Below are 51,980 nucleotides of genomic sequence, written 5' to 3'. Positions count from 1 at the left end.
ATATTTAGATTAATTGTTGCGACAGTTAATCATTGCGGAAGTGGCGGAATTGGTAGACGCACTAGATTTAGGTTCTAGCGCCGTAAGGTGTGAGAGTTCAAGTCTCTCCTTCCGCACCATTATTCTTTAAATCGGCTTTTTACCAATTACTGATTTAAACAATACACTAGAGAAATACGGTTATTTATAACTGACAATATGCGGAAGTGGCGGAATTGGTAGACGCACTAGATTTAGGTTCTAGCGCCGCAAGGTGTGAGAGTTCAAGTCTCTCCTTCCGCACCATATCTCTAGTTTGTGAAAAGTCTTATGAAAATAAGCATTGTAGGTCTATCGCCAAGCGGTAAGGCAACGGCTTTTGATGCCGTCATACCCTGGTTCGAATCCAGGTAGACCTGCCACTCTTTAAGAATATTGATTTATTTCAGTACTCTATGTTGGCTACGTAGCTCAGTTGGTTAGAGCACATCACTCATAATGATGGGGTCACAGGTTCGAATCCCGTCGTAGCCACCATTTCTTTTCTGATGACAGTTAAGAATAAAAATTTGCGGAAGTGGCGGAATTGGTAGACGCACTAGATTTAGGTTCTAGCGCCGTAAGGTGTGAGAGTTCAAGTCTCTCCTTCCGCACCATATTAGAGACCTACTCTTTGAGTAGGTTTTCTTTTATCTGCAATATAGTGATCATCTCTATTGATGACGACGGCAAATAAAAGAATAAATAAAAAGCCGAGTAATTAATTTTACTCGGCTTTTTGTTTTTATTTTCGTTACAAAAGACATTCAATACTATCGTTATATCCCCATTGCATACTTCAATACGTGTTTTTTTATCACACCAGTATGATCAGCAGCCCGTAATCCAACATTACGCAGTAACTTTAATGGCCCAATATTATTACTAAACGTGCTGTAGAAAAAATCCATTCCAGTTTGCATAATCAAATTATCAGGCCGACGACAACGTTCATAATTAGCCAGAACGTGAGGTTGTTGCCACTCACCACCAGCTTGGCTGATTTTATCGATTAAACAAGCAACATCTTTAAAGCCCAAATTAACCCCTTGCCCAGCTAATGGATTAATGGTGTGGGCTGCATCACCTAATAACACCACATTGGGTTTATAGTATGTTTGTGCATGACGACGAGTTAAGGGAAAGCTACCATGATTAAGCACGGTAAACTCGCCTAATTCACTCGGGAACGTTGCCATGATCTCTGCCTGTAATTGCGCGGCAGGCATTGCTGATAATTGACGAATTCGAGCAGGAGAGTCATACCAAACAAGTGATCCTTGATGACCAGGCAAAGGTAAAAATGACCGCGGCCCCGCGGGGGTGAACTGCTGCCAAGTAATATCCTGTTGTGGCAAAGCCGTCGTGATATTAATTAGCATACAATGTTGACGATAATCCCATGCGGTAATACCAATATTTACTTGCTGGCGTACTTGAGAGTTAGCGCCATCAGCACCAATGAGTAAACCACAATTAAGCAGTGAGCCATCGTCTAATTCAATCTGATAACCATCATCAATCGCAGTTGCTGCCACCATGGTTGCTGGACACAATAAAGTAATATTGTCGTATTGTTCAAACTGTTGCCATAGCGCTAATTGAAGTACACGGTTTTCAACAATATAACCCAATTGCTGCAGATGCATCTCATCGGCATTAAACCGCGTGCGACACTCAGAATGTTCCCACGTTTCAAGACGCTTAAAGGGACATAAACGCATCGCCATTACAGATTGCCATGCGCCTAATTGTTCTAATAGGGCAACTGAACGTGGAGAAATAGCCGAAACACGTAAATCCATCGCTTGGGCTAACATAAAGGGCTGTGGTGCATAGCCTTCAATTACAGCCACATCTAGCCCTTGTTGCGCTAAACCAATCGCGGTAGCAGCGCCCACCATACCGCCGCCGGCAACAATGACATCATATTGTTCCATATCTTTACCTACCTATTATGCCCAAGCTTATTATTTGGTTATAATCTTTCAAACCATTGTGTTAGATGATTGTATAAGAAAATACGGTTATTGGGATACTACCATAATGTATTCATCGCTAATCGCCCATTAGCGACTCCCTCTCATCGCTGACAGGAATCCAACCACCATGCTGGCAGGCTTTAAACGTTTTACTATTAAACTTATTTTAAGCGCGTTAATTGTGCCTATTGTGCTAATCATTATTTTAAAATTTATCAACCCACCGTTTTGGGGCTGGGAAATTAGCCGTACTCTATTTCCACCACAAGGTTATCCAAAGCAAACACATCATCAATGGGTTAATTTGGATAAGATTTCAAAAAATATGCAATTAGCGGTGATAGCCTCAGAAGATCAAACCTTTCCAGAACATCATGGTATCGATCTTAGTGCCACTTTATCTGTACTTGAACACAGTGGTAAAAACGGCCCTAGCCGAGGAGCCAGTACCATTACTCAACAAACCGCTAAGAATGTGTTTTTATTTCCCAGCCATTCTTTCATTCGTAAAGGCATCGAATTGTATTTTGCATTATGGATGGAGGTTATTTGGGGCAAAGATCGTATTTTAGAAACCTACTTAAACGTCATTGAATTTGGTCCAGGGATCTATGGTGTTCAAGCGGCTAGTGAGCATTTTTTCCATATTCCAGCGAGTCGACTTAGCGCTCAGCAAGCAGCACAACTAGCCGCAGTATTACCTAATCCGTATAAAATAAAAGCCAGTCCAATGAGTAATTATGTCTATCAACGAACATTATGGATCCGTAAACAAATGCGTCAACTAGGTATGGTTACGCTAAATAAGGTCTATGATGAACAATCACTTTTTAAATCTTTTAATCTCTATCGCTAGTCAATTCCAAAAGACCACACTTTTTTCAGGGTGGTGATGATCTAGTCAGACCGAGTTTAAAGCAGTACAATACGCGGCTTGCTACAGGGCATTACCTTTTACATACGGTAATGCGGCCTGTCAGCCCGTAATCTGAATGTAATGAATCAACACTACGAGCGAAGAGAGATGGCGAAGAAACTGCTGATTAAAACCTGGGGCTGCCAGATGAACGAATACGATTCATCAAAAATGGCCGATCTTCTTAATGCTGCTAATGGCTTCGAGTTAACAGAAATCCCAGAAGAAGCAGATGTTCTGCTACTTAATACCTGTTCGATCCGTGAAAAAGCACAAGAAAAAGTTTTCCACCAGCTAGGCCGTTGGAAAAAACTAAAAGATAAAAAACCTGATCTAGTGATCGGCGTTGGTGGCTGTGTAGCGACTCAAGAAGGCGATTCTATTCGCAAACGCGCACCTTACGTTGATGTTATCTTTGGTCCACAAACCCTACACCGTTTGCCAGAGATGATTAAACGTTCTCAATCAAATGAAAAAACCGTGATGGACATTTCATTCCCTGAGATTGAAAAGTTCGATAGTTTGCCTGAGCCTCGTGCAGACGGCGCAACAGCATTTGTGTCTATCATGGAAGGCTGTTCTAAATACTGTACGTATTGTGTAGTGCCTTACACCCGTGGCGAAGAAGTTAGCCGTCCAATTGATGACGTGTTATTTGAAATTGCTCAACTGGCAGATCAAGGTGTACGTGAAGTTAACCTGCTTGGCCAAAACGTGAATGCATTCCGTGGTCCAACACATGATGGTGAACTTGCCAGCTTTGCTGAACTTCTACGTTTAGTAGCGGCGATTGACGGTATTGACCGTGTACGTTACACAACCAGTCACCCGATTGAATTTACTGACGACATTATTGACGTTTATAAAGATACCCCTGAGCTGGTTAACTACTTACACCTACCAGTACAAAGTGGTTCAGATCGTATTCTAACGATGATGAAGCGTCCTCATACGGTACTTGAATATAAGTCAAAAATTCGTAAGTTACGTAAAGTACGCCCAGATATCACCATGAGCTCAGACTTTATTGTCGCGTTCCCAGGTGAATCTGATCAAGATTTCGAAGATACCATGAAACTGATTCGTGATATCGATTTTGATATTAGTTACAGCTTTATCTTCTCACCTCGCCCTGGTACGCCAGCAGCAGATTACCCATGTGATCTTACTGAAGATGTGAAGAAAGAGCGTCTGTACGCCCTACAACAACAACTAAATAGTCAAGCGATGCGCCATGCTCGTCAAATGCTTGGCACAGAGCAACGTATTTTAGTTGAAGGTCCATCGCGTAAAAATGTGATGGAACTACGCGGTCGTACTGAAAACAACCGTATTGTAAACTTTGAAGGCTCTGCTGAATTGATTGGTCAATTTGTTGATGTAAAAATCATCGATGTATTTACTAACTCATTACGTGGCGAACTTGTTCGTACTGAAGCAGAAATGGATCTTCGCGTTGCAATGTCACCAGCAGCAATGATGGCAAAAACGCGCCGTGAAGATGATTTAGGTGTAGGCGTATATACTCCAGAATAACTGTCGTTCACTGCCGTCAAATCACGCGCAGTAATCACTATTATTCAAAGTAAGTCGCATGCCCTGAAAATATGGTCGCCTACATTTAGGCGACCTCAATGAGAGGCAAACCTTGAGCAAGATAATTACTGTAGAATTTGATCTGGAACCAGCTGATAATCAGCGTCTTTCCAGCCTTTGTGGTCCTTTCGACGACAACATCAAACAACTAGAACGTCGTTTAGGTGTTGAAATCAATCATCGCAGCAACCACTTTAGCGTCGTGGGTCAACCACACACTGCTGATATTGCCACCAATATCATTAAAGATTTATACGTTGATACGGCTCCCGTACATAACAACATTCCAGATATTGAACCCGACCATATTCATCTGGCGATCAAAGCTTCTGGCGTCCTAGAACAAACCGTAGAAACAAGTATTCCTTTTGGTAAAGAAGTCCATATAAAAACCAAAAAAGGGATCATAAAACCACGTACACCCAACCAAGCCCAATACATTGCCAATATCGTAACCCATGATATTACCTTTGGTGTTGGCCCTGCGGGTACTGGTAAGACCTACCTTGCTGTTGCCGCCGCCGTTGATGCGCTTGAGCGCCAAGAAGTGCGCCGTATTCTGCTAACTCGTCCCGCGGTTGAGGCTGGTGAAAAGTTAGGCTTCTTACCCGGTGATTTAAGCCAGAAAGTCGACCCATACCTACGCCCACTTTATGATGCTTTATTTGAAATGCTCGGTTTTGAACGGGTAGAAAAACTGATTGAGCGTAATGTGATTGAAGTCGCACCATTGGCTTATATGCGTGGTCGAACACTGAACGATGCCTTTATTATTTTAGATGAAAGCCAAAATACTACTGTTGAACAAATGAAAATGTTCTTAACTCGTATTGGCTTTAATTCTCGCGCCGTGATCACCGGCGATGTCACTCAAATCGATTTACCACGTGGCGCACGTTCAGGTTTACGTCATGCGGTTGAAGTATTATCGAATGTTGAAGATATTAGCTTTAACTTTTTCTTAGCCAATGACGTTGTGCGCCACCCTGTTGTAGCTCGCATTGTTCAAGCTTATGAAGTTTGGGAAAGTGAAGATCAAAAACAACGTAAACAAGCAGAACAACGTCGTCGTACAGAACAAGACGCCAAAGACGCCGCCTTATTCGCCGTTGCGACTGCCGCTAAAATTGAATCACAAAAGAGTAACTAATGGCGATTTATCTTGATCTACAACTTGCAACAGCAGACGAAACTGGATTACCGACTGAAGCTGAATTTCAACAATGGCTAAATGCCGCAGTCATCCCATTTCAGGCCGATGCTGAAGTCACTATTCGATTAGTTGACGAGCAAGAAAGTCATGCACTCAACCTTGAGTACCGTGGCAAAGATCGACCAACAAACGTACTTTCATTTCCATTTGAAGCGCCACCTGAAATCGAAATGAATTTACTTGGCGATTTAATTATTTGTCGTCAAGTTGTCGAAGCGGAAGCCATTGAGCAACAAAAACCGCTTAATGCACATTGGGCACATATGGTTGTACACGGCAGTCTGCATCTGCTAGGTTATGATCATATCGAAGATGATGAAGCAGAAGAAATGGAAGCATTAGAGACTGAAATAATGCAAAACATGGATTTTGTCGACCCTTACATTTCTGAAAAGTAGTAACATACCAACGAATATTCCGCGGCTTACTAAACCAAGCCGCATTTCCGTGGCAATGTCCACTTAGTTGATAAAGTAAATAATGAACGAAGATAACTCTCCAACAACTGAAGGTCCGAGTAGAAAATCCTTCTTTGAACGTATTGGCCAATTTTTCCAAGGCGAACCACAAAACCGTGAAGAATTAGTTGAAGTATTCCGTGATTCGGAAGAAAACGATTTGATAGACCATGACACTCGAGACATGCTTGAAGGTGTAATGGAAATTGCTGAAATGCGTGTACGTGACATTATGATCCCACGTTCACAAATGACAACTATCGAGCGTTCTCAGAAGCTAGAAGATCTTATTGATTTAATTGTTGAAGCTCAGCACTCTCGCTACCCTGTTATCAGTGATGATAAAGACCATGTTGAAGGCATTCTATTAGCCAAAGACTTACTGCGTTATTTATTGCCTGATAGTGAACCTTTTGATATCGACAAAGTATTACGTCCTGCCGTTGTAGTGCCAGAAAGTAAGCGCGTTGATCGACTATTAAAAGAATTCCGCGAAGAGCGTTACCACATGGCAATTGTGGTTGATGAGTTTGGTGGTGTATCTGGTGTTATCACTATTGAAGACATTCTTGAGCAAATTGTTGGCGAAATCGAAGATGAATTCGACGACGAAGAAGAGCAAGAAGTTCGTCAATTAAGTAAGCATACTTACGCGGTCAAAGCCCTAACAACCATTGAAGATTTCAATGAACTGTTCCATACCTCATTTTGTGACGAAGAAGTCGATACTGTCGGCGGCTTAGTTATGATGAGTTTTGGTCACCTGCCATCACGCGGTGAAGTTGTTGAAGTTAATGGTTATTCTTTTAAAGTGACCTCGTCTGATAACCGCCGTGTTATCCAGTTACAAGTAACTGTACCGGACGAAGCATTTCAACCTACCATTACTCCGTAAATGATGACAAAAAAAACACTCATCTCATTGGGACAGTTGCTTGCAGCTGTCCCTGCGGGTGCGATTGCAACCTTGTCTTTTGCTCCTTATGACTACGCATTTATCGCCCCATTAACACTGATTCTGTTTTTCCTTTTATTACAGAAACAATCTCCTAAACGTTCAGCACTGATTGGCTTTTTTTATGGTCTAGGCATGTTTGGTACCGGTATCAGCTGGGTACATGTCAGCATTGATACCTTTGGTGGTATGCCTAAAATTGCCAGCATGTTCTTAATGTTTTTATTAATTAGCTATTTAGCGTTATATCCAGCGTTATTTGGCTATTTATTTAATCGCTTTAACCGCCAACGTCCTTTGCACCAATTACTGCTATCTGGCCCTGTTATTTGGTTGGTACTTGATTGGATCCGTGGTTGGCTCTTTACTGGCTTTCCTTGGCTATGGATGGGATACAGCCAGCTTAATACGCCATTGGCACACTTTGCACCCATTTTTGGTGTCGAAGGGATCACCCTCGCATTAGTGCTCATCTCGGGATCGATTACTGCGACCCTCTACTACCGTAACTGGCGTCCATTCATGGTTGCGGTGTTAGTGGTAATATTAGCCGTATTAGCGGGTATTCCGCAGTGGGTAAAACCCGATCCTAAGCACAGTGTCAGCGTTGCTTTAATTCAAGGTAATATTTCACAAGAAGAAAAGTGGTTACCTAGTCATCGCTGGCCAACCTTGATGAAATACATGGATCTCACCCGTGATAATTGGGGTTCAGATTTAATTATATGGCCAGAAGCTGCTATTCCAGCGCTTGAAGAAGATATTCCGACCTTCTTGCAGAATCTTGATGCTGCAGCACGTGCCAATAACAGCACGGTGATTACAGGTATTTTAGATCAAAAAGCCGATGGTGAGTTTTTCAATAATATATTGACACTGGGTGTCGATGCAGATGGGCCGTATAACTACAATACAGCCACGCGTTATACTAAGCATCATCTGTTACCTTTTGGTGAATTTGTACCGTTTGCGAGCATTCTACGTCCATTAGCACCGTTCTTTAACCTACCGATGTCATCATTTAGTCGTGGCGCTTATATTCAACCAAATATTCAAGCGCATGGTTATTCAATTGCACCGGCTTTGTGTTATGAGATTGCGTTTGGTGAGCAAATTCGTGAAAACATCACCAAAAAAACCGAGTTACTGCTCACGCTTTCTAATGATGCTTGGTTTGGGCGCTCAATCGGGCCCTTCCAACATATGGAAATAGCCCAAATGCGGGCGCTTGAGTTTGGTAAGCCGTTATTACGTGGCACAAATACTGGTATTACTGCCGTGGTTGACCATAATGGTCACATCACCAAAGAATTACCACAATTTGTAACAGGTGTTTTAAAAGATAAAGTGATCCCAACCATTGGAATGACACCGTATACCACTTTAGGCAGCTGGCCATTATACGGTTACTGTTTATGGGCGTTAGCGTTATCTTGGCTACTTGTTCGACGTAAACGCGGACATTTCCGTGACTTACCTCCAACGGAAACAGAATAAACTATAAGGTGAAGCTAATAACTTCACCTTTTTTTTTACGGTTAGTTTATTGTACTTTCATTGGCTAATAACAACCGCAATTCCGCAGACATTAACCACCCGCGGCGAGATAAGGAACGATAGATGAAAACGACACATAAAATTTTTACAACTTTGTGTTCATTATTAATGTTGATAATCTCAACACAAGCACTTGCTCAAGAACAACAAAATGACACCAAAGACGCATTAGCTCTTTTTTACAAATCCCCACAAACACAACCTTTTTTCCATTCTGCTTATGGGTATGCCGTGTTTCCATCGGTAGGTAAAGGGGGCTTTTGGATTGGTGGTGCTTATGGTTCTGGCGTAGTATTTAAAGCCAATCAAGCAATGGGATTTGCTAAGCTTTATCAAGTGTCTATCGGACTCCAATTTGGTGGCCAAGCCTTTAGTGAAATTTTATTCTTCCAAGATAAACGCGCTTACGATCGTTTTATTGATGGTGGATTAGAATTAGATGCTCAAGCGTCAGCGGTTGCCTTAACAGAAGGTGCCTCAGCTAAAATAGGTACCGCAGGTGCAGGAATGAATGCCGGTAGTGACTACATGACCCAAAGCTACATTAATGGTGTTGCTATCTTCACCCGCGCTAAAGGTGGCGCGATGATTGAAGCATCATTAGCAGGTCAAAAGTTCACTTACGAGCCAATGACAGCCGCAACTCGCCAGATCAAAGGCTACAATGATGTTCTGCCAACATTTAACAAGGAATATAAGCAGTCACCTACTGTGCCTCAACCACAACGTTCACAACCGATGCAAAAGCCAGCCGATACGATTAAACCGGCAAACTCTGCTGTTGTCGTTGATATCATTGAAAAACCAGACTATTAATTAAATAGCTAGGTCTTGAGCAATAAAAAACGCAGCCCTATATGGCTGCGTTTTAGTTCATTTTAAAATAACGTTTCGAGTTAGTTATGGATTTAAAGGCAAACGCGTGAAATGCTTGCAGCCACACTTCACACATGGTGCAATGCGCGTTACATGAGTGATCATTTCTGTATGGCCACATTGTTCACACACAAGATTACCCAAACCAACAAGCTCACCCGCCTGATAAACACCTTTATGCTGAATATCATCCATCACTTCAATCCACTCTAATTGTGTTTTATCTGTGATCTCTGCTAAATTTTTCCAAATACTTTCACTGACTAACTTATAAAATGGACTTTCACTGAAAGGCTCTGAGCTATTTTTCACTTCTTCCGTAAAAGTTTTTAGATCGCTTTTGACATAAGCTTCAACTAATGACAATTCATCTTTAGTCATATCGCTGGCCGCTTTACCATAAAGCTCGGTCGTTTTAAGATCACTTTTGATGTACGCTTCGATCAATGCAAGCTCATCTTTGGTCATATCACTGGCAGCTTTACCGTAAAGCTCAGTTATTCTAAAAAACTTCTTTAGCTCTTCTGGACTATGCTTAAGCGCTTCAGTTACTTTTTCTAATACCGCTTCATAATGCTTTTGTTGCTGAGTCATGGGATTAATCCTCCGCCAATGTGCGAAATAATTACGTAATTACGGCCAAATGTAAGATTAAGGTCGCCGAATCGCTATCAGCTATTGTTGACACCTTTACCTTTGGTTATCCTATGTCGATTACAATGAATGTGTTTGTATTAAACTCACAAAATTCTGGATGTCATCGATGCAAGAACAATATCGTCCACAGGACATTGAACAAAAAGTTCAAGAACATTGGGATAACAATAAGACCTTTGTTGTTAGTGAAGACCCTAATAAAGAAAAATTCTACTGTCTCTCCATGTTCCCGTACCCAAGTGGTCGCTTGCACATGGGTCACGTGCGTAACTACACTATCGGTGATGTTATCTCTCGCTACCAGCGCTTACAAGGCAAAAATGTTATGCAGCCAATTGGTTGGGATGCATTTGGCCTGCCAGCAGAGAACGCAGCAGTAAAAAATAATACTGCACCTGCGCCTTGGACATACGAAAACATTGAGTACATGAAGAACCAACTTAAACTATTAGGTTTTGGTTACGATTGGAGCCGTGAATTCGCAACCTGTACTCCTGAGTACTACCGTTGGGAACAAGAGTTCTTCACTAAACTGTATAACAAAGGCCTAGTTTACAAGAAGACATCTTCTGTGAACTGGTGTCCTAACGACCAAACTGTACTTGCGAATGAGCAAGTAGAAGACGGTTGTTGCTGGCGTTGTGATACCCCTGTTGAACAAAAAGAGATTCCACAGTGGTTCATTAAAATTACTGAGTACGCACAAGAGCTACTTGACGATCTTGATACCCTTGATGGTTGGCCTGAAATGGTGAAAACCATGCAGCGTAACTGGATCGGCCGTTCTGAAGGTGTTGAATTAACGTTTAACGTTAAAGGTCAAAACGATTTAGAAGTTTACACCACCCGTCCAGATACCCTAATGGGTGTGACATTTGTTAGCATTGCAGCTGGTCACCCTCTGGCTGCAAAAGCGGCTGAAAACAACCCAGCCCTAGCAACATTTATCGATGAGTGCCGTAACACCAAAGTTGCTGAAGCTGAACTGGCAACAATGGAAAAGAAAGGCATGGATACCGGCTTTACTGCTATCCACCCATTAGATGGTCGTGAAGTACCTGTCTACGTTGCTAACTTCGTATTAATGGATTACGGCACAGGTGCTGTAATGGCGGTTCCAGCTCACGATCAACGTGACTTTGAATTTGCAACCAAATATAACATCGACATCATGGCAGTTATTAAGCCAGAAGACGGTAGCGAATTTGATATCTCTGAAGCTGCATTCACTGACAAAGGTATGTTGTTTAATTCTGGTGAATTTGACGGCCTAAACTTCCAACAAGCGTTTGATGCCATTGCAGCAAAACTTGAAACGGAAGGTAAAGGCAAGAAGACGGTTAACTTCCGTCTTCGTGACTGGGGTGTTTCACGTCAGCGTTACTGGGGTGCACCAATCCCAATGGTAACGACTGAAGATGGTCAAGTACATCCTGTTGCTGCCGATCAACTACCGGTTATTCTTCCAGAAGACGTGGTAATGGATGGCGTAACAAGCCCTATCAAAGCGGATCTAGAGTGGGCTAAAACTACCTTTAACGGCGAACCAGCACTACGTGAAACAGATACCTTTGACACCTTCATGGAGTCATCTTGGTACTACGCACGTTACTGTTCACCACAAGCAGATGATATTTTAGATCCTGCGAAGGCGAATTACTGGCTACCTGTTGATCAATATGTTGGTGGTATTGAACACGCTTGTATGCACCTATTGTACTCACGTTTCTTCCACAAATTGCTACGTGATGCAGGTTACGTAACCTCTGACGAACCGTTTAAGCAACTACTATGTCAAGGCATGGTATTAGCAGATGCGTTCTTCTACACCACAGATAAAGGTGGTAAAGAGTGGGTTGCGCCAACAGATGTAACGGTTGAACGTGATGGCAAAGGCCGTATCACAACAGCGGTTGATTCTAAAGGCCATAATGTTGAACACTCAGGCATGATCAAAATGTCTAAGTCTAAAAACAACGGTATCGACCCACAAGAAATGGTAGACAAATACGGTGCAGATACCGTACGTCTATTTATGATGTTCGCATCACCGGCTGATATGACGCTGGAATGGCAAGAATCTGGCGTTGAAGGTGCAAACCGCTTCCTTAAACGTGTATGGAAACTTGTGCGTGAGCATGCTGAAAAAGGTGAAGCTGAATCAGTAGATACAGCAGCACTAAACAGCAATCAAAAAGCACTTCGCCGTGACATTCATAAAACCATTGCTAAAGTAAGTGATGATATTGGTCGTCGTCAGACATTCAATACCGCCATTGCTGCAATCATGGAATTAATGAACAAGTTAGCGAAAGCGCCACAAGAATCAGCACAAGATCGTGCTATTCTTGATGAAGCACTAAAAGCTATTGTTACTATGCTTTACCCAATGACACCGCATATCTGTTTTGAAATGTGGCAAGCACTGGGTCAAACAGACATTGACCATGCAGTATGGCCACAAGCTGATGCAGCAGCATTAGTTGAAGATGAAAAACTGATCATTGTACAAGTTAACGGTAAACTACGTGCTAAATTAACGGTAGCGGCAGACGCAACCAAAGAGCAGGTAGAAGCGTTAGCAATGGCTGATGATGGCGTAACTCGCTTCACTGATGGCAACACAGTACGTAAAGTTATTTATGTACCAGGTAAACTGCTAAACATCGTAGCAAACTAATCAAGGTTACTTTGCTTTGTTAGCAAGCCTAATAAAGACAAGTGCCTTAAAGATCCCCGCTTCTGCGGGGATCTTTATAATTATGGTCATATTTAATTTTGCGCCCAGCGCACCTTCTTTTCTTTCAAGGAGCTGACTTTCGTGAAAAGTTTTTTCTCGGCCAACAGACTAACTCGACTACTTATCATCACTCTTCTCGCGCTTACAACAGCTTCTTGCGGCTTTCATCTTCGTGGTAACTACATGCTACCAGAAGGCATTGCCAAGCTATCGTTAACCAGTTTTGACCCCTACGGCCAATTAACCCGTATGGTAAAATACCAATTTAAACTGCATGGTATTGAAGAAGTAAAACCAGCAGCAACCGTACCAAATCTTAATATCACCAGTGAATCAACTGGCGACAGTACGTTATCGCTATATCAAAATAACGGTAAAGCAGAATACGATTTAACGTTAACGGTTAACTACACTGTGACAATTCCTAATCAAGGCATTGAACAGTTTAGTACTAAAGTCACCCGTACTTTCCTAGATAACCCACTTTCAGCACTTGCAAAATCAGTAGAACGTGATGAATTAGTCAATGTGATGCGTGAACAAGCAGCACAACAAATCATGCGTAAACTGGCGCGTCTGACCACAGTGTTTAATAAAATGGAAGAAGACAAACTCAACGCTGAATTAGACCAAATATTGCATAATCAAAAAGTATCGATTAAAGATGGTAGTACAACCACTATCACCACAACACCTGCGATAATACATAAAAAACAAGATAATAACGCCCAATGAGAGTCTACCCTGAACAACTGACGCAGCAGCTAACAAAAGGCCTGCGTCAGGCTTATTTGTTGTTTGGTAATGAACTATTATTAAAACAAGAAGCGAGCGATAACATAAAGCATATCGCCCATCAACAAGGCTTTCTTGAACGACATAGTTTTACTATCGATAATAGTCTTGATTGGAATGCAGTATTAGATTGCTGCAATGCCATGAGCTTATTTTCAGCACAACAAATTATCGAGCTTGAAATTGCTGAAACTGGATTAAATGCCAATCAATCTAAAGCATTACTCGAAGTGATAACGGCGCTAAATCCTGATATTTTATTGATCCTTACCGGTCCTAGAATCAATAAAAAACAAGAAAGCACCAAATGGTTTAAAGCGCTGGATAGTATCGGCCTGTATGTGCCTTGTAATACTCCAGACCCACGTCAAATGCCGCGTTTTATTCAAGGTCGTTGTCAGTTATTAGGTTTAAAGCCCGATCATGAATCGGTACAAATGCTCGCGCAATGGCATGAGGGTAATTTACTGGCGCTATCGCAAAGTTTGCATAAATTAGTACTATTGTATCCCGATGGCATTCTCACCATCGTACGATTACAAGAAGCATTAAGTCGCCATAATCACTACACGCCATTTCAATTAATTGATGCTTTATTAGCCGGGCAAGCGAAACGAAGCCAACGCATATTGCGTCAATTACAAGCGGAAGGTGTTGAAGCGACTATTTTATTGCGAACATTACAGCGAGAATTAACTCAACTGTATAAAATGCAAGAAATGGGTAAAAAAGGTACGCCACTCAATCTCATCTTTGAACAATTTAGAGTGTGGCAAAACCGCCGTGAAATGTATATTGGGGCGTTACATCGACTATCTCTAACAACCTTAGTAACGATTATTCATCAACTAACGTTAGTAGAAATTCAAGTCAAAACCGACTATGACACCCAACCATGGTCGGCCTTGAGTTGCTTATGTGCAGAGATGTGCGGTATTCCAACCCACTTACAACCACGAGATTAATATCAATACAGGTCAAAATTGCGACTTTTTGCCAGTTTGAAGCAAATCACTCAACAAACATGCGAAAAAATACCGTCTGAACCTTGTCCGCTTATCGCTGTCTGATAAGAGCATGGTATACTGCGGCACAATTCATGGTCAGTATGTCTATTTGACATTATAGATGCTAGTTATAGCGTCATTCGGCCACTACTATACTAACACTCAAGTGAGGGAATCCCTTTGCAGGTTCAAGAACTACACGATTTCATTGTTGATAAAATTGACGACATTAAAGCACAAGATATCGTAACTATTGATGTTCGCGGTAAATCAAGCATCACCGATTTTATGGTTATTTGTACTGGTACATCTAACCGTCACGTGGCATCTGTTGCTGATCACGTAAATAAAGAATCTAAGCTTGTTGATTTTCCTCCTTTCGGCATCAGTGGCGAAAAAGAAGGTCAATGGGTTATTGTTGATATGGGCGATGTTATGCTTCATATCATGCAAGAAGATGCTCGTGAGCTTTACCAACTGGAGAAGCTTTGGAGCTAATTGACCATGAAGCTTCAACTGATTGCTGTTGGTACTAAAATGCCAAAATGGGTTGAGGAAGGCTATAAAGAATATAGCCGCCGCTTCCCAAAAGATATGCCTCTGGAATTGATTGAAATTTCAGCGGGAAAGCGTGGCAAAAACGCTGATATTCCTCGCATTCTACAAAAAGAAGGCGAAGCCATGTTAGCTGCAGTTGCTAAGGGCAACCGAATTGTTACTCTGGATATTCCCGGTAAACGCTGGGATACAGGACAATTGGCACAACAATTGGATGCATGGAAACTAGACGGACGCGATGTATCAATTTTGATCGGCGGACCTGAAGGACTTTCTCCTGCATGTAAAGCAGCGGCAGAACAAAGCTGGTCATTATCACCATTGACTTTACCACACCCATTGGTGCGCGTGGTAATGGCAGAAAGCTTATACCGTGCATGGAGTGTCACGGCTAACCATCCGTACCACAGGGAATAATCATAAATGAGACAAAAGCGAACCCAGATCCGCGACCATCGCGCTGAGTCGGCATTATTTTTTCGTCGAGCTCTTGTCTCATTTATTGGTATCGCAATACTTGTAGGCCTGCTGCTGTTTAATCTGTTCCATATTCAGGTTGAGCAACATCAGGACTATCAAACCCGCTCAAATGATAATCGTATTAAAATTGTCCCTGTCACCCCTAATCGCGGCCTAATTTACGACCGTAATGGCGTGATCTTAGCGGAAAACAGACCCATTTATAGTCTTGAGATCACCCTAGAAAAAGTCTCTGAACTCGATCAGACTTTTGCCGATCTTAAACAGATCATGGGCATCACTGACGAAGATATTGCCAACTTCCAAAAAGAGCGCCGCCGTACCCGTCGTTTTAAGTCAGTCCCTATTCTTGATCACCTCAATGAAAAGCAAGTTGCACTGTTTTCTGTTAATCAGCATCGCTTGCCTGGTGTAGAAGTAAAAGCACACTTAAAACGCTATTATCCTTACGGTGATACCCTCACCCACGTTTTAGGTTATGTTGCTAAAATTAACGATCGTGACCTTAAAAAACTGGATAAAGAAGGTAAGTTAAGTAATTACAAAGCAACCCGCGACATGGGTAAACTCGGTATCGAGCGTTACTACGAAGAACTATTACATGGTACCTCTGGCTATCAAGAAGTTGAAGTCAACAGCCGCGGTCGTGTTATTCGTACCCTTAAATATATTCCGCCTATTCCAGGTAAAGATATCAAGATCAACATTGATATTAAACTTCAGCAATATGTTCAGAACTTACTTATTGAGCATAAAGTTGATCCTGTTACAGGCAAAGAGATCATTAAACATAAACGTGGCTCAATTGTTGTATTAGACCCTAAAGATGATGCAATTTTAGCCATGGTATCAAGCCCTAGCTACGATCCAAATTTGTTTGTTCGCGGTATCTCAAGTAAAAAATACAACGCGTTGCTCAATAATCCAGATCGTCCATTGGTGAACCGCGTTACGCTGGGTATTTATCCACCCGCATCAACGGTCAAGCCACTGATTGCCGTTGCCGCATTAACCGAAGGGGTGATCACACCCAATACCACCCGTAACGATCCCGGTTGGTGGCAAATCCCTAATTCAACCAGCCGTAAATTCCGTGACTGGTTACGTTGGGGCCATGGTCGCGTTAATATCTATAGAGCGATTGAAGAGTCAGTAGATACTTACTTCTATCAAGTTGCTTACGATCTGGGTATTGATCGTCTTTCAACCTGGATGAATAAATTTGGTTATGGCGTATACACAGGCATTGATATTCATGAGGAGAGCAAAGCCAATATGCCCACTCGTGAATGGAAACAAACTCGCCACAAACGCCCATGGTATCAAGGTGATACGATTCCTGTTGGTATCGGTCAAGGTTATTGGACGGCAACACCATTACAGATAGCCAAAGCCACATCGGTGTTAGTAAATAGCGGTGTAGTACATCGTCCGCACCTGCTGAAAAATATTATTGATGATAAAGTCGAAGCACCGGCTAAATTTGAAAACTTTCCACCTATCACAGGTGTAGATCCTAAAACATGGGAAATTGCGCGAGAAGGTATGCACCGTGTCCTTTATGGTCACCGAGGTACTGCGCGTAAAGCCTTTTACAACACCCCTTATCAAGCAGGGGGTAAATCAGGATCTGCACAGGTGTTTGGTTTAGCTGAAAACCAAAAATATAACGCTGATGAGTTAGAAGAGCATTTACGTGACCACGCCCTATTTACTGCATTTGCACCGTTTGATAAACCGCAAGTGGTGGTCTCAATGGTATTAGAAAATGCCGGCGGTGGCTCAAGTAATGGTGGTCCAATAGCTCGACAAATATTTGACCATATGCTGATAGAGCCACCAGTCACGGTTCCTTTACAATTAGCGGCACCAACACAAGCTACTGCGGAAGTACGTTAATGAGCATCATGGCAACAACAGGGTCAAAGCCAAGTCTAAGTGACCGCTTACATATTGATATCCCCTTGCTATTGGGATTATTAGCCATCATGAGTTTCTCATTGGTGATCATGTACAGTGCCAGTGGTCAAAGCATGCCGATGATGGAACGCCAAGCAATGCGAATGCTGCTGTCACTTGGCGTCATGTTTGTTCTTGCCCAAATTGCACCACGCCGTTATGAAGCATGGGCCCCTTATTTATTTGGTCTTGGACTGATACTGCTCATTAGCGTACTTTCTTTTGGTGAAGTATCTAAAGGCGCACAACGCTGGCTTAACTTAGGCTTTATTCGATTTCAACCATCAGAATTAATCAAACTTGCAGTGCCATTAATGGTGGCACGGTTTATTGGTAACCGTCCGCTCCCGCCCACGTTTACCCATATTTTTGTTGCACTGGTATTAATTTTCACACCAACGATTTTAATTGCCAAACAACCTGACCTTGGCACTTCAATTTTGATTGCCGCATCAGGGATATTTGTTCTGTTTCTGTCAGGAATTAGCTGGCGAGTGATAATTGGTGCATTGGTATTACTCGGTGCCTTTATTCCTGTGTTATGGTTCTTCCTAATGCATGACTACCAACGTACTCGCGTAATGACCTTATTTAATCCCGAATCTGATCCTTTAGGAGCGGGATACCATATAATCCAATCAAAAATAGCTATTGGTTCAGGAGGAATCACTGGTAAAGGCTGGCTTCATGGTACTCAATCACAATTAGAATTTGTTCCTGAACGTAATACTGACTTCATTTTTGCGGTGATCGCCGAAGAATGGGGATTAGCCGGTGTTATCGGTTTACTCGCAATGTATCTGTTTGTATTGGGGCGAGGATTATTACTTGCAAGCCGTGCTCAGACCGCGTTTGGGCGTATGATGGCAGGCAGTATTGTACTTAGTTTTTTTGTTTATATTTTTGTTAATATCGGAATGGTAAGTGGACTATTACCTGTTGTAGGTGTTCCTCTTCCCTTAGTCAGTTATGGTGGTACCTCAATGGTTACTCTCATGGCTGGTTTTGGTATTCTGATGTCTATCCACACTCATAGAAAAATGTTGTCTAAGGCGACCTAATAAATGCGTTCACTATTTGTAGTTTTTTTCCTAATCCTTGCTGGGTGTAGTTCTTCGCCTGAACAAACTCAACAGCCACAAACAAAACCGGATACAACCGCTAAACCTGTTAAAGTGATTAAAATCGTCAAAGTCACCAAACCAAACACTGATGATCCTAACGCTGGACGCTATTCTCTTAAGGATGATCGCGCACCGACAGTCATACCTGATTTTTCAAAAGTAAAATTAGTCACCCCTCATTACGAAGCTTATAGTCGAGGTGGTAATAAAGACTACACTTTACGCGGTAAACGCTACCATATTATTAAGAATCCTAAAGGGTATACCGAAACTGGATTTGCTTCATGGTATGGCGAAAAATTCCATGGCCATAAAACAGCCAATGGTGAAGTGTATAATATGTTTGCGATGACAGCCGCACACAAAACTCTGCCATTACCAAGCTTTGTCCGTGTCACAAATACCTTAAATCATAAATCAGTAATTGTTCGCGTTAACGATCGCGGTCCATTCCATGATGGCCGTATTATTGATTTAAGTATGGCAGCCGCTTCTAAATTAGGCGTGATCAGCTATGGTACTGCTCCGGTAAAAATTGAAGTGCTTACCATTCCGAAGCCATCAACCACTGCCGAAATTAAGAAAGCGCCAATTCCAATTCAATATTTTATTCAATTAGCCGCGGTGAATACCCAACAAAAAGCGGATCAGATGCAACGTGAAGTAAAAAAACGCTACAGCACCAGTGTTGATATTGAAAAAATTGCGAACCGAGCTGTTTTCCGCATTCGATTAGGGCCATTTTTAGATCATAAAGATGCTGATTTATTGCTCGCTCAGGTGAAGAATAAACATTATCCGCAAGCATTCATGATCACTGAAAAACGATAACTGAACCTTATTGTTATTTTATAATCATACTTATTGCCTATAGTTTTTTATTAAAATCATAAAACTATAGGCTTTTTATGGCCTCACCCTATAACAATAGCCTCAATGTTGAGCTTAATCCCCTAATGTCAGAACTTTGGAAACTTCCGTTCAGGCACTGATTGCCAATGTGTTATCTGTTATAGTGAGCCCACTTTTTAGCCACAGATTAATTAAAGTTAAATATATCATGAAGAAAACAGCTGTGCTTTTCCGTTCTGTAGCCATCTCCGCCACTCTGCTGGCTTCAGCTACTGTTGCTGCATCACCAGCAGTAGTACCTGAAGCTCCACAAATTGCGGCTAAAGGTTATGTTCTTATTGACTACAACTCAGGCAAAATCATTGCTGGTCATAACCAAAATGAAAAATTAGCGCCTGCAAGCCTAACAAAAATCATGACCAGCTATGTGATTGGTCAAGAAATTAAAAATGGCAATATATCTCCCAACGATAATGTCGTTATCAGTAAAAATGCTTGGGCGAAGAACTTCCCTGGCTCTTCTAAGATGTTCTTAGAAGTGGGTAAAACCGTAAAAGTATCTGATCTTAACCGCGGTATTATTGTTGATTCAGGTAATGATGCCTGTGTTGCAATGGCTGAACATGTTGCAGGTTCACAGCAAGCATTCGTTGAGTTAATGAATAGCTGGGCAAAAAATCTGAAGATGAAATCGACTCACTTTACTAATGTTCATGGTTTAGATAATCCAGACTTGTACACAACCCCTTATGATCTTTCTATTCTTACACGTGCGCTTATTCATGATTTACCCAATGAATTTAAGATCTACGATGAAAAATCATTTACTTATAACGGTATCACGCAATACAACCGTAATGGTTTATTGTGGGATCAAAGCATGCACGTTGATGGTCTAAAAACAGGCCATACTAATAATGCAGGTTACAGTTTGGTAAGTACTGCCACTGAAGGCAACATGCGTCTTATTTCAGTGGTAATGGGAACAGCAAGTAAACATGCGCGTCTTGCTGAAAGTAAGAAACTATTAACCTATGGTTTCCGTTTCTTCACAACCTTAACGCCATATAAGAAAGATCAAACATTTGTGACTGAAAAAGTCTGGATGGGTGATACAGATAAAGTCGATCTTGGTGTTAATGAAAATACTTACGTTACGATTCCACGTAGCCAAGCAAAAGATTTAAAAGCAAGCTTCGTGTTAACTAAAGAATTAAAAGCGCCAATTCAAAAAGGCGAAGTAATGGGTACGCTTTATTACCGTCTAGGTGATACTGATATTGCTCAATACCCTTTAGTGGCACTTACTGAAGTAAAACAAGGCAACTTTTTTAGCCGCTTAGTTGATTATGTAACAATGCTGGTACAAAGCTGGTTCTAAAGCTTAATTGCAAGCAAAAACACTCATAAAAGAAGCGGCCAATGGCGGCTTCTTTTGCTTTTCAAGCTTGCATACACATTTTCCAATAACCAAGATAATCACAACCTTGTTTTCCAACTACTGACGCATTAAGATGCCTGCATATTACCGTGATTTGTGATCTATACCACGGTGTAAAGCCAGAGAAACCTGAACCTTGGAGTTCTATTATGCAAGATTTAAATAAAGAGCAACCAAAACTTAAAGATCTACTTGAATTCCCTTGTAGCTTTGCCTTTAAAGTTATGGGTGAGAATAAGCCAGAATTGGCTGATCGTGTTGTTGAAGTTATTCAAAAAACAATCCCTGGTGATTACGTTCCAACGACAAAGCCAAGCAGTAAAGGGACTTATACCGCAGTCTCTGTAACGGTTAATGCTACTAATATTGAACAGATTGAAACACTATATAAAGAACTTGGCGCGATCGATATCGTGCGTGTTGTTCTATAATAGCAAGTCAGATGGCGGCTTCTTATAAGTCGCCATTCTTTTTTATCCCCCCTCCTTCTTTTTACGCATTTCTTGCTATTTTTCCTCTATTTTCACTTCACCACATAACTCTTAAAACTATTAATAAGCCCTGAATAACGGGTTAATCATGCATCTTTGAACAGTTTAGGTATAATGGTCTGGTTCACAGCCAGTAAATGGCGCTTTGCGTTATATCAATAAATAGGCACAAATTTGCAAAAATCTCTTATTATTAGAAATATGGGCCGTTGTGATTACCAAACCACCTTTGATGCTATGCATCAATTCACCAATGACCGCACTGATAACTCAGTCGATGAAGTATGGTTGGTTGAACATCACCCCGTCTTTACTCAAGGTCAAGCTGGCAAGGAAGAACATCTACTCAACACAGGTGAAATTCCCGTCGTCCAAAGTGATCGTGGAGGTCAGGTGACATATCATGGTCCAGGTCAGCAAGTTGCTTATATATTGATTAACTTACGCAGAAAAAAACTCAGTGTTCGTGACCTAGTCAGCCACATCGAAAACACAATTATAAATACACTATCTCAATTTGGGATTACATCTAATGCTCGCCCTGATGCACCAGGTGTCTATGTCGACAATCGCAAGATATGTTCATTAGGATTACGCATCAGACGCGGCTGCTCTTTTCATGGTCTGGCACTTAATATAAATATGGATTTGGCCCCATTCCAACGTATCAACCCTTGTGGCTACGCTGGAATGGAAATGACGCAAACAGCATCATTAAACGGCCCGAGTGAACTGATGGAAGTTCAGCCGGTACTCATTGAAGAATTAACAAAATTACTCGACTACTCACAAGTCGAGTGGATGACGGAAAGCAATCAACTATGAGCAAACCAATTAAAATTGAACAAGGCGTTAAATACCGTGATGCAGATAAAATGGCATTAATTCCGGTACGTAATGTAGCCCAAGAAGAAGCACCCAAAGACGTGTTACGTAAGCCTTCATGGATGAAAATAAAACTGCCATCTGACAGTAAGCGCATTCAAGAAATAAAATCAGCCCTACGCAAAAATAACCTGCATTCTGTTTGTGAAGAAGCATCATGCCCAAATTTGGCTGAGTGTTTTAACCATGGCACCGCTACCTTTATGATTTTAGGTGCCATTTGTACACGCCGTTGCCCGTTTTGTGATGTTGCCCATGGTCGTCCATTAGCACCTAATGCTGAAGAGCCAAGTCATTTAGCTCAAACCATTGCGGATATGAAATTACGCTATGTGGTTGTAACATCTGTAGACCGTGATGATCTTCGTGATGGTGGCGCACAACATTTTGTTGATTGTATTAATGCCATTAGAGCTAAAAGCCCACAAATTCATATTGAAACCCTAGTGCCTGATTTCCGTGGTCGTATGGATCGCGCACTGGATATTTTTCAAGATACAGCGCCAGATGTATTTAACCATAACCTAGAAACTGCACCACGCTTATACCGTAAGGCACGTCCTGGAGCAAACTATCAATGGTCATTGGATTTATTAAAGAAATTTAAAGAAATTCACCCAACAGTACCAACAAAATCAGGCGTTATGATGGGACTGGGTGAAACCAAAGAAGAAATAATTCAAGTTCTAAAAGATTTGCGCGCTCATGGCGTTACTATGCTAACCCTTGGTCAATACCTTGCACCAAGTCGTCATCACTTACCGGTTGAACGTTACGTGCCGCCTGAAGAGTTTGACGAGCTAAAACAAATTGCACTTGATCTTGGTTTTACACATGCGGCTTGTGGTCCATTTGTACGTTCGTCTTACCATGCCGACTTACAAGCTCAAGGTGTCGAAATTAAATAATGAATTAATTCGTTCATTAATTTCCATAAAAAAACCGCTTTAGTCTGCACTAAAGCGGTTTTTTAACAACTAAACCACAAGGTTAATTATTTAGCAAAAGCAGCGCCAAATACAGGAGCAATAGAATCTAATACAGAAACTGTTACTGGCTTACCTTCGTTATCAGTAATGTTCAATGATGTACGATTACCTAGATCACCAACTAAAATACGATATTTGTCATTGGTTAAATTCATCGGCTTCGTACCTAACTGAGTCCAAAACGCATCATCAGGTTGACGGTATTTAACTTCAATTAGACCTTGTGAACGATTACGATCTTCAATAGTAAAGCCTAACTGTTGTAGCATTGCAGGTAAGCGTTCCCACATATCTTCATACGACGCACGCGCAATAATAATCGGTAAACCACTACGATCGGTTCCCATTACTACTGGAATGTTTTTCAATTGCTCAGCTGCCGCTAAACGCGCTTGCTCACGAGCCATATTGTCGTACTTAGACATCACTAAATTGGTCATTAAAATGCTGTAGCGACGCTTATTATCTGTACTAACTGATTTCACATCACCATTTTCACGCCAATCAGTTAGCGTAATACGGTAGCTATTAATGTTAGGCGTTTTTTCTATCGTGTAACGGCTACTGATCTTGGTATCTTCGTCATCATTAGTCCAAGAAACCCAATCAGTATCAATACGATCAGCGCTTTGTTTTATAATACCGACATTATTATCTGTGATCAGCTTTTGTGTCACACGCCAGATCTTCATCAGATCATTTGACGATGGCATAAACAAGGTTACGCCTTGCTGATCAATCGCAGAAGTGACTCCTGGAATCAATTCTAGCACTTGTAGTGGTGGACGAATATCAACCTTAGTGCCCACTTCGCCTTTATAAACCTGTTGCGGGATCGCATAGTTAGTATTACTAAAGGGTTGAGCCCCTGCCGGCAACGTCCAACTCTCAAGCGATGGCGTATTAAGATAATTAAAATCTTGCGCTGCCTGTCGACGACTATCCGTACCACTAGAACATGCGGTGATCGTTGTCACTACGACGGCGGCTAATGCTAGCCGGTATTTATAATTCATTTATGCTCCTGCGCTCCTAGATTGTTACAACCACGAATGAATAACTACGTATTATAATACGTTAGCATCAATAAGTGCTTGTTTAACAACAGGCTGCTGTGATTCGCTTAAAACAGTAAGCGGAAGTCGTAAGTTATCGTGTTCAATTAACCCCATTTGATGAGCAGCCCACTTAACGGGAATAGGGTTAGCTTCAACAAACAGTTTGGTGTGTAACGGCATTAAACGTTGATTGATCTCTTGAGCCGCATCAATGTTACCTTCTAAAGCAAGGTTAAACATTGTCGCCATTTCTGCTGCAACAATATTTGCAGTAACAGAAATAACGCCATGACCACCTTCAGCAACAAAATCAACCGCAGTTGCATCATCACCGCTTAGTTGGATAAAATCTGCGCCACAAAGTTCCCGTGTTTTTTTAACGCGAGTAATATCACCTGTTGCGTCTTTAATACCAATAATGTTGTCAAGTTTTGCTAAACGAGCAACAGTTTCAGGCAATAAATCAACCGCAGTACGACCCGGTACATTATATAAGATTTGTGGTATATCCGTCGATTCAGCAATGGCTTTATAGTGTTGGTATAAACCTTCTTGGGTTGGTTTATTATAGTATGGTGTCACACTTAAACAGGCAGCAATTCCCGTACCAGAAAACAGTTTAGTAATGGTTATTGCTTCATGGGTTGCATTTGCACCCGTACCTGCAATAACAGGAATACGCCCATCAACATACTCTAATGTTTTTAAAACAACTTTAATGTGTTCGTCAACCGTTAGTGTTGTTGATTCACCTGTTGTTCCCACGGCAATAATTGCAGTTGTACCTGCTGCAATGTGGTAATCGACCAATTTCTTAAGGCCGATATAATCAACTTCGCCTGAAGGATCAAATGGTGTTAATAGTGCTACCATGCTTCCTGAAAACATGTCTGTCTCCCCTGTTTTATATATCGTAACAATTCTAAACTAACAACATTAACAACCAATCATTAAAAATGGTTACGGTATATAGCTAGTTAATAAGTCATGGTACTTTTGCATGGCTATAAACTCAAGCAAAGGGTGACTGAAAACCGTTAACTGACGCGCTTTATCGTATTCATGTTAAGCCCATCAGCAATGTTTTACGTATCTTATCCCTAAAAATGTTTTTTTTGAGTCATTATTATTGTTAACCCTACAATTATAATAAAAAATTTTGTGATTATTGATGGTGAATTGCACTCATTGGAATAATGAGTCTGTGCTAACATGCTAGTAATGATCACGAAAATATGGCGCTAAATATGGAACATTACCTCGTAATAACAGCTGTAGGTACTGACCGCCCAGGTATCACCGATGAGATCACCCATCTTGTCGCAAACAGTGGCTGTAATATCATTGATAGTCGAATTGCTCTTTTTGGCTCAGAATTCACCCTGATTATGTTACTTTCAGGCAATAGCAATGCGATCTCAAGAATCGAGTCTACATTGCCCCTTAAAGGCCAAGAACACGACTTAATCACGGTAATGAAACGCACCAATAAACATATTTCTCGTTTCTTTCCATACACGGCTGATTTTCATATTGAAGCAAAAGATAGCCCAGGGTTGATTAAGCATTTCACGCATTTTATTGCGAGTCGCAAGATTGATATTTCAACCCTGAGTGCCAATACGATTGAAAATGGCCATGATGATATCGACAATAAATTAGTCCTTCAAATCAGTACTAATTTACCTGAAGATTGTAATTTAATGAGTCTACAAGAAGAATATGAAGCACTCTGTAAGCAGCTCAATGCTCACGGCACAGTCAACTTTATAGGTCATCACTGATATTATTCTCTTTCAACAGTCCACCATAACAACACATTTAAATTTGTGTTTATAACTTATTAATAAGGACCGCTGCATGAATACATTAACACCGGGAATGCTCGCCCCCGTTTTTACCTTACTTAACCAAGATAACCAGCCCATCAGTTTACGTGACTTTGCGGGTAAGAAAGTATTGGCTTATTTCTATCCTAAAGCAATGACACCTGGCTGTACGGTTCAAGCTTGTGGCTTACGTGATAGCAAAGCCGAACTCGATGCACATAACGTGGTTGTTTTAGGCATCAGTATTGATCCCGTTAAGCGGTTACCTAAATTTATTGAACGAGACAATCTTAATTTCACCTTATTATCAGATGAAGATCATGCAGTGGCTGATCAATTTGGTGTTTGGGGTGAGAAAAAGTTCATGGGTAAAGTGTACGATGGTTTGCACCGCATCAGCTTCTTAATTGATGAGCATGGCAAAATTGAGCACGTATTTAATAAATTTAAAACCAAAGATCATCATCAAGTAGTGTTGGATTACCTTAATCAGTAATATTGTTATAACGATCCTTAAATAAAAAAGGCCAATCAAGGCCTTTTTTATTGATGATTATTTGTATCAAGCCGTTTTAATAACTCACTGGTGGGACAGTTTCTTTCATTACTAATGCGCCCCACACAGCTTTGACTAAAGTTGCTAATGGAATCGCAAAGAAGACGCCCCAGAATCCCCACAGACCACCAAACACCAACACTGCAACTATAATTGCCACAGGGTGTAAATTAACTGCCTCAGAAAACAGTACGGGGACTAAAACATTACCATCTAATGCTTGGACAATACCGTATGCTGCAAGTAACCACCAGAACTCAGGTGTCCATCCCCATTGGAATAAACCAACCATCGCAACAGGTATTGTAACGGCAGCGGCACCGATATAAGGAATTAAAACGGATAAGCCGACTAACACACCAAGTAAGGCTGCATATTGAAGCCCCATCACCACAAACACGATATAACTGGCGATACCAACAATAAAAATTTCAATCACTTTGCCACGAATATAATTAGAGATTTGCTGATTCATCTCAGCACTCACTTTACTCGCTAAACGACGATTACTCGGTAAAACGTCAATAAATGAACGTAAAATCGTGTCTTTATCTTTTAATAAAAAGAAGATTAATAATGGCACTAAAATCAAATAGACACCAAGAGTAGCTAAGCTCACTAATGAAGAAAGAGATCCTTTAACGACACTGCCGCCAACGGCTAATACTTTTTCACGTAAAGTATCGGTTAATACTGTCACTTGGTGCGGCTGTACAAAATCAGGATAACGTTCAGGTAAACTTGAGACATAAACCTGTAAATCATTAAACATTTTTGGTACATCAGCACTTAAATTGGTAATTTGATGCCAGATAGTGGGTACTAAACCAAATAAAGCCAATACCATTAATCCAGCAAAGATAATCAGCACGATAGCAACGGAAATTGTTCGCGGTAAGCCCCATTGAGTAAGGCGAGCAACAGGTGATTCAAGCAGATACGCTAACACAATCGCAACCAACAATGGCGTGATTAACCCACCAAAGAAATACAAGGTTAAAAAAGCACCGGCTAAAATGATCATTAAACTCACAGCATGAGGATCAGAGAATCGGCGCTGATACCAATTTTTAAACATATGCAGCATGAAAATTACAGTCCTTTTTTCACAATAATAACCAGCTGATAGGTATTTTCAGCCTGTATATCAAGAATAAATCCATTGTTTTTTAAATAACGAATAATATCCATTTGAGTGCCGTCGGCTAAAACCTTAATTTCAAGTTTCTGGGTCGACAATAAATCGCGACATTCTCGCTTTACCATCAATAATGCTAATGGACAACGGTGAGCCATGAGATCAAGTGTTAGGATTTCCATTCCAATTGCGTGACAGTGATTATCCATTATCGTATTGTAACCTTAACCGCAAGGAATAAGCGAGATAACCACAAGACGAAATATAACAATAGCGAACCTAAGCTAAAATTCGCTGTCATAACAACGCAGAAGGTTATCGATAATTACCCCGTTATCCCATATTAATCGACATGGTGGTTGTATTACTTATATGTTCCAATTTGCTAAAGCACCAACTTATCTCTTACTGTCAGCCTTGCTAACAACAAGCTTGCCAGCTATAGCGAATAATGCCTCTTTGCCTGATATTGGTACCACAGCAGCATCAACCCTCACTATTGATAAAGAAATTGAATATGGTGAGATGTACATGCGTATGATGCGTGCCAGTCGTCCTATTATTAATGACCCCGTATTATCAGAATATATTCAAGATCTTGGGCATAAATTAGCCGCTAATGCTGACGGTGTTAAAACCCCATTTAATTTTTTCTTAATTAAAAATTATGAGATCAATGCCTTCGCACTCTTTGGTGGCAATATTGGTATTCACTCAGGATTATTTTTACATGCCAAAACTGAAAGTGAACTCGCCTCAGTTATCGCACATGAAATTGCTCACGTCACCCAACGTCACCTTGCACGTTCATTAGAAGATCAAGCGAAAAAAAATCCAGCAACAATGGCAGCAATGCTAGGCTCGCTACTATTAACAATTGCAGCACCAGAAGCAGGAATAGCAGCACTCCATGCAACCACTGCCATCTCAATGCAAGGTATGTTAAATCACACCCGTAGTAATGAAAAAGAAGCGGATCGCATTGGCATATCCACCCTCGCTAAGGCTGGATTTAATCCACAAGCCATGCCACATTTTTTTGAACGGTTAGCTGAACAATACCGCTATACCACTAAACTACCAGCAATGTTACTCAGCCACCCATTACCTGAATCACGTATAACTGACAGTCGCTTACGTGCTAATAACTATTCAGTGGTAAGATTACCGCCTTCAGAACGCTACCTATTAGCAAAATCACGAATGGTGGCTCGCTATGTCGGTTTTAGCCAAACATCAGCCTTAAACTGGTTTAACGCTGAACTTAAAAAGACGCCAGTTAATCAACGTAAAGAACTGAACTATGGTAAAGGATTGGTTTATCTTGATAGTGGTCAATACGCTAAAGCCCAGCAATTATTATTGCCACTCCTTGCAGCTGAGCCAAATAATGCTTTTTACATAGATGCCGTTACAGATTTAAATCTCTACCAAAAACACTATGACAAAGCGATAAACCGTTTAGAAAGTGCCTTACAATATCAACCAGAAAGTAGCGTATTACAGTTAAATTTAGCTAATGCCTTATTTGAAGCTCAACGTTATCAACAAAGCATTAAAATATTGAACCGCTATAGCTATCAACATCCCAATGATATTAATGGCTGGGCATTATTAGCGCAAAATTATGCTAAACAGAATCAACGAGATGGTGAATTAGCGGCGATGGGAGAATTAGCAGCATTACGTGCTCAATGGGGGCTAGCAATTAGCAACTACACTCAAGCGGCGCAACGAGCAAAACTAGGCTCTCTTGATCAAGCACGTTATGATGCACGATTGGATCAACTTCGCCTTCAACAAGTCAAATTTGAAGCTTTACGTTCTTCTTTTTAGTGGCTCTTTTTATTTATAAGGAATTTATTATGACCATCACTATTTATCACAATCCACGTTGTTCAAAAAGCCGCGAAACATTAGCCATACTGACAGAGCAAGGTATCACTCCCACAGTAATTCATTACTTAGATACACCACTGACAATTGAACAACTTCAACAGCTTTACCGCCAACTTGGCTATAACAATGTCCGTGAAATGATGCGTACTAAAGAACAACAATATAAAGAACAACAACTCGATGTGGAAACACTCACGGATCACACTTTATTTGAAGCAATAGTGTCATACCCTAAATTACTTGAACGTCCGATTGTGGTTAACAGTGACAATGATAAAGCGGCAATGGGCCGTCCACCTGAGCATGTATTGAGTATTTTATAATGACTAAAATCTTAGTGCTCTATTACAGTCTTCATGGCAATACGCGTCAATTAGCACGTCATATTGGCCGTGGTATTGAGCAAATAACAGATTGTGAAGCAGTACTAAGAACCGTGGCTGACATTTCAACAGCAGCCACATCACAGCTAGCAACAGCGTCCGACCCCATTGTCAGTCATGATGATCTCAAACAGTGTGCAGCCATGGCGATGGGAAGTCCGGTTAGATTTGGCAATATGGCAGCGCCACTCAAGCACTTTTTAGACAGTACCAGTGCTGAATGGCTATCAGGTACCTTAATTGGTAAGCCTGCCTGTGTGTTTACCTCATCGTCATCATTACACGGGGGACAAGAAACAACGCTACAATCTATGATGTTACCGTTGTTACATCATGGAATGCTAATTGTTGGTATTCCCTACTCTGAACCGTTATTACATACAACGCACCATGGCGGTACACCTTATGGCGCATCGCATGTTAATAACGGCACAAATAAACAATTACACCCAGATGAAATAGCACTTGCTCAAGCCATTGGACGGCGTTTAGCAACCACAGCATGTAAATTAAACGGCTAAGAAAAGGAATCTTCATGCCCAAAATGCAACGATTGACCTATTTCTGTCGTCAAACTGCATTATTCAGTCATTGTAGTTTGATTATTTTTATTGGCCTATGGCAATTATTGTTATCGCCTCATCCTCAATTATCAGCCCTCATCATTACCGCATTATGGGTCATCCCCTTATTATTCCCCTTACTCGGAATGCTGGCAGCAAAACCTTATACCCATGCGTGGGCAAATTTTATTTTACTGTTTTATGTTCTGCATGCCGTTACGCTTATCACCCTCAATGATGGAGAACAAGGATTAGCTATCATCGAGTTGATTATTGTTAGTGTTTGCTTTGTTAGTAACATTCTGTTTGCACGTTTACGCGCTAAAGAGCTAGGCATAAAATTAAAACGATTATCACTAGTTGAGCGTGAAGAGCGAACCCGTTATAACGATTAATTAACTGCCGTCACCGCTAAAAATATCAAAAAAAGCCTCGGTATCATTACCGAGGCTTAGATTTAACGATCACGCTATTGTTATAATGCGACGCTATCAGCTATTCCAATAATAAATATTTTGTGGTGTTACTGTTAATACGCTCACTGCAGGCACAGAAGACGGTGTAGTTGCCGCTGTCGAAGTTGCTGTTACTGGTGTTGATACCGCAGGGTCAGCCGCAAAAGCTACACCAGATTGAGTTTGACGAATTTGATCATCGTGGCTAATTTCTTGATGGAACGCCTGCTCAGAACCTTGAAGATTCAATTGAAAAATAACACTATTGCCTTTAATTCTCATGGCATTCGCGCTGTGCACTGTCGTTAAACCATTGAGCATTTTTTCTAATGCAAAAAAGTTTTCTGTTGAGTGAATATTATCAACTTCAATATTAATATTCCCCCCCGCTGCGCCACCTAAAACAACGGCATATTTCTTAGCTAGATAATCAGTCACTTGATTAATCATCTTAGTTGAGGTCTGCGCTAATGTACCCGATGTTGTGCCACTAATCGGCTGTGTCTCTGTCGTTGCTATTTTGCTTGGCTGTTGTGGGTAAAACTGCCAATTTAAGCTAACATTTCCGTCAGGCTGTTGTTGTGCTTTAACCAGCAATAATCCATCAGCATTATAATGTGCGCTAGCAGAGGCAATAGGATCAATAAAATCACCCCATAAATCTGACGCATTGACCGCTGTTGCATCAGTCATGTCACCAACAGGGAACGTTAATGGTAAACCTCGACTGTCCGCCGCTTGTTTGGTGTCGTTCACCAACCCATTAGTTGATTGATCCCACAAAATATTACGTTGTTGACCATCGCTATCAACCATCCATACTAAAATATTTGGACGTTGATCTTTCCAAATACTTGCTTTTGATTTAATCAGCAATTGCTTAATTTGGTGTTTATCAAAACTTAAATCAATGGCCCGCTGACCATTCACTTGGCTGTAACCAAACTGACTAATATAGTGACCACTGTTAGTAATCGCGGTTTTAATTGCTGCGTTATCAAGAACATCAGTATTACCTGATATTTTCACCAACACATTCGCTAATCCTTGTTCGCGAGCAGCTTGATCTGCTTGTTGATCATTCCCAATCAAAGTAACTTGGGTTTGATAAAGATCATTCACCGTCGCAGCTTGTACTGGCAAAGCCAATACGGCTAAAAATAATAATGCAAATCGCAACATAGTAAGACTCATGGTTAACTCAAAAAAATAGACCTATTAAAGCAGACAACAGGTTTCACCATTGGTGCCGTATCATAGCGCAGAGTGTGAATAATTCACTCGACAAATTCGAGAATATGATTCTATAACTCACATTTTAAACTGCCTAATAACTCTTCCCATGCAAAGAAAACGCCATTCGTTCTAAATTCACACAATCATGAGCATTTTTTATCTTTCATTCATCTAGGTTATCGTTTGCTTCCATGCTAGGATCACGCGATTTTTTTTTACTCAGAGATGAATATCATGATGCAGGTTCTTCAAGGTGCGCAAATGTTATTTGTAGCATTTGGAGCATTAGTTCTGGTTCCGTTATTAACTGGACTTGATCCTAATGTTGCCTTATTTGGCGCAGGTGCTGGCACACTATTATTTCAGATCGTCACTAAACGTTCTGTTCCCATTTTTTTAGCCTCATCTTTCGCCTTTATTGCTCCAATGATGTATGGCATTCAAACATGGGGTGTTGCAAGCACTATGGGCGGATTAATGATGGCAGGTGTCGTGTATGTCATTATGGGATGCATTATTAAAATTAGAGGGGTCGGCTTTATACACCGTCTATTACCTCCCGTTGTTGTGGGCCCGGTCATCATGGTAATTGGTCTAGGCTTAGCTCCTGCTGCTGTCAATATGGCGGTAGGTAAAACGGGTGGCGGTGACGTACAGCTTGTCGCTCATGATGTTGCATTATGGATTTCTGCTATTTCTCTGATTGTAACAATCAGTTTAAGTGTGTTTGCTAAAGGGATTTTAAAATTAGTACCAATTGTCGGAGGTATCACAGCCGGTTACATTACCAGCCTTGGCTTTGGCGTTGTTGATTTCACACCAGTTATTCAAGCAAGTTGGCTGGCAATGCCAAATTTCACTTTTCCAGAATTTAATCTTAATGCCGTACTATTTATGATTCCCGTAGCGATTGCACCGGCGGTAGAACATGTCGGTGATATGCTCGCAATATCCAACGTAACCGGTAAAGATTATCTTAAAAAGCCCGGGCTTCACCGTACAATGGCTGGTGATGGTATAGCAACGATTGCAGCATCATTAATGGGCGCACCACCAAACACAACCTATTCAGAAGTGACTGGTGCCGTTATGTTAACCAAAGCCTTTAATCCTGTGATTATGACATGGGCAGCGGTTACGGCCATTGTATTAGCGTTTGTCGGAAAACTGGGCGCTATATTGCAAACAATTCCAGTGCCTGTGATGGGCGGTATTATGATTTTATTATTTGGCTCAATCGCAACGGTTGGTCTTAATACTTTAATTACTCATCAAGTTAATCTTCATAAACCAAGAAACTTAGTTATTGTTGCAGTAACACTTGTATTTGGTATTGGTGGCATGGCATTTGGTATTGGTGAATTTAGTCTTCAAGGCATTAGCCTTTGTGGCATAGTCGCTATTTTATTAAACCTGATTTTACCGCATGATTTAGGTGAAGATGCAACCAGTATGCAAGTGGAAGATACTGAACATCTGTAATGACTGTCGTTATTATTTATAATTTATTACCCTAAATAAAAAACCGGACATATCAGTCCGGTTTTTTTATATCAGCGATAATCAATACTAAAATTATTTAGTACCAAAGATTTTATCACCAGCATCGCCAAGACCAGGAACAATATATCCCTTGTCATTTAGCTTCTCATCAATAGCCGCAGTGTATAGCTCTACATCTGGGTGTGCTTTTTCTAGTGCTGCAATACCTTCAGGTGCCGCAACAAGTACCAATACCTTAAATTGAGTACAACCATGTTCTTTTAATAGATCAAGCGTTGCAATCATTGAACCGCCAGTTGCTAGCATTGGATCAACAACAAGTGCAATACGCTCATCAATGTTTGAGGCTAATTTATTAAAGTAAGGTACAGGCTCTAGTGTTTCTTCATCACGGTAGATACCAACAACACTAATACGTGCACTTGGCATATGCTCTAATACACCGTCCATCATGCCTAAACCCGCACGAAGAATTGGCACTACAGTCACTTTTTTACCTTTTAGTTGATCGATTTCTACTGGGCCATTCCAGCCTTCAATCATCACTTTTTCTGTTTCGAAGTCTGAAGTCGCTTCATACGTTAGTAGGCTGCCAACTTCGGTGGCCAATTCACGAAAACGCTTAGTGCTAATATCACCTTCACGCATAAGACCAATCTTATGTTTAACCAGTGGGTGTTTCACCTCAACGACTTTCATCTCGACTCCTGGGAACTAAATTATAAAAAAATAAAAAAATCGCAGCATTATATACCAAGCCAATCGATTGCCGATAGTCTCAAATGCGTAATTGATTAAAATTTAATTGCTACAACAATTTGACGCAAACGTTTGCTCTACTATGAGGACTGCTGGTATTATACGCTGGTTTTTTACTTTAATACGTTTGAGGGATCATCTGTGAGCAACAAAAACTCTTCTCTTAGTTACAAAGATGCTGGTGTTGATATTGATGCTGGTAATGCGTTAGTTGACCGTATTAAAGGCGTAGTTAAACGTACTCATCGCCCTGAAGTTATGGGTGGTATTGGCGGTTTTGGTGCTTTATGTTCCCTACCTACAAAGTACAAAGAGCCTGTTTTAGTGTCTGGTACTGATGGCGTCGGTACTAAACTTCGCCTTGCTATGGATCTAAAACAGCACGATACCATTGGTATTGATTTAGTCGCTATGTGTGTTAACGATCTGATTGTACAAGGCGCTGAGCCTCTATTTTTTCTAGATTATTACGCTACCGGTAAACTTGATATTGATACAGCTGCAAGTGTTGTTACCGGTATTGGTGAAGGCTGTATTCAATCAGGCTGTGCACTTATTGGTGGTGAAACGGCTGAAATGCCTGGCATGTATCACGGTGAAGATTACGACGTTGCCGGCTTTTGTGTGGGTGTCGTTGAAAAAGCAGACATTATTGACGGCTCTAAAGTTAGTGCAGGTGATGCCCTAATTGCTGTTGGCTCTAGCGGTCCACACTCAAACGGTTATTCATTAGTACGTAAGATTCTAGAAGTATCTCAAGCAGATCTTAATCAAGAACTTGACGGTAAAACACTGTCTGAGCACTTATTAACTCCAACTAAAATTTATGTAAAATCAGCATTAAAGATGATTGAAAATTGCGATATCCACGCTATTTCTCATATCACTGGTGGTGGTTTCTGGGAAAATATTCCTCGTGTATTACCACAGGGAACCAAAGCCGTTATTGATGGTAATAGCTGGCAGTGGCCGGCGATTTTTAACTGGCTACAACAAGCAGGCAATGTCGATACCTATGAAATGTATCGTACCTTCAACTGTGGTGTCGGTTTAGTGATTGCATTACCACAAGCACAAGCTGCACTTGCTATTGAAATTTTACAGGCAGAAGGCGAAAACGCATGGTTGCTTGGTAACATTGCTACGGCTGCCGCGGGTGAAGAGCAAGTAGAGATTAACTAAAGCTATGCATAATATCGTTGTCTTAATCTCAGGAAATGGCAGTAATTTACAAGCGATAATTGATAATTGCGCTAATGGCGTCATCAAAAATAGCCGTATTGCTGCTGTGATCTCAAATAAAGCCGATGCTTATGGCCTTAAGCGAGCCCAATTTGCCAACATAGAAACTGCTTCTATCGCGGCAACGGATTACGCCAACCGCCAAGATTATGATCAAGCTTTAATTGAAAAAATTGATACTTATCAGCCTGATGTGATTGTGTTAGCCGGGTTTATGCGGATTTTATCTGCGAGTTTCGTCAACCACTATCAAGGAAGAATGCTTAATATTCATCCTTCCTTGTTACCTAAATATACGGGATTAAACACCCACCAGCGCGCCATAGATGCGGGGGATCGCGAACATGGCACCAGTGTCCATTTCGTTACCGAAGAGCTTGATGGTGGCCCCGTTATTTTACAGGCAAAAGTCCCCATTTTTACAACAGACAGTGTCGACGATGTTATTGAGCGTGTGCAACAACAAGAACATAATATCTATCCATTAGTTATTCAATGGCTGCTAACTCAGCGATTATTAATGCAAAATGGGGCCGCGGTGTTAGATGGTAATCAACTACCACCACAAGGTTACGCTGCACAATAATCATTATTTGATGCTCACAAAAAAGGCGATCTTATTAAGATCGCCTTTTTATTATTACTGATAAATCAGATCAATTGGGTTTAGCACGCATTAACGTCTGCTGCGACGGCATGATAAACCGTCTCGCCAAAATGGAATACGCGAAATTCACCACGTACCATCTTCTGCCAGCTTTCATCATTCGTTAGAGGCTGAGTTGCAATCACTGTCACTACATCATTCGCCGTTGTTTCACGTTGAAAATCAATCGTTACATCTTCATCAATTAATGATGCTTTACCAAACGGGGCGCGACGAGTGATCCAATGTAAGTTATTAGTACAATAACTCAGAACATAGTCACCATTACTCAGTAGCATGTTATATACGCCCAATTGGCGCAATGTGTCACAACACTCTGCAAAATAACCAAACACAGGGGTCATATCTTCCGGCAATACCGGAAAACGAATTTCTAACTGGTTCATTAGCCAACAGAAAGCAATTTCACTGTCAGTATCACCCACCGCTTGATTACGGCCAGTAACCAATTGTTCATAACCCGTCAATTGACCGTTATGAGCAAAAGTCCAATAATTACCCCAAACTTCACGTGTAAAAGGATGAGTATTTTCTAAACTTACCCCGCCACGGTTAGCTTGACGAATATGACTAACAACGGCACGACTTTTTATTGGGTATTGTTGTACCAATTCAGCAATACGTGATTTACAGCTTGGATTTGGATCTTTAAAGGTTCGAAATCCTTTACCTTCATAAAAAGTGATCCCCCACCCATCACGGTGTGGTCCTGTATTACCACCACGCTGCATTAAACCAGTAAAGCTAAAACAAATATCTGTTGGCACATTGGCACTCATGCCTAATAATTCACACATTTTTATTTCTGCTCTTTACGCTGAATCATGCTCATTTAAAGATCAATAATCGTTAGTATGATGGGATATATATCCCCCAATCGACGATTATTTTTCCATTTCTTTTTCAACTAACATAATTAAAATATGAATAATTTTAATATGAATTTCTTGAATGCGATCGGCATAGCCAAAATGTGGCACTCGAATTTCAACATCAGCAAGTCCTGCCATTTTGCCACCATCTTTACCGGTTAAGGCGATAGTTTTCATTCCCTTAGCTTGCGCTGCTGCAATTGCTTTTAGAATATTGGCAGAGTTACCTGACGTTGATAACCCAAATAACACATCGCCTTTAGCGCCAACCGCTTCTAAATAGCGAGAAAATACATATTCATAACCAAAATCATTGCTGACACAAGATAGGTGGCTCGGATCGGAGATTGCAATCCCAGGATAACCTGGACGATCGTCTCGGTAGCGACCGGTTAATTCTTCTGCAAAATGCATCGCATCACAATGAGAACCACCATTACCGCATGACAATACTTTGCCACCTTGCTTAAATGAATCAGCTAACAATTTAGCCGCTGCTTCAATATCAGCCAAGTTTTTGTCGTCATTTAAAAAACGGTTAAGGACGTCAGCGGCATCAGTCAATTCGCTGCGGATCAGATCTTTATACATAAGCTGCTCTCTCAATGTTTTCCATTAAATACAAATCAAGCGAGCAATATGCTCGCTTGATGCTGTAATACATCGTTAATCGCAGTTTACATACAAATAACTTACAGTGTCGACTCTTGATCTGATGCTTTGTCAGAATTAATCACTAAAGTTTGCTGTAATTGCGTAATTGAATGTACTAAATGAAGATTTGTTAGTTCAAATACACCTGCATGCTCCAATTTACGTTCAACATGCGGTAGTACCCCTAGCAAATATACAGGTAAAGTAGATAACCGATCCAATGCAGATTCAAAAGCATGAATAGCCGTGATATCAATAGTTGATACATCACTAAAATCAAGCACAACTGCACGGGTTTCCATTGTTGCATGCTCAATCACAGAAAATGCTTTTTCACTCGCAGCAAAGAATAACGGTCCATTAATATCGTACACCACCACATCATCACCGAAATTAAGGTGTGGATGTTTCGCATCAGTAATAGTAACGGTAGTTAAGCTTGCGATACGTTGAATAAACAATACGCCAGCTAATAACAAACCAACAATTACCGCCACCACCATATCAAATGCAACAGTCAGAATAAAACAAGTCATTAAAACAGCGACATCACGACGAGGTGCTACTTTCAATGTATGCACAAAGTGTGGTGCCTCTGACATGTTCCATGCCACCATAATAAGTAAACCGGCTAAAGCACTCATTGGAACATAAGACAGTAAAGGCGCTAAAGCTATCATTGCGGCTAAAACAAAAATCGCATGAATAATACCAGAGATCGGAGAAAAAGCGCCTGAACGAATATTAGTCGCTGTACGAGCAATAGCTGCCGTCGCTGGAATACCACCAAAGAATGGCACAACCATGTTCGCAATACCTTGACCCACTAATTCCGCATTAGGATTATGTTTAGTACTGGTCATACCGTCAGCAACAACAGCACACAATAACGATTCAATACAACCTAAAATTGCAATAGTTAACGCTGAAGGCATTAGCTCAATCATTGTTGCCCAATTGAAGGTATCTGATTTCCATAACGGTAAAAATTGTGGTGCTTCTTGAGGAATACCGTGACCAACAATATTGCCAATGGTGTAGCTGAATTTCTCACCAAGTAACGTAACATGTTCAAGGCTAAAGTGATTTAAAGCTAGCGCTAAAAGTGTACCCACAAATAAAGAAACTAAATGAGGTGGAACGCGGGTTTTTAGTTTAGCCCAAACAATAAAGGTCATGATCGTAATAATGCCAACCAATGCGTCAGCATAATTCGTGGTTGATATGGCATGTGAATAAGCCATTACTTTTTCAGGAAAATGAATCGGGCTACCTAAAACATGTAAACCCAAAAGATCTTTTAACTGTAAAAAGGCAATAACAAAGCCAATCCCTGCGGTAAAACCTGTTGTTACCGGATAAGGCACATATGCCACTAACTGCCCAAGTCGAAATACGCCCATCAACAATAAGATAACTCCAGACATCATGGTCGCAAGCATTAAGCCTGATAAACCGTATTTCTGTGTTATTGGTAATAGGATTACCACAAATGCAGCTGTTGGTCCGGTAATATTAAACCGTGAACCACCCAATAACGCCGCTAAGAAACCAGCCACGATAACAGTATACAAACCATGTTGAGGAGGAACACCTACCGCAATTGATAATGCCATACCTAATGGAATAGCCACAATACCAACAGTAACACCTGATACTAAATCGGCACGAAGCTTGGAAAGGGAATATCCCTGTTTCCACGATTGAGAGAGAGCTTGAAAAATCAACACAACAAAACCCCTGTGCTTATTGCACATAATAAAATAGGCATTGATGTCAACCCGAAAAGAGGGTCCGGCGGGCAACTGTCAGTCGGAAATCGGGAAAGGCAACAAACGGAAATACCGCTCACTTATCACTTGTATAAAAAACACACAGTCGCAATAACGTGAACGGTATCACAATAGTGCTATATGTTAACGCTTCACTAATAATTCGCAAGTGAAAATAAAATCACCAATGATCTCGATCAAGGCGAGTAAAACCGCAGTATTGGTGTTTTTTATGATCTCATTACCGATTAATTATCAAATTAAATATTTTACATTTCTTTAAAAAATAACTTACAATCAATCATAAGTGGTTAGACCTCTTACCTTGATTATTAAGGCTGCCATACTCTAAAAAACTATCGTGCAATATTGCGCTAAAAAGATGACTCAATCACGGGCCTTTTCTGAATGCAATACACTGTGCTGCTATATGATTACGGAGAATCGCTATGCTGACATTTATATACTTAATTAGCTTTATCTGTGTGTTTGGCATCCTCGCCTATCACCGTATCTCTCGTCTTATTTTTACCGCTATCATTGCCGCATTGTTAGTATTAGGTACCCTAATAAATGTTACAGGAATTATTAGCTGGTTAACGTTTGCTGTGATTGCCTTACCATTAAATATCCCCCAATTACGTAAAAAATTTATCACTCAATCAGCACTTCAATATTTTAAAAATGTTATGCCTCAAATGTCACAGACTGAAAAAGAAGCAATTGACGCTGGTACAGTATGGTGGGAAGCCGATCTTTTTAGTGGTAACCCCGATTGGAATAAACTTCATGCTATTCAATCTCCAACCCTAACACCTGCAGAACAAGCCTTTTTAGATGGGCCAGTGAATGATATTTGCCGCATGGTGAATGATTTCCATATCACTCATGATCTTGCTGATCTACCGCCTGAAGTGTGGCAGCAACTTAAGCAGCATAAATTTTTTGCAATGATCATTAAAAAAAATTATGGCGGGTTAGAATTTTCAGCTTATGCGCAATCACTGGTCTTACAGAAATTAACCGGCGTATCTTCGGTCTTATCTTCAACGGTTGGTGTGCCAAACTCTTTAGGCCCCGGAGAATTATTACAGCACTATGGTACTGATGAACAAAAAAATTATTACTTACCACGCCTAGCTGCGGGTGATGAAATCCCTTGTTTTGCTCTCACTAGCCCAGAAGCAGGATCAGACGCTGGTTCGATTCCTGATTTTGGTATCGTCAAAAAAGGGATATGGCAAGGTGAAGAAATACTGGGCATGGAACTAACATGGAATAAACGCTATATCACCTTAGCCCCAGTCGCCACTGTATTAGGCTTAGCCTTTAAATTATTCGATCCCGACCATCTACTTGGCGATAAAAAAGATATTGGTATCACCTGTGCCTTAATTCCAACCAATATTGATGGTATTAAAATTGGCCGTCGACATTTTCCATTAAATATTCCCTTCCAAAATGGTCCAACCCAAGGCGATAAAATCTTCGTTCCAATTGACTTTATTATTGGAGGTCAAACTATGGCTGGCCAAGGATGGAAAATGCTCGTTGAATGCTTATCTGTTGGACGAGGAATTACCTTACCGTCAAACACCACTGGCGGTTTAAAAACAGCGGCAATGGCAACCGGAGCCTATGCCCGTATTCGTCGTCAATTTAAATTACCCATCGGTAAAATGGAAGGTATTGAAGAACCCTTAGCACGGATCGTCGGTAATGCTTATGTGCTTGATGCTGCGACAACATTAACCGTTACTGGTATCGATTTAGGCGAAAAACCCGCGGTGATTTCAGCCATCGTTAAATACCATTGCACCCACCGTAGCCAAAAGAGCATTATTGATGCCATGGATATTGTCGGAGGAAAAGGGATTTGCATGGGACCGAGTAACTTCCTTGCGCGAAATTATCAAGGTGCTCCCATTGCAGTCACCGTTGAAGGGGCCAATATATTAACCCGTTCAATGATCATTTTTGGCCAAGGGGCGATTCGTTGTCACCCTTATGTACTTGATGAGATCAATGCTGCTTATATTGACGATCAGCAGCAAGCACTTAGTCAATTTGATAAAGCGGTATTTAATCATATTGGATTTGTGTTGAGTAATATAGCCCGTAGTTTTTGGCTGGGCTTAACCGATGGTCGAGGCTCATCAGCTCCCCACAAAGATGCAACCTCTCGCTATTATCAACAAATGAATCGCTATAGTGCGAACCTTGCATTATTAGCCGATATCTCAATGGCAACACTGGGTGGATCACTTAAACGTAAAGAGCGTTTATCGGCCCGTCTTGGAGATGTATTAAGTCAATTATACTTAGCCTCCGCCACACTAAAACGCTATACCGATGAAGGCCGACAAGCGGAAGACATTGTGTTAGTACACTGGGGCTTACAAGATGCACTTTATCAAGCAGAAGTCGCCATTGATCATTTCTTAGCTAACTTTCCTAATAAAGTCATTGCGCAAGGATTACGGTTTATTATGTTACCAACAGGGTTACGTCGCCGCCAACCGAGTGATGAATTAGATCACCAGCTAGCACGCGTAATTCAAACCCCATCAGCCACACGAGATCGTATTGGTCGTGGCCAATTTTTAGAAGCAACAACAAATAATGCGGTTGGAATGATGGAGGTTGCTCTACTTGATATTCTTGCCGCAGAGCCAATTTATGATCGTGTCTGTCAAGCCGCGAAGACACCGTTACCGTTCATGCAATTAGGCAAGGTTGCAGCAATAGGATTAGAACTCGGCGTGATCACCACCGAGGAAGCGCAATTACTTCATCAAGCAGAAGCAGGACGCTTAGACACCATTAATGTTGATGACTTTGATCCAGCACAATTAGCAATTAACCCGCTTCAAACCACACCATCAATTAATAGTGCAGCATAAATAAGCGCATCATTGTGATGTTCAAAGGCAAAAAACACTGAACATCACATACTTATTTAGGCACAATTAAATCACTCTGAACAGCACGTTTACGTCGCCACATCAATAACACCACCAGCACACTTATAACGATGACAATATTGGTAATAACAACCCACAATAACCGTTGTTGCTGTTCATTCTGAATAATTAGTTGCTGTTTTGCCTGTTGCTGCGCTAAAGAAGCACTAAAATCAACCGCGACAGCAGCAACTTGGGTATAGTTTTGTTGGGATAAACGAAACACTAACTCTCGCTGAGTCAATGAGTCAGTCACATACGCCCAACCTCGCCACCATGCTTTACCTATTTGAGCATCATTAGGCCATGTAAGAACTAAATGTGACTGTTGACGGTGGGAGCTTCGTTGAATAATTCTCGGCTTTTGCTGGGGTTGTTTAACCACCAGATAAGCAGCCAATGATCCTGCAATCGTTTGATCGGCTTTAGCCTCAATATTAACGCTATGCGAGGTTAATGGTTGATGACTTTGTACAAATGAGGTCGTGATAGGTGCAGGATAAACAAGCACAGTTTGCTCAACTGCACGTTTAAATACCCCATTAGTTGATGCTATTTCAACACGGTATTTACCCGGTTCAACATTCACATTAAGTGCCACAGTAAAAATACCATCACCCGCAACTTCATCATACTCTTGGCCATCATCGGCAAATTGCCCCACCTCAATTGGTGCCGGCTCATTTGACTCATTCAACTCATTCGATAATATGGACGTCAGCGGATAAAAAACCACCTTTAACTGCACGCGATCTAAAAAATCACGTAACAGTAATGGTTGTTTATTTTGCGTTAGCTGTGCACTAAATTTTAATACTTCTGTTTGATACAACTGTGCGGGTAACGGTTCAGCCTGTAATTGAATATTTGAGATGAATCTAATGCCATTATTTATCGACACTTTCCCTAAGGCTTGCCATGGCCCCGCCATCGGATGAGTTATAGAAATAATATCCATCCCTTTATCGGTATACCATGACATCGTGTTTGCGTGGCGATCAGCATAATATTTACGTCCATCAGGGGCGACTAACACCACTGACTGGCTCGGTTGCTCACGAGTGACAACAAACGTTATTTGCTCTATCTCAGGATCAACACGAAAGCGATTATCAAGCCACGTTAATCTCGCTTCTGCTTGCGCCCAAGCACTTGCTATTAATATCCAAGTACAGAGCGGAACATAGAAAATAAGTAGCCATAATCGCCGCAACATACTGCCTCTAAAGACGCCAAATAACGTCAGCCTTCTTACCAATCAGATCAAGCCTATCTTGATGTGCTGTTAGTTCATCGGCCGTTGCATGGATAACCTTTAATTCTTTTCGACCACTAGCCAAACGTCGAATACTGGTTTCCGTTGTAGAGTCATCGTTACCACTGCTTAAACGTAATGATGTTTGACCACCGGTCATCATCAAATAAACATCAGCTAGAATCTCGGCATCGAGTAATGCGCCGTGCATCGTACGATGTGAGTTATCAATACCATAACGCGAACATAAAATATCAAGGTTATTTCGTTTACCCGGAAACAGCCTTTTCGCCATTTCGAGGGTATCGGTTACTCGACAAATATCTTCTATTTTTGCGATTGATGCGCCCATCTTATGGAATTCATAATCCATAAAACCGGTATCAAACGATGCGTTATGTGCGACAAGCTCAGCGCCATCAATGAAATCAATAAATTCTTGGTGAATATCTGCATACACAGGTTTATCACGTAAAAATTCATCCGTAATACCGTGGACAGCTATCGCCTCTGGATCGATTTTTCGATCAGGCTTGATATAAACATGGAACGTATTACCAGTTAATTTACGGTTAATGATCTCTACCGCACCAATTTCGACAATACCGTGGCCTTCATAATGAGGGCCCGTCATGTTCATACCCGTTGTTTCTGTATCAAATACAATAATGCGTTGGTTTGTGGCTTTCATAGTAGTTAATGTGTCAGACTTAAGTTTTTATCTAAGGCAAAACTACCCACTATGATGAAGCAGGTAGAAATTTTCACCGATGGATCGTGTTTAGGTAATCCTGGTCCCGGCGGTTATGGCACAGTATTAAGATACAAACAACACGAAAAAGAGCTTAGTGGTGGCTATTTAATGACCACCAACAACCGCATGGAACTGCTTGCCGCTATTATGGGACTCGCCAGTTTAAAACAACCATGCCGTGTTGATCTTACCACTGACAGTCAATATGTGCGTCAAGGAATTACGCAATGGATACATAATTGGAAAAAAAGAGGTTGGCAAACAGCAGATAAAAAGCCCGTCAAAAATGCCGATCTTTGGCAACAGCTTGATCAAGAAACCCAGCGCCATCAAGTTCAATGGCATTGGGTTAAAGGTCATGCCGGACATCCAGAAAATGAACGTTGTGATGTTTTAGCGCGTACGGGTGCAGAAAATCCAACGCAAGCTGATAACGGTTATCAGCCAAATTAAACTAAAGCTTACGAACGCGAAGAGGTTTTAGTACATGTTTTTTCAACCTGAGTTCGACAATTAATTCGCAGCGGTGCTAATTGTCGACGTAATTTCCAGGTTGGTTTAATCAGCTTTAATGGACAAGTCCGTTTACGTGCCACAATAAAATATAAACTACCCACCGCAGATAACGGTTCCGATAAAACATGTTCAAGCCATGCTGCACAAGCAAGGTGCCGAGTAGCGGGGACTATCGCAAACGTTTCTTGATACACCACTTCATAGTTGAGTAACCGTAACCAATCATTAATTCGAAACGGTAAATACATCTTACCCGTCCACGGTGCTTGACGGCGATTCCATGGTAATAACCCTCGTAACCCTAATAGGCTCAATGGGTTATTACCACTTAATACTAAGTAGCCATCATCAACCATCACGCGATCGATCTCACGTAATAAGCCATGAGGATCTGCCGCATAATCTAATTGATGCATTAATAAACATGCATCAAATGATTTTTCAATAAAGGGTAATTCTAAAGCATTCGCCACAATTGTGCGTTGAGGGCTGAATTTATCAACACAAATTTGATGTTGAATATTACAATGGCTACTGGTCAGCTCTGCACTGAGGCCACCAAGCTTTAACATGTGATAGCCGAATAATTTAGGGCACCACTCATCAAGTCGTGCCTGTAATAATTCTGCTACCCATTCACCATTGATCACATTCGACCATGTATAAGGAACTTCAATGTGTGTTACTGTACGCGCTGGCTTCATAAGATACTGCTCAACACCTGATAGGGCTGGAGACAAAATTCATGTTAACTGTTAAAAGCATACCCGCATTTAAAGACAATTACATCTGGCTGATTCAAAACCCAGACAATCATTGTGTCGTTGTTGATCCTGGGGATGCCACGCCGGTTCTTGAGGCAATCGAAAAAGACAATTTAATTCTAGATGCAATCCTCATCACTCACCATCATCATGATCATGTCGGTGGTATTAGTGAATTAAAACGTCGATTCCCTGCTACCAAAGTCGTTGGCCCCAATGATGAACCTATTCCCGGTATCACTCGCCCAGTAGAAGATGGCGATCAAGTTGATATTTTTGGCGAACGTTTTATGGTGCTGAGTGTACCCGGGCACACTTTAGGTCATGTCGCTTATGTTGGTGATGAAAAACTGTTTTGTGGCGATACATTATTCTCAGCTGGCTGTGGTCGTATCTTTGAAGGTACTCCCGCACAAATGTTTAATTCCTTGCAAAAAATAGCCTCATTACCGGATGAAACTAACATCTATTGTGCTCACGAATACACCGCTGGTAATCTTGCTTTTGCCTTAGTTGCAGAACAAGATAATGCGCACTTACAACGCTATCGTGATCAAGTGAATCGTCTGCGCGCCAATGGTCAAAGCACTTTACCTACCACTCTAAGTAATGAAAAACTTATTAACCCATTTTTACGTTGTGACCAGCCAAGTATTAAACGCTCAGTTGCTGATAAAGCGTACGATAACTCAGATATTGAGACATTTGCGGCACTTCGACGTTGGAAAGACGAGTTTTAACGTTTCTCCCCTTGTAACCAAGGTGGTTGGGCAAGTATTATCACCAACCATTTTGGCTACAAACGACTGTCATGAAATTCAAAATTCTTTTAGCAAGTGTGCTTGTTATCGCAGGTTGTCAGACAACAAAAGAGACAACGCAGGCCGATACTAACCAACCAAAAACTGTCGTTGAGCAACCTACTAACACTCCAGTTGAAACTGTAGTGCCGATTGTTCCTGTCATCAAAGAAACACAACCTGTTGTGGCACACCTAACGCCTCAACAGCAGCAAGATGTGTGGAATCGCATTGCGATGCAGATCACCACTAAAATCCCTAATAACAAACGTGTTCAATATTACCGTAACTGGTATTTAAAGAACCCGCGCAACCTTGAAATTATTGCTCAACGTGCTCAACCTTTCCTGTACTACATCACGGAACAAGTTGAAAAACGAGGTATGCCGCTAGAACTGGCTCTTTTACCTATTGTAGAAAGTTCATTTGATCCACATGCATACTCAAGTATGGCAGCAGCAGGCCTATGGCAAATTATTCCCGACACCGGTCGTCGTTTTGGCTTAAAACAAAATAGTTGGTATGACGGCCGCCGTGATGTGGTTAAATCCACCACCGCCGCACTTAATTTACTTGAATACTTAAATAAAAAGTTTGATGGTAATTGGCAACAAGCACTCGCCGCTTATAACACCGGTGAAGGCCGCGTATTTAATGCTATTCGTAAAAATAAAGCCGCAGGTAAACCAACCGACTATTGGGCGCTTGATTTACCCAATGAAACCAGCAGTTATGTGCCTAAACTGTATGCGGTTGCTGATATTATCATGCACCCTAAAAAATACGGTTTTCACATCGAACCCATCCGTAATAAGCCCGTTATCGCTATCGTAAAACCTGGCGTACAAATGGATCTTACCATTGCGGCAGAATTTGCAGGTATCAGTACCAGCGAATTAAAAGATCTTAACCCAGCCTACCGTCGTGGTGTTACAGCACCAAATGGTCTTAATCATCTGTTATTACCAATCAACACGGTTAGTCGTTTTAAGCGTGAATTAGCCCAGAATCGTAACGCTAGCATGATGACACACCATCACCGTGTAAAATCAGGTGAAAGCCTAGGATTAATTGCAAAGCGCTACCACAGCAGCATTAAAGCAATTCAAAAAGTGAATAAGCTTAAAACTACTAATATTCGTATTGGCCAATCACTGACTATTCCAACATCGCCAATTTCATTGGTTAACCGCCAGCACCGTGCCGCTGTCCATGTGGAGGCGCAGCATTATGTCGTGCAGTCAGGTGATAATTTATGGAACATTGCTCGTAAGCACAAAACTAGCGTAGCAAAACTTAAGCAACTGAACAGCTTAAGTAAAAATGCGGTGCTACATAAAGGACAACGATTAAAAGTATCAACAGTTAGCACATCAAAGAAAACCGTCGCTAATCACAAAACTATCCATTATAAAGTACGAAAAGGGGATAGTTTAAGTGTCATCGCTCAACGTTATGATGTTTCTGTTGCTGAGATTAAAAAATGGAATAATCTGGCTAACAATAAATATATTAAGCAAGGTCAAAAACTTAAGTTAGTGATTGATCGTCGTAAGGTAAAAGCATGACGCCATCTAAAAATCCAATTGTCGCTGTTATCGATCTTTTTCGTTCACCAATAGAATGCTTTGCTGCTATCTATGAAAGACCGAAATGGGCAATTTTACCCTATTTAATGATTATTCTTGGATCATTCATTTTGTGGGGCAGCTACTTTAACCATGTCGATATGCCGTGGCTGCAACAAACAATACAAGCGCAACTAGGCAATCTTGGTGACAATGCACAACAAGCTTGGTTAACGCGAGAAGTATTACTTGCAGGTGAAGTATTTAGTGATATCACCGGCCGAACAGCGGTGATTTTTGTACTGGCGTTATGGTTAAAATTAGCCACTAAAAGTAGCCGTCATCAGCACAGCTATGGAAAATGGCTTGCAGCGGCATGTTTTATTATGTTGCCATCGTTTATCGGTGACATTGCGAGCTATATTAATATTATGTTTAACACCAATACTATGTTGCCGAATGCCGCTGACTTAAATAGTATTAATGGTCTTTTAAAATTACCATTAAACAATCGCTGGGCCGCACTAGCGACTACCATGCCGTTATTAGCACCATGGTATATCGCTTTAACTTACGCCGCAGTCAGTGCATGGACAGATCTGGATCGTGCAAAAGCCATTATTGTCGCAGTGCTGCCTTGGGTGTTAACACTGATTGTATGGCCTTTGCTAATTATTTCAGCTTAGTGCATTACTGAGTGAGTTAATTTAAACGTCACTAACAATGGACTATGATCAGAAGCATCCGTTTTTGGTGCTTCTGATTTCACCAACTGCAAATCACGATAATAAAGATGATCCAGCGGCTTACCTAGCACTCGAACTCGCTGATCATTATGGTACTGCACCTCTTTTAGCCCCAGCGAATGTGCAAAAGATCTAACCACTTTAATCCGCGCTTTACGCCACGTATTAAAATCTCCCGCTAATATAATTGGCCCTTGGTGCTGTTCTAATACTGTTTTTAAACTGTCTAATTGCTGCTGATATTCATTTAAGCCAATGGCAAAATTAACCCCGTGAAGATTAACCACCGCCAGCGTTTGACCGTCAGATAGTGTAAATTGCGATAATAACGCAGATTTAGGCAAGCGTAACCATGGTTCCATTGCCAAATAAGCACATGTTTGACGTGAAGATACACGCGATAAATTCATTACACCTGCGGGCGTATCAAGAAAGCGAAACGCATTTGCCATTCTTACCTGCCAATGGTTCGCATCTAAATAATTTTTCAGATCAGTGTTTAAACTCGCTTCTTGCAATAACACCAAATCACTTTTCTGAGTAAACCCTTCTAATGCTTGACGCCAATTAGGACGTTGTTGCTTATAGATATTCCATACTGCAACGGTCAGTACGCCATTATTATCGAGCGGTGGCGCAATTTCACTTTCAATACAACGATAAGTGAAATGTGGGGCAAAAACTTCATTGGTCACTTCAGGTTGCATTGTTACATCAAACGATGAATTAAATGCCCCTAACCCCAACGCGCCAGCCACGACACCTAAACCAGCAACCACTTTTGTTTTTGTTCTGCGAGCCATAATAGCGCCTACATAGACAACTTAGCCCATTAGATTAATGGGCTAATGTCATTATAAAATTAAAAAGAATAAAATCAGAAAAGAATAGCGGTAGCCTAATAATGTTGACCATTATCGTAATAAGCTGTAGGTGTCAGCGCGGTAAAAATAACAGCAACATCTTGATTTTTATCGTCAACCGCAGTCCTTATAGCTGCAGTAATCACTGCAGCAACATTATCTTGAACCTCTTGACCACGATCAAACCAAAACACTTCAATAAACGGATAAGCATCAGACACTTCACCATCAAAGATAAATGAAGCAGGAATATGCTCTAATGTAAAATCTTCACGAGGGCATGCCATTAATGGCTGTAAATCATCAACTAACGCTGTTGATAGCAGCTTTACGGTATCAAATGCAATCGCACGAAAACGAAGATGTGGCATAAAAACTCCCAAAAATTGACTATTTACTCTACTACATTACCACTTAATAATGTTCAACCTCTGTTTTTATTGTTAGTAATCTTTTTCGAGGTATTCCGTTAACATCATGATGGTAAATAAAATATCGATTTAGCCCTATTTTTTTAGTGAATAAAAATTGAAAGACCATAGTTATAATACGCAGTCATCACACTTAATAAGTGCCTTTTAATATATCAATTATAAACCTTTACTATTTGGGGTAACAGTCCATTGTAGCAACCTCAACCCTCGAGTTTACAGTTATAAATTGCTTAAATATGACCAAAACTAGGGTATTCAATCAGTTAAGACTTGTAAATTTTCAGTATGGAAAATCCGCTGCTCTGCCAGTTAACGCTACAAGCATAAATCATAGATGGTAAAAAGGTTCATACCTTTCGATATGAGCCTTTTTTAAGATGGCAGGGGTGGAGAGATTCAAACTCCCAATACGCGCTGATTTTCGGTATAGCGGAATCAGCTGCTCTGCCAGTTGGAGCTACACCTAATCTACTACAATAATGCAGACGTAAAAAATCCTCACATTGCTATCGAGGCTTTCTTGAAGATGGCAGGGGTGGAGAGATTCGAACTCCCAACACGCGCTGATTTTCGGAATAGCGGAATCCGCTGCTCTGCCAGTTGGAGCTACACCTAAATTATATTGACGTAAAAAAGCCCCGACATTACTGTCGAGGCTTTCTTTAATATGGCAGGGGTGGAGAGATTCAAACTCCCAATACGCGCTGATTTTCGGTATAGCGGAATCCGCTGATCTGCCAGTTGGAGCTACACCTAATCTACTACAATAATGCAGACGTAAAAAAGCCCCGACATTACTGTCGAGGCTTTCTTTAATATGGCAGGGGTGGAGAGATTCGAACTCCCAACACGCGGATTTGGAATCCGCTGCTCTGCCAGTTGGAGCTACACCCCTGTAGTTATTTTAAAGACTTAACTCTGTCTTAAATAAATGGCGGAGTGGACGGGACTCGAACCCGCGACCCCCGGCGTGACAGGCCGGTATTCTAACCAACTGAACTACCACTCCGCAGTGTCTATTCAACATAAATGCAACTTGTTGTCTCTACCTTTATAAAAGATAAAAACGAAATTGAAGCCTGGCGATGTCCTACTCTCACATGGGGAGACCCCACACTACCATCGGCGCTATTACGTTTCACTACTGAGTTCGGCATGGGATCAGGTGGGTCCATAACGCTA

At 41.1% G+C, this 51,980-nt stretch carries 49 protein-coding genes, 7 tRNA genes and 1 rRNA gene; 38 read left to right on the top strand and 19 right to left on the bottom strand.

Annotation, left to right across the window (positions count from 1 at the left end; all coding sequences use genetic code 11):
- Positions 1-34: 34 nt before the first annotated feature.
- From C9I86_RS17740 to C9I86_RS17720, 5 genes are all read left to right on the top strand, one after another.
- A tRNA-Leu gene (locus tag C9I86_RS17740) sits at positions 35-119 on the top strand.
- 81 nt (positions 120-200) lie between these two features.
- Positions 201-285: transfer RNA gene (locus C9I86_RS17735), tRNA-Leu, on the top strand.
- Positions 286-326: 41 nt separating this feature from the next.
- Positions 327-401: transfer RNA gene (locus tag C9I86_RS17730), tRNA-Gln, on the top strand.
- A 38-nt stretch (positions 402-439) separates the two neighbouring features.
- A tRNA-Met gene (locus C9I86_RS17725) sits at positions 440-516 on the top strand.
- 34 nt (positions 517-550) lie between these two features.
- Positions 551-635, top strand: a tRNA-Leu gene (locus C9I86_RS17720).
- 162 nt (positions 636-797) lie between these two features.
- Here the strand turns inward: C9I86_RS17720 and C9I86_RS17715 are convergent.
- On the bottom strand, positions 798-1,958 hold the full coding sequence (locus C9I86_RS17715) for a 2-octaprenyl-3-methyl-6-methoxy-1,4-benzoquinol hydroxylase (protein ID WP_107277088.1): 1,161 nt from the start codon (positions 1,956-1,958) through the stop codon (positions 798-800).
- A gap of 169 nt (positions 1,959-2,127) precedes the next feature.
- On the opposite strand from C9I86_RS17715, the gene mtgA reads away from it, so the two are divergent.
- The 7 genes from mtgA (at position 2,128) to C9I86_RS17680 (ending at position 9,511) form a co-directional block, all read left to right on the top strand.
- On the top strand, positions 2,128-2,856 hold the full coding sequence (gene mtgA, locus C9I86_RS17710; protein ID WP_107277087.1) for a monofunctional biosynthetic peptidoglycan transglycosylase: 729 nt from the start codon (positions 2,128-2,130) through the stop codon (positions 2,854-2,856).
- A 168-nt stretch (positions 2,857-3,024) separates the two neighbouring features.
- Positions 3,025-4,452 carry a tRNA (N6-isopentenyl adenosine(37)-C2)-methylthiotransferase MiaB gene (miaB, locus tag C9I86_RS17705; RefSeq protein ID WP_080175897.1) on the top strand — a complete coding sequence of 476 codons (1,428 nt, stop codon included), beginning with the start codon at positions 3,025-3,027 and terminating at the stop codon, positions 4,450-4,452.
- A gap of 112 nt (positions 4,453-4,564) precedes the next feature.
- Positions 4,565-5,662: a PhoH family protein gene (locus tag C9I86_RS17700; protein WP_080158112.1), complete on the top strand. Its 1,098-nt coding sequence runs from the start codon at positions 4,565-4,567 to the stop codon at positions 5,660-5,662.
- The gene (gene ybeY / locus C9I86_RS17695) at positions 5,662-6,123 is read left to right on the top strand and encodes an rRNA maturation RNase YbeY (protein WP_080158113.1); all 462 of its coding nucleotides are present in this window, start codon (positions 5,662-5,664) and stop codon (positions 6,121-6,123) included. The genes C9I86_RS17700 and ybeY overlap by 1 nt, the downstream gene beginning before the upstream one ends.
- Positions 6,124-6,205: 82 nt before the next feature.
- Positions 6,206-7,078, top strand: coding sequence for a CNNM family magnesium/cobalt transport protein CorC (gene corC, locus C9I86_RS17690; protein ID WP_080158114.1), 873 nt, complete (start codon positions 6,206-6,208; stop codon positions 7,076-7,078).
- Between the two features lie 3 nt (positions 7,079-7,081).
- Entirely contained in the window at positions 7,082-8,635 is a 1,554-nt protein-coding gene (gene lnt, locus C9I86_RS17685) for an apolipoprotein N-acyltransferase (protein WP_080158174.1), read from the top strand.
- A gap of 123 nt (positions 8,636-8,758) precedes the next feature.
- A complete protein-coding gene (locus C9I86_RS17680; RefSeq protein WP_080158115.1) occupies positions 8,759-9,511 on the top strand; it encodes a lipid-binding SYLF domain-containing protein in 753 nt (250 codons plus the stop codon).
- 84 nt (positions 9,512-9,595) lie between these two features.
- Here the strand turns inward: C9I86_RS17680 and C9I86_RS17675 are convergent, their stop codons facing one another.
- Complete coding sequence (locus C9I86_RS17675; RefSeq protein WP_107277086.1) at positions 9,596-10,165, bottom strand: hypothetical protein; 570 nt, start codon at positions 10,163-10,165, stop codon at positions 9,596-9,598.
- Positions 10,166-10,334: 169 nt separating this feature from the next.
- Between C9I86_RS17675 and leuS the strand changes: the two genes are divergently transcribed.
- From leuS to lipA, 12 genes are all read left to right on the top strand, one after another.
- Positions 10,335-12,908 carry a leucine--tRNA ligase gene (leuS, locus tag C9I86_RS17670; protein WP_080158117.1) on the top strand — a complete coding sequence of 858 codons (2,574 nt, stop codon included), beginning with the start codon at positions 10,335-10,337 and terminating at the stop codon, positions 12,906-12,908.
- Positions 12,909-13,049: 141 nt separating this feature from the next.
- Entirely contained in the window at positions 13,050-13,703 is a 654-nt protein-coding gene (lptE, locus tag C9I86_RS17665; protein ID WP_107277085.1) for an LPS assembly lipoprotein LptE, read from the top strand.
- Complete coding sequence (gene holA, locus C9I86_RS17660; RefSeq protein WP_107277084.1) at positions 13,700-14,728, top strand: DNA polymerase III subunit delta; 1,029 nt, start codon at positions 13,700-13,702, stop codon at positions 14,726-14,728. The genes lptE and holA overlap by 4 nt, the downstream gene beginning before the upstream one ends.
- A gap of 222 nt (positions 14,729-14,950) precedes the next feature.
- Positions 14,951-15,268, top strand: coding sequence for a ribosome silencing factor (gene rsfS / locus C9I86_RS17655; RefSeq protein WP_107277083.1), 318 nt, complete (start codon positions 14,951-14,953; stop codon positions 15,266-15,268).
- Positions 15,269-15,274: 6 nt separating this feature from the next.
- The gene (gene rlmH / locus C9I86_RS17650) at positions 15,275-15,745 is read left to right on the top strand and encodes a 23S rRNA (pseudouridine(1915)-N(3))-methyltransferase RlmH (protein ID WP_061000179.1); all 471 of its coding nucleotides are present in this window, start codon (positions 15,275-15,277) and stop codon (positions 15,743-15,745) included.
- Positions 15,746-15,751: 6 nt separating this feature from the next.
- Positions 15,752-17,707, top strand: coding sequence for a penicillin-binding protein 2 (gene mrdA / locus C9I86_RS17645; RefSeq protein WP_107277082.1), 1,956 nt, complete (start codon positions 15,752-15,754; stop codon positions 17,705-17,707).
- Entirely contained in the window at positions 17,707-18,828 is a 1,122-nt protein-coding gene (gene rodA / locus C9I86_RS17640) for a rod shape-determining protein RodA (protein ID WP_080158122.1), read from the top strand. The genes mrdA and rodA overlap by 1 nt, the downstream gene beginning before the upstream one ends.
- A 3-nt stretch (positions 18,829-18,831) precedes the next feature.
- Positions 18,832-19,722: a septal ring lytic transglycosylase RlpA family protein gene (locus tag C9I86_RS17635; protein ID WP_080158123.1), complete on the top strand. Its 891-nt coding sequence runs from the start codon at positions 18,832-18,834 to the stop codon at positions 19,720-19,722.
- A gap of 229 nt (positions 19,723-19,951) precedes the next feature.
- Complete coding sequence (locus tag C9I86_RS17630) at positions 19,952-21,124, top strand: serine hydrolase (RefSeq protein ID WP_080158124.1); 1,173 nt, start codon at positions 19,952-19,954, stop codon at positions 21,122-21,124.
- A gap of 209 nt (positions 21,125-21,333) precedes the next feature.
- On the top strand, positions 21,334-21,615 hold the full coding sequence (gene ybeD / locus C9I86_RS17625; RefSeq protein ID WP_061000189.1) for a DUF493 family protein YbeD: 282 nt from the start codon (positions 21,334-21,336) through the stop codon (positions 21,613-21,615).
- 234 nt (positions 21,616-21,849) lie between these two features.
- Complete coding sequence (gene lipB, locus C9I86_RS17620) at positions 21,850-22,500, top strand: lipoyl(octanoyl) transferase LipB (protein ID WP_080158125.1); 651 nt, start codon at positions 21,850-21,852, stop codon at positions 22,498-22,500.
- Complete coding sequence (gene lipA / locus C9I86_RS17615; protein ID WP_080158126.1) at positions 22,497-23,468, top strand: lipoyl synthase; 972 nt, start codon at positions 22,497-22,499, stop codon at positions 23,466-23,468. Before lipB ends, lipA begins: the two co-directional genes overlap by 4 nt.
- An 86-nt stretch (positions 23,469-23,554) precedes the next feature.
- Here lipA and bamC read toward each other — a convergent pair whose 3' ends face one another.
- The gene (bamC, locus tag C9I86_RS17610; protein WP_107277081.1) at positions 23,555-24,565 is read right to left on the bottom strand and encodes an outer membrane protein assembly factor BamC; all 1,011 of its coding nucleotides are present in this window, start codon (positions 24,563-24,565) and stop codon (positions 23,555-23,557) included.
- Positions 24,566-24,616: 51 nt separating this feature from the next.
- Positions 24,617-25,495 carry a 4-hydroxy-tetrahydrodipicolinate synthase gene (dapA, locus tag C9I86_RS17605; protein WP_080158128.1) on the bottom strand — a complete coding sequence of 293 codons (879 nt, stop codon included), beginning with the start codon at positions 25,493-25,495 and terminating at the stop codon, positions 24,617-24,619.
- A 359-nt stretch (positions 25,496-25,854) separates the two neighbouring features.
- Between dapA and C9I86_RS17600 the strand changes: the two genes are divergently transcribed.
- Together C9I86_RS17600 and bcp are read left to right on the top strand one after the other, a co-directional pair.
- Positions 25,855-26,391, top strand: a complete 537-nt coding sequence (locus C9I86_RS17600) for an ACT domain-containing protein (RefSeq protein ID WP_080158129.1) — start codon at positions 25,855-25,857, stop codon at positions 26,389-26,391.
- Between the two features lie 76 nt (positions 26,392-26,467).
- Complete coding sequence (bcp, locus tag C9I86_RS17595) at positions 26,468-26,932, top strand: thioredoxin-dependent thiol peroxidase (RefSeq protein ID WP_107277080.1); 465 nt, start codon at positions 26,468-26,470, stop codon at positions 26,930-26,932.
- A 76-nt stretch (positions 26,933-27,008) separates the two neighbouring features.
- Here the strand turns inward: bcp and C9I86_RS17590 are convergent, their stop codons facing one another.
- Positions 27,009-28,079 carry an AI-2E family transporter gene (locus tag C9I86_RS17590; protein ID WP_107277079.1) on the bottom strand — a complete coding sequence of 357 codons (1,071 nt, stop codon included), beginning with the start codon at positions 28,077-28,079 and terminating at the stop codon, positions 27,009-27,011.
- 5 nt (positions 28,080-28,084) lie between these two features.
- A complete protein-coding gene (locus C9I86_RS17585) occupies positions 28,085-28,339 on the bottom strand; it encodes a sulfurtransferase TusA family protein (protein WP_235865941.1) in 255 nt (84 codons plus the stop codon).
- A 163-nt stretch (positions 28,340-28,502) separates the two neighbouring features.
- Here C9I86_RS17585 and C9I86_RS17580 point away from each other — a divergent pair, with 163 nt between their 5' ends.
- Genes C9I86_RS17580 through C9I86_RS17565 form a run of 4 tightly spaced genes read left to right on the top strand, consistent with a single transcriptional unit; the run spans position 28,503 to position 31,370 of the window.
- A complete protein-coding gene (locus C9I86_RS17580; protein ID WP_107277078.1) occupies positions 28,503-29,966 on the top strand; it encodes a M48 family metalloprotease in 1,464 nt (487 codons plus the stop codon).
- A 29-nt stretch (positions 29,967-29,995) separates the two neighbouring features.
- Positions 29,996-30,352, top strand: coding sequence for an arsenate reductase (glutaredoxin) (arsC, locus tag C9I86_RS17575; protein ID WP_107277077.1), 357 nt, complete (start codon positions 29,996-29,998; stop codon positions 30,350-30,352).
- Positions 30,352-30,933 carry an NAD(P)H:quinone oxidoreductase gene (gene wrbA / locus C9I86_RS17570; protein WP_107277076.1) on the top strand — a complete coding sequence of 194 codons (582 nt, stop codon included), beginning with the start codon at positions 30,352-30,354 and terminating at the stop codon, positions 30,931-30,933. The genes arsC and wrbA overlap by 1 nt, the downstream gene beginning before the upstream one ends.
- A 14-nt stretch (positions 30,934-30,947) precedes the next feature.
- Positions 30,948-31,370, top strand: coding sequence for a DUF2069 domain-containing protein (locus tag C9I86_RS17565; RefSeq protein ID WP_107277075.1), 423 nt, complete (start codon positions 30,948-30,950; stop codon positions 31,368-31,370).
- A gap of 96 nt (positions 31,371-31,466) precedes the next feature.
- Here C9I86_RS17565 and C9I86_RS17560 read toward each other — a convergent pair whose 3' ends face one another.
- Positions 31,467-32,624 carry a DUF2066 domain-containing protein gene (locus tag C9I86_RS17560; RefSeq protein ID WP_241956913.1) on the bottom strand — a complete coding sequence of 386 codons (1,158 nt, stop codon included), beginning with the start codon at positions 32,622-32,624 and terminating at the stop codon, positions 31,467-31,469.
- A gap of 276 nt (positions 32,625-32,900) precedes the next feature.
- Between C9I86_RS17560 and C9I86_RS17555 the strand changes: the two genes are divergently transcribed.
- Complete coding sequence (locus C9I86_RS17555; protein WP_080158137.1) at positions 32,901-34,148, top strand: uracil-xanthine permease family protein; 1,248 nt, start codon at positions 32,901-32,903, stop codon at positions 34,146-34,148.
- A gap of 93 nt (positions 34,149-34,241) precedes the next feature.
- On the opposite strand, the gene upp is transcribed toward C9I86_RS17555, so the two are convergent.
- Positions 34,242-34,868, bottom strand: a complete 627-nt coding sequence (gene upp / locus C9I86_RS17550; RefSeq protein ID WP_061000219.1) for a uracil phosphoribosyltransferase — start codon at positions 34,866-34,868, stop codon at positions 34,242-34,244.
- A 201-nt stretch (positions 34,869-35,069) separates the two neighbouring features.
- Here upp and purM point away from each other — a divergent pair, with 201 nt between their 5' ends.
- Together purM and purN are read left to right on the top strand one after the other, a co-directional pair.
- The gene (gene purM, locus C9I86_RS17545; protein ID WP_080158138.1) at positions 35,070-36,110 is read left to right on the top strand and encodes a phosphoribosylformylglycinamidine cyclo-ligase; all 1,041 of its coding nucleotides are present in this window, start codon (positions 35,070-35,072) and stop codon (positions 36,108-36,110) included.
- A 4-nt stretch (positions 36,111-36,114) separates the two neighbouring features.
- Entirely contained in the window at positions 36,115-36,756 is a 642-nt protein-coding gene (purN, locus tag C9I86_RS17540) for a phosphoribosylglycinamide formyltransferase (protein WP_107277073.1), read from the top strand.
- A gap of 80 nt (positions 36,757-36,836) precedes the next feature.
- Here purN and C9I86_RS17535 read toward each other — a convergent pair whose 3' ends face one another.
- From C9I86_RS17535 to dauA, 3 genes are all read right to left on the bottom strand, one after another.
- Positions 36,837-37,634: a class II glutamine amidotransferase gene (locus C9I86_RS17535; protein WP_107277072.1), complete on the bottom strand. Its 798-nt coding sequence runs from the start codon at positions 37,632-37,634 to the stop codon at positions 36,837-36,839.
- Between the two features lie 87 nt (positions 37,635-37,721).
- A complete protein-coding gene (gene lpcA / locus C9I86_RS17530; RefSeq protein ID WP_107277071.1) occupies positions 37,722-38,300 on the bottom strand; it encodes a D-sedoheptulose 7-phosphate isomerase in 579 nt (192 codons plus the stop codon).
- 101 nt (positions 38,301-38,401) lie between these two features.
- On the bottom strand, positions 38,402-40,093 hold the full coding sequence (gene dauA / locus C9I86_RS17525) for a C4-dicarboxylic acid transporter DauA (RefSeq protein WP_235865952.1): 1,692 nt from the start codon (positions 40,091-40,093) through the stop codon (positions 38,402-38,404).
- A 491-nt stretch (positions 40,094-40,584) separates the two neighbouring features.
- Here dauA and fadE point away from each other — a divergent pair, with 491 nt between their 5' ends.
- Positions 40,585-43,038, top strand: a complete 2,454-nt coding sequence (gene fadE, locus C9I86_RS17520) for an acyl-CoA dehydrogenase FadE (protein ID WP_107277070.1) — start codon at positions 40,585-40,587, stop codon at positions 43,036-43,038.
- Positions 43,039-43,090: 52 nt separating this feature from the next.
- On the opposite strand, the gene C9I86_RS17515 is transcribed toward fadE, so the two are convergent.
- Both C9I86_RS17515 and dnaQ read right to left on the bottom strand, forming a co-directional pair.
- Entirely contained in the window at positions 43,091-44,356 is a 1,266-nt protein-coding gene (locus tag C9I86_RS17515; protein WP_146142641.1) for a TIGR03503 family protein, read from the bottom strand.
- Positions 44,322-45,044 carry a DNA polymerase III subunit epsilon gene (gene dnaQ / locus C9I86_RS17510; protein ID WP_080158145.1) on the bottom strand — a complete coding sequence of 241 codons (723 nt, stop codon included), beginning with the start codon at positions 45,042-45,044 and terminating at the stop codon, positions 44,322-44,324. The genes C9I86_RS17515 and dnaQ overlap by 35 nt, the downstream gene beginning before the upstream one ends.
- Before the next feature lie 51 nt (positions 45,045-45,095).
- Between dnaQ and rnhA the strand changes: the two genes are divergently transcribed.
- Complete coding sequence (gene rnhA / locus C9I86_RS17505; RefSeq protein ID WP_107212021.1) at positions 45,096-45,560, top strand: ribonuclease HI; 465 nt, start codon at positions 45,096-45,098, stop codon at positions 45,558-45,560.
- Positions 45,561-45,568: 8 nt separating this feature from the next.
- Here rnhA and C9I86_RS17500 read toward each other — a convergent pair whose 3' ends face one another.
- Complete coding sequence (locus tag C9I86_RS17500) at positions 45,569-46,327, bottom strand: methyltransferase domain-containing protein (RefSeq protein WP_107277068.1); 759 nt, start codon at positions 46,325-46,327, stop codon at positions 45,569-45,571.
- 41 nt (positions 46,328-46,368) lie between these two features.
- On the opposite strand from C9I86_RS17500, the gene gloB reads away from it, so the two are divergent.
- The 3 genes from gloB (at position 46,369) to C9I86_RS17485 (ending at position 49,441) form a co-directional block, all read left to right on the top strand.
- Positions 46,369-47,127 (top strand): hydroxyacylglutathione hydrolase, encoded by a 759-nt coding sequence (gloB, locus tag C9I86_RS17495; RefSeq protein WP_107277067.1) that lies wholly within the window; start codon positions 46,369-46,371, stop codon positions 47,125-47,127.
- Between the two features lie 71 nt (positions 47,128-47,198).
- Entirely contained in the window at positions 47,199-48,755 is a 1,557-nt protein-coding gene (locus tag C9I86_RS17490) for a LysM peptidoglycan-binding domain-containing protein (RefSeq protein ID WP_080158176.1), read from the top strand.
- Positions 48,752-49,441 carry a Yip1 family protein gene (locus C9I86_RS17485; protein WP_107277066.1) on the top strand — a complete coding sequence of 230 codons (690 nt, stop codon included), beginning with the start codon at positions 48,752-48,754 and terminating at the stop codon, positions 49,439-49,441. Before C9I86_RS17490 ends, C9I86_RS17485 begins: the two co-directional genes overlap by 4 nt.
- On the opposite strand, the gene C9I86_RS17480 is transcribed toward C9I86_RS17485, so the two are convergent.
- The 5 genes from C9I86_RS17480 to rrf form a co-directional block, all read right to left on the bottom strand.
- Positions 49,438-50,304: an endonuclease/exonuclease/phosphatase family protein gene (locus C9I86_RS17480; protein WP_080158150.1), complete on the bottom strand. Its 867-nt coding sequence runs from the start codon at positions 50,302-50,304 to the stop codon at positions 49,438-49,440. The genes C9I86_RS17485 and C9I86_RS17480 overlap by 4 nt on opposite strands.
- 95 nt (positions 50,305-50,399) lie before the next feature.
- Complete coding sequence (locus C9I86_RS17475; protein WP_107277065.1) at positions 50,400-50,735, bottom strand: DUF1904 domain-containing protein; 336 nt, start codon at positions 50,733-50,735, stop codon at positions 50,400-50,402.
- 881 nt (positions 50,736-51,616) lie between these two features.
- Positions 51,617-51,693: transfer RNA gene (locus tag C9I86_RS17465), tRNA-Trp, on the bottom strand.
- A 37-nt stretch (positions 51,694-51,730) separates the two neighbouring features.
- A tRNA-Asp gene (locus C9I86_RS17460) sits at positions 51,731-51,807 on the bottom strand.
- Between the two features lie 68 nt (positions 51,808-51,875).
- Positions 51,876-51,980 (bottom strand): 5S ribosomal RNA (rrf, locus tag C9I86_RS17455); the annotation flags it as partial.

It is taken from the genome of Photobacterium sp. NCIMB 13483, assembly GCF_003025475.1.
GTDB classification, from domain to species: Bacteria; Pseudomonadota; Gammaproteobacteria; order Enterobacterales; family Vibrionaceae; genus Photobacterium; species Photobacterium piscicola.
Note: the sequence above shows the minus strand (reverse complement) of the source record. Positions and strands in the feature narration are given on the sequence as shown.

What these genes read in the sequence shown, in the direction of transcription:
- C9I86_RS17715 (WP_107277088.1), bottom strand. Translation starts at nt 1,958, where the DNA reads ATGGAACAATATGATGTCATTGTTGCCGGCGGCGGTATGGTGGGCGCT.
- mtgA (WP_107277087.1), top strand. Translation starts at nt 2,128, where the DNA reads ATGCTGGCAGGCTTTAAACGTTTTACTATTAAACTTATTTTAAGCGCG.
- miaB (WP_080175897.1), top strand. Translation starts at nt 3,025, where the DNA reads ATGGCGAAGAAACTGCTGATTAAAACCTGGGGCTGCCAGATGAACGAA.
- ybeY (WP_080158113.1), top strand. Translation starts at nt 5,662, where the DNA reads ATGGCGATTTATCTTGATCTACAACTTGCAACAGCAGACGAAACTGGA.
- corC (WP_080158114.1), top strand. Translation starts at nt 6,206, where the DNA reads ATGAACGAAGATAACTCTCCAACAACTGAAGGTCCGAGTAGAAAATCC.
- lnt (WP_080158174.1), top strand. Translation starts at nt 7,082, where the DNA reads ATGACAAAAAAAACACTCATCTCATTGGGACAGTTGCTTGCAGCTGTC.
- C9I86_RS17680 (WP_080158115.1), top strand. Translation starts at nt 8,759, where the DNA reads ATGAAAACGACACATAAAATTTTTACAACTTTGTGTTCATTATTAATG.
- C9I86_RS17675 (WP_107277086.1), bottom strand. Translation starts at nt 10,165, where the DNA reads ATGACTCAGCAACAAAAGCATTATGAAGCGGTATTAGAAAAAGTAACT.
- leuS (WP_080158117.1), top strand. Translation starts at nt 10,335, where the DNA reads ATGCAAGAACAATATCGTCCACAGGACATTGAACAAAAAGTTCAAGAA.
- holA (WP_107277084.1), top strand. Translation starts at nt 13,700, where the DNA reads ATGAGAGTCTACCCTGAACAACTGACGCAGCAGCTAACAAAAGGCCTG.
- rlmH (WP_061000179.1), top strand. Translation starts at nt 15,275, where the DNA reads ATGAAGCTTCAACTGATTGCTGTTGGTACTAAAATGCCAAAATGGGTT.
- mrdA (WP_107277082.1), top strand. Translation starts at nt 15,752, where the DNA reads ATGAGACAAAAGCGAACCCAGATCCGCGACCATCGCGCTGAGTCGGCA.
- rodA (WP_080158122.1), top strand. Translation starts at nt 17,707, where the DNA reads ATGAGCATCATGGCAACAACAGGGTCAAAGCCAAGTCTAAGTGACCGC.
- C9I86_RS17635 (WP_080158123.1), top strand. Translation starts at nt 18,832, where the DNA reads ATGCGTTCACTATTTGTAGTTTTTTTCCTAATCCTTGCTGGGTGTAGT.
- C9I86_RS17630 (WP_080158124.1), top strand. Translation starts at nt 19,952, where the DNA reads ATGAAGAAAACAGCTGTGCTTTTCCGTTCTGTAGCCATCTCCGCCACT.
- ybeD (WP_061000189.1), top strand. Translation starts at nt 21,334, where the DNA reads ATGCAAGATTTAAATAAAGAGCAACCAAAACTTAAAGATCTACTTGAA.
- lipA (WP_080158126.1), top strand. Translation starts at nt 22,497, where the DNA reads ATGAGCAAACCAATTAAAATTGAACAAGGCGTTAAATACCGTGATGCA.
- bamC (WP_107277081.1), bottom strand. Translation starts at nt 24,565, where the DNA reads ATGAATTATAAATACCGGCTAGCATTAGCCGCCGTCGTAGTGACAACG.
- dapA (WP_080158128.1), bottom strand. Translation starts at nt 25,495, where the DNA reads ATGTTTTCAGGAAGCATGGTAGCACTATTAACACCATTTGATCCTTCA.
- C9I86_RS17600 (WP_080158129.1), top strand. Translation starts at nt 25,855, where the DNA reads ATGGAACATTACCTCGTAATAACAGCTGTAGGTACTGACCGCCCAGGT.
- bcp (WP_107277080.1), top strand. Translation starts at nt 26,468, where the DNA reads ATGAATACATTAACACCGGGAATGCTCGCCCCCGTTTTTACCTTACTT.
- C9I86_RS17590 (WP_107277079.1), bottom strand. Translation starts at nt 28,079, where the DNA reads ATGCTGCATATGTTTAAAAATTGGTATCAGCGCCGATTCTCTGATCCT.
- C9I86_RS17585 (WP_235865941.1), bottom strand. Translation starts at nt 28,339, where the DNA reads ATGGATAATCACTGTCACGCAATTGGAATGGAAATCCTAACACTTGAT.
- C9I86_RS17580 (WP_107277078.1), top strand. Translation starts at nt 28,503, where the DNA reads ATGTTCCAATTTGCTAAAGCACCAACTTATCTCTTACTGTCAGCCTTG.
- arsC (WP_107277077.1), top strand. Translation starts at nt 29,996, where the DNA reads ATGACCATCACTATTTATCACAATCCACGTTGTTCAAAAAGCCGCGAA.
- wrbA (WP_107277076.1), top strand. Translation starts at nt 30,352, where the DNA reads ATGACTAAAATCTTAGTGCTCTATTACAGTCTTCATGGCAATACGCGT.
- C9I86_RS17565 (WP_107277075.1), top strand. Translation starts at nt 30,948, where the DNA reads ATGCCCAAAATGCAACGATTGACCTATTTCTGTCGTCAAACTGCATTA.
- C9I86_RS17560 (WP_241956913.1), bottom strand. Translation starts at nt 32,624, where the DNA reads ATGAGTCTTACTATGTTGCGATTTGCATTATTATTTTTAGCCGTATTG.
- C9I86_RS17555 (WP_080158137.1), top strand. Translation starts at nt 32,901, where the DNA reads ATGATGCAGGTTCTTCAAGGTGCGCAAATGTTATTTGTAGCATTTGGA.
- upp (WP_061000219.1), bottom strand. Translation starts at nt 34,868, where the DNA reads ATGAAAGTCGTTGAGGTGAAACACCCACTGGTTAAACATAAGATTGGT.
- purN (WP_107277073.1), top strand. Translation starts at nt 36,115, where the DNA reads ATGCATAATATCGTTGTCTTAATCTCAGGAAATGGCAGTAATTTACAA.
- C9I86_RS17535 (WP_107277072.1), bottom strand. Translation starts at nt 37,634, where the DNA reads ATGTGTGAATTATTAGGCATGAGTGCCAATGTGCCAACAGATATTTGT.
- lpcA (WP_107277071.1), bottom strand. Translation starts at nt 38,300, where the DNA reads ATGTATAAAGATCTGATCCGCAGCGAATTGACTGATGCCGCTGACGTC.
- fadE (WP_107277070.1), top strand. Translation starts at nt 40,585, where the DNA reads ATGCTGACATTTATATACTTAATTAGCTTTATCTGTGTGTTTGGCATC.
- dnaQ (WP_080158145.1), bottom strand. Translation starts at nt 45,044, where the DNA reads ATGAAAGCCACAAACCAACGCATTATTGTATTTGATACAGAAACAACG.
- rnhA (WP_107212021.1), top strand. Translation starts at nt 45,096, where the DNA reads ATGATGAAGCAGGTAGAAATTTTCACCGATGGATCGTGTTTAGGTAAT.
- C9I86_RS17500 (WP_107277068.1), bottom strand. Translation starts at nt 46,327, where the DNA reads ATGAAGCCAGCGCGTACAGTAACACACATTGAAGTTCCTTATACATGG.
- gloB (WP_107277067.1), top strand. Translation starts at nt 46,369, where the DNA reads ATGTTAACTGTTAAAAGCATACCCGCATTTAAAGACAATTACATCTGG.
- C9I86_RS17490 (WP_080158176.1), top strand. Translation starts at nt 47,199, where the DNA reads ATGAAATTCAAAATTCTTTTAGCAAGTGTGCTTGTTATCGCAGGTTGT.
- C9I86_RS17485 (WP_107277066.1), top strand. Translation starts at nt 48,752, where the DNA reads ATGACGCCATCTAAAAATCCAATTGTCGCTGTTATCGATCTTTTTCGT.
- C9I86_RS17480 (WP_080158150.1), bottom strand. Translation starts at nt 50,304, where the DNA reads ATGGCTCGCAGAACAAAAACAAAAGTGGTTGCTGGTTTAGGTGTCGTG.
- C9I86_RS17475 (WP_107277065.1), bottom strand. Translation starts at nt 50,735, where the DNA reads ATGCCACATCTTCGTTTTCGTGCGATTGCATTTGATACCGTAAAGCTG.